At 56.9% G+C, this 57671-nt stretch carries 44 protein-coding genes (2 of these 44 running past the window's edge); 19 read left to right on the top strand and 25 right to left on the bottom strand.

The annotated features are described in order from the left end of the window. The 9 genes from ACYSTU_RS17785 to ACYSTU_RS17745 all read left to right on the top strand — a co-directional run. A protein-coding gene (locus ACYSTU_RS17785; RefSeq protein ID WP_425643446.1) for a fimbrial protein crosses the window boundary here: on the top strand, positions 1 to 137 show its 3' portion. The gene continues 835 nt to the left of window position 1, outside the view; 137 of the gene's 972 nt are visible here — the last part of the coding sequence; its start codon lies beyond the left edge, outside the window; the stop codon is at positions 135 to 137. A 543-nt stretch (positions 138 to 680) separates the two neighbouring features. After that, positions 681 to 1649, top strand: a complete 969-nt coding sequence (locus ACYSTU_RS17780; RefSeq protein ID WP_425643445.1) for a fimbrial protein — start codon at positions 681 to 683, stop codon at positions 1647 to 1649. Positions 1650 to 1704: 55 nt separating this feature from the next. Beyond that, on the top strand, positions 1705 to 4518 hold the full coding sequence (locus ACYSTU_RS17775) for an ATP-binding protein (protein WP_499000486.1): 2814 nt from the start codon (positions 1705 to 1707) through the stop codon (positions 4516 to 4518). Then, positions 4505 to 5692 (top strand): response regulator cyclic di-GMP phosphodiesterase PvrR, encoded by a 1188-nt coding sequence (gene pvrR, locus ACYSTU_RS17770; RefSeq protein ID WP_425643443.1) that lies wholly within the window; start codon positions 4505 to 4507, stop codon positions 5690 to 5692. The genes ACYSTU_RS17775 and pvrR overlap by 14 nt, the downstream gene beginning before the upstream one ends. 86 nt (positions 5693 to 5778) lie before the next feature. Continuing rightward, a complete protein-coding gene (locus ACYSTU_RS17765) occupies positions 5779 to 8940 on the top strand; it encodes a hybrid sensor histidine kinase/response regulator (RefSeq protein ID WP_425643442.1) in 3162 nt (1053 codons plus the stop codon). 22 nt (positions 8941 to 8962) lie between these two features. Continuing rightward, a complete protein-coding gene (locus ACYSTU_RS17760; RefSeq protein ID WP_425643441.1) occupies positions 8963 to 9610 on the top strand; it encodes a response regulator in 648 nt (215 codons plus the stop codon). Between the two features lie 105 nt (positions 9611 to 9715). Beyond that, positions 9716 to 10312 (top strand): fimbrial protein, encoded by a 597-nt coding sequence (locus ACYSTU_RS17755; RefSeq protein WP_425643440.1) that lies wholly within the window; start codon positions 9716 to 9718, stop codon positions 10310 to 10312. A 75-nt stretch (positions 10313 to 10387) separates the two neighbouring features. After that, positions 10388 to 11137: a fimbrial biogenesis chaperone gene (locus ACYSTU_RS17750; protein ID WP_425643439.1), complete on the top strand. Its 750-nt coding sequence runs from the start codon at positions 10388 to 10390 to the stop codon at positions 11135 to 11137. A gap of 85 nt (positions 11138 to 11222) precedes the next feature. Next, the gene (locus tag ACYSTU_RS17745) at positions 11223 to 13763 is read left to right on the top strand and encodes a fimbria/pilus outer membrane usher protein (RefSeq protein WP_425643437.1); all 2541 of its coding nucleotides are present in this window, start codon (positions 11223 to 11225) and stop codon (positions 13761 to 13763) included. Positions 13764 to 14804: 1041 nt separating this feature from the next. On the opposite strand, the gene ACYSTU_RS17740 is transcribed toward ACYSTU_RS17745, so the two are convergent. The 8 genes from ACYSTU_RS17740 to pstS form a co-directional block, all read right to left on the bottom strand. Next, complete coding sequence (locus tag ACYSTU_RS17740; RefSeq protein WP_008080174.1) at positions 14805 to 15137, bottom strand: phage holin family protein; 333 nt, start codon at positions 15135 to 15137, stop codon at positions 14805 to 14807. A 1364-nt stretch (positions 15138 to 16501) separates the two neighbouring features. Further along, positions 16502 to 20716 carry a hypothetical protein gene (locus ACYSTU_RS17735; RefSeq protein ID WP_425643435.1) on the bottom strand — a complete coding sequence of 1405 codons (4215 nt, stop codon included), beginning with the start codon at positions 20714 to 20716 and terminating at the stop codon, positions 16502 to 16504. Between the two features lie 776 nt (positions 20717 to 21492). Further along, on the bottom strand, positions 21493 to 22134 hold the full coding sequence (locus tag ACYSTU_RS17730) for a hypothetical protein (RefSeq protein WP_225926646.1): 642 nt from the start codon (positions 22132 to 22134) through the stop codon (positions 21493 to 21495). Beyond that, positions 22134 to 22832 (bottom strand): hypothetical protein, encoded by a 699-nt coding sequence (locus ACYSTU_RS17725; RefSeq protein WP_217878076.1) that lies wholly within the window; start codon positions 22830 to 22832, stop codon positions 22134 to 22136. Before ACYSTU_RS17725 ends, ACYSTU_RS17730 begins: the two co-directional genes overlap by 1 nt. Positions 22833 to 22925: 93 nt before the next feature. After that, positions 22926 to 23687 (bottom strand): phosphate ABC transporter ATP-binding protein PstB, encoded by a 762-nt coding sequence (pstB, locus tag ACYSTU_RS17720; RefSeq protein WP_016774591.1) that lies wholly within the window; start codon positions 23685 to 23687, stop codon positions 22926 to 22928. 75 nt (positions 23688 to 23762) lie between these two features. Continuing rightward, complete coding sequence (gene pstA / locus ACYSTU_RS17715; protein WP_016774590.1) at positions 23763 to 24674, bottom strand: phosphate ABC transporter permease PstA; 912 nt, start codon at positions 24672 to 24674, stop codon at positions 23763 to 23765. After that, entirely contained in the window at positions 24674 to 25639 is a 966-nt protein-coding gene (pstC, locus tag ACYSTU_RS17710; protein ID WP_499000476.1) for a phosphate ABC transporter permease subunit PstC, read from the bottom strand. The genes pstA and pstC overlap by 1 nt, the downstream gene beginning before the upstream one ends. A gap of 74 nt (positions 25640 to 25713) precedes the next feature. Next, positions 25714 to 26745, bottom strand: a complete 1032-nt coding sequence (gene pstS / locus ACYSTU_RS17705) for a phosphate ABC transporter substrate-binding protein PstS (protein WP_051600442.1) — start codon at positions 26743 to 26745, stop codon at positions 25714 to 25716. 313 nt (positions 26746 to 27058) lie between these two features. Here pstS and ACYSTU_RS17700 point away from each other — a divergent pair, with 313 nt between their 5' ends. Together ACYSTU_RS17700 and ACYSTU_RS17695 are read left to right on the top strand one after the other, a co-directional pair. Continuing rightward, positions 27059 to 28498 (top strand): ATPase domain-containing protein, encoded by a 1440-nt coding sequence (locus tag ACYSTU_RS17700; RefSeq protein WP_136493645.1) that lies wholly within the window; start codon positions 27059 to 27061, stop codon positions 28496 to 28498. Between the two features lie 23 nt (positions 28499 to 28521). Further along, entirely contained in the window at positions 28522 to 28881 is a 360-nt protein-coding gene (locus ACYSTU_RS17695; protein WP_064361715.1) for a response regulator, read from the top strand. Here ACYSTU_RS17695 and ACYSTU_RS17690 read toward each other — a convergent pair. Then, complete coding sequence (locus ACYSTU_RS17690; protein ID WP_217878075.1) at positions 28876 to 29832, bottom strand: fimbrial protein; 957 nt, start codon at positions 29830 to 29832, stop codon at positions 28876 to 28878. The two genes, ACYSTU_RS17695 and ACYSTU_RS17690, sit on opposite strands and share 6 nt — an antisense overlap. A gap of 306 nt (positions 29833 to 30138) precedes the next feature. On the opposite strand from ACYSTU_RS17690, the gene ACYSTU_RS17685 reads away from it, so the two are divergent. Further along, positions 30139 to 30720: a hypothetical protein gene (locus tag ACYSTU_RS17685; RefSeq protein WP_125916165.1), complete on the top strand. Its 582-nt coding sequence runs from the start codon at positions 30139 to 30141 to the stop codon at positions 30718 to 30720. Between the two features lie 37 nt (positions 30721 to 30757). Here the strand turns inward: ACYSTU_RS17685 and ACYSTU_RS17680 are convergent, their stop codons facing one another. The 6 genes from ACYSTU_RS17680 to ACYSTU_RS17655 form a co-directional block, all read right to left on the bottom strand. Beyond that, positions 30758 to 32386, bottom strand: a complete 1629-nt coding sequence (locus ACYSTU_RS17680) for a methyl-accepting chemotaxis protein (protein ID WP_499000471.1) — start codon at positions 32384 to 32386, stop codon at positions 30758 to 30760. A 115-nt stretch (positions 32387 to 32501) separates the two neighbouring features. Further along, entirely contained in the window at positions 32502 to 32963 is a 462-nt protein-coding gene (locus ACYSTU_RS17675; RefSeq protein ID WP_016774581.1) for a hypothetical protein, read from the bottom strand. Positions 32964 to 33271: 308 nt separating this feature from the next. Further along, positions 33272 to 33649, bottom strand: coding sequence for a type 1 fimbrial protein (locus ACYSTU_RS17670; RefSeq protein WP_016774580.1), 378 nt, complete (start codon positions 33647 to 33649; stop codon positions 33272 to 33274). A 102-nt stretch (positions 33650 to 33751) separates the two neighbouring features. Continuing rightward, positions 33752 to 37384, bottom strand: a complete 3633-nt coding sequence (locus ACYSTU_RS17665; RefSeq protein WP_499000466.1) for a transporter substrate-binding domain-containing protein — start codon at positions 37382 to 37384, stop codon at positions 33752 to 33754. A gap of 7 nt (positions 37385 to 37391) precedes the next feature. After that, positions 37392 to 38099 (bottom strand): response regulator transcription factor, encoded by a 708-nt coding sequence (locus tag ACYSTU_RS17660; protein WP_122603605.1) that lies wholly within the window; start codon positions 38097 to 38099, stop codon positions 37392 to 37394. A gap of 173 nt (positions 38100 to 38272) precedes the next feature. Continuing rightward, the gene (locus ACYSTU_RS17655; RefSeq protein WP_499000463.1) at positions 38273 to 39493 is read right to left on the bottom strand and encodes an EAL domain-containing response regulator; all 1221 of its coding nucleotides are present in this window, start codon (positions 39491 to 39493) and stop codon (positions 38273 to 38275) included. Positions 39494 to 39819: 326 nt separating this feature from the next. Between ACYSTU_RS17655 and ACYSTU_RS17650 the strand changes: the two genes are divergently transcribed. The 3 genes from ACYSTU_RS17650 (at position 39820) to ACYSTU_RS17640 (ending at position 43900) form a co-directional block, all read left to right on the top strand. Continuing rightward, positions 39820 to 40425, top strand: coding sequence for a fimbrial protein (locus tag ACYSTU_RS17650; RefSeq protein ID WP_125916162.1), 606 nt, complete (start codon positions 39820 to 39822; stop codon positions 40423 to 40425). Positions 40426 to 40493: 68 nt separating this feature from the next. Beyond that, a complete protein-coding gene (locus ACYSTU_RS17645; protein ID WP_280074229.1) occupies positions 40494 to 41243 on the top strand; it encodes a fimbrial biogenesis chaperone in 750 nt (249 codons plus the stop codon). A gap of 197 nt (positions 41244 to 41440) precedes the next feature. Continuing rightward, positions 41441 to 43900, top strand: a complete 2460-nt coding sequence (locus tag ACYSTU_RS17640) for a fimbria/pilus outer membrane usher protein (RefSeq protein WP_499000906.1) — start codon at positions 41441 to 41443, stop codon at positions 43898 to 43900. Between the two features lie 121 nt (positions 43901 to 44021). Here ACYSTU_RS17640 and ACYSTU_RS17635 read toward each other — a convergent pair whose 3' ends face one another. The 9 genes from ACYSTU_RS17635 to ACYSTU_RS17595 form a co-directional block, all read right to left on the bottom strand. Continuing rightward, positions 44022 to 44927, bottom strand: a complete 906-nt coding sequence (locus tag ACYSTU_RS17635) for a LysR family transcriptional regulator (RefSeq protein WP_016774575.1) — start codon at positions 44925 to 44927, stop codon at positions 44022 to 44024. 87 nt (positions 44928 to 45014) lie between these two features. Continuing rightward, entirely contained in the window at positions 45015 to 45551 is a 537-nt protein-coding gene (locus tag ACYSTU_RS17630; RefSeq protein ID WP_024012829.1) for a 2,4'-dihydroxyacetophenone dioxygenase family protein, read from the bottom strand. Positions 45552 to 45681: 130 nt separating this feature from the next. Then, positions 45682 to 46806, bottom strand: coding sequence for a glycerol dehydrogenase (locus tag ACYSTU_RS17625; protein WP_130902497.1), 1125 nt, complete (start codon positions 46804 to 46806; stop codon positions 45682 to 45684). A 24-nt stretch (positions 46807 to 46830) separates the two neighbouring features. Further along, positions 46831 to 47601: an SDR family oxidoreductase gene (locus tag ACYSTU_RS17620; RefSeq protein ID WP_499000458.1), complete on the bottom strand. Its 771-nt coding sequence runs from the start codon at positions 47599 to 47601 to the stop codon at positions 46831 to 46833. 33 nt (positions 47602 to 47634) lie between these two features. Then, complete coding sequence (locus ACYSTU_RS17615; protein ID WP_016774571.1) at positions 47635 to 48339, bottom strand: ABC transporter ATP-binding protein; 705 nt, start codon at positions 48337 to 48339, stop codon at positions 47635 to 47637. Then, positions 48332 to 50113, bottom strand: coding sequence for a branched-chain amino acid ABC transporter ATP-binding protein/permease (locus tag ACYSTU_RS17610; RefSeq protein WP_218938920.1), 1782 nt, complete (start codon positions 50111 to 50113; stop codon positions 48332 to 48334). Before ACYSTU_RS17610 ends, ACYSTU_RS17615 begins: the two co-directional genes overlap by 8 nt. A gap of 11 nt (positions 50114 to 50124) precedes the next feature. Further along, complete coding sequence (locus ACYSTU_RS17605; protein WP_016774569.1) at positions 50125 to 51000, bottom strand: branched-chain amino acid ABC transporter permease; 876 nt, start codon at positions 50998 to 51000, stop codon at positions 50125 to 50127. Positions 51001 to 51077: 77 nt separating this feature from the next. Continuing rightward, a complete protein-coding gene (locus ACYSTU_RS17600) occupies positions 51078 to 52325 on the bottom strand; it encodes an ABC transporter substrate-binding protein (RefSeq protein ID WP_016774568.1) in 1248 nt (415 codons plus the stop codon). A gap of 201 nt (positions 52326 to 52526) precedes the next feature. After that, positions 52527 to 53432 carry a LysR family transcriptional regulator gene (locus ACYSTU_RS17595; protein ID WP_136493437.1) on the bottom strand — a complete coding sequence of 302 codons (906 nt, stop codon included), beginning with the start codon at positions 53430 to 53432 and terminating at the stop codon, positions 52527 to 52529. Positions 53433 to 53550: 118 nt separating this feature from the next. Between ACYSTU_RS17595 and ACYSTU_RS17590 the strand changes: the two genes are divergently transcribed. Continuing rightward, positions 53551 to 54477, top strand: coding sequence for an alpha/beta hydrolase (locus ACYSTU_RS17590; protein WP_499000451.1), 927 nt, complete (start codon positions 53551 to 53553; stop codon positions 54475 to 54477). Positions 54478 to 54571: 94 nt separating this feature from the next. Next, entirely contained in the window at positions 54572 to 54781 is a 210-nt protein-coding gene (locus ACYSTU_RS17585) for a hypothetical protein (RefSeq protein WP_016770585.1), read from the top strand. A gap of 1 nt (position 54782) precedes the next feature. Here the strand turns inward: ACYSTU_RS17585 and ACYSTU_RS17580 are convergent, their stop codons facing one another. Continuing rightward, positions 54783 to 55757, bottom strand: coding sequence for an NAD-dependent epimerase (locus tag ACYSTU_RS17580; protein WP_499000447.1), 975 nt, complete (start codon positions 55755 to 55757; stop codon positions 54783 to 54785). 683 nt (positions 55758 to 56440) lie between these two features. Here ACYSTU_RS17580 and rfaH point away from each other — a divergent pair. Together rfaH and ACYSTU_RS17570 are read left to right on the top strand one after the other, a co-directional pair. Next, the gene (gene rfaH, locus ACYSTU_RS17575; RefSeq protein WP_024012821.1) at positions 56441 to 56959 is read left to right on the top strand and encodes a transcription/translation regulatory transformer protein RfaH; all 519 of its coding nucleotides are present in this window, start codon (positions 56441 to 56443) and stop codon (positions 56957 to 56959) included. Between the two features lie 51 nt (positions 56960 to 57010). Continuing rightward, positions 57011 to 57671, top strand: partial view of an outer membrane beta-barrel protein gene (locus ACYSTU_RS17570; protein ID WP_499000445.1) — the 5' portion only. 500 nt of this gene lie beyond the right edge of the window; 661 of the gene's 1161 nt are visible here — the first part of the coding sequence; its start codon is at positions 57011 to 57013; the stop codon falls past the right edge of the window.

Genomic DNA, 57671 nt, shown 5'->3' with positions numbered 1-57671 from the left:
CAGGCGGCACTTTCAAAATACCAATGAGCGCACGATATTTTCGCGTTATGACGACTGGAGGCAATGGAGGATTCGATAAGGGTATGCGCGCCGGAACTGCAAACGCAAGCATTACATTCATAATGAGCTATCTATAATCAAGAATATTTTAGCCACTAACAAAATAACGCAAACCAAGCCTATAAAAGCTATATAAAAATAGAGAACACACACCTCACTTAAAACATTCAATTACAGAAACTCTGGCATCAACATGATACCCGTAACCCGGCCAAAACTTTGTATGATCGCCAAACTTTTAACCTATAATTCACGGAAGCCTACTTTAAGTTGATTAATACATGATCGACGCCGATAAGCCAACGAGAATGCACATGATAACCTTCACTATTATGGACGCATGACGCTATCGCTGATGGCGATGCGTCCGCATGTTGGCGATTTAAAATCAAATAAAAGACGTGATTTAATGTGCCATCCCACGACAACTTCCTTATAAGCATAGCGCGCTTTACGTGAGTATCCGAAAGTGATTCCGACGGCAGACAACTTCAGTGTCAGCCGCAATACTGAAAATAAGCACAATCTCTAGGTCGCACATATAAGAATTGACTGATACCAACAAGCCCCACACGCACTTAATGTGAGTGCCCCTTCGGTAGACAAATGGAATCTTTCTAATGAAGCGCTCTACCCGCCTTATTTTGTCGGCTTCAGTAGCAATTGCATTGTCAAACGTGTCAACAGCAATAGCTGGCGAATGCGTTTTTACGGGCGAGTCCGAACACGAAACATTTAACTTCGGCGCAAGATTGAGCAACCGCCCCTTGACTATTCCAGCTGATACTCCCAATGGCACCATAGTCTACCAAGAAACAATGCCATCGGCCCATCAGTCTTGGGAATGCTACCAGACTTCTCGTTACGGAATTTTGTTGAATCCAAAATTTGGTAGCGCGTCCGGACTTGTATCAACATTTCCGTTGGGCAACTCCGGGCTGTCGTATCGCATCTGGCTCAGCGCGGTTAATCGTTACGAAAGAGGGCCGAGGCTTGCCCTAGGAGCAAACGGCTACACTCTCGTCGCAGGCAACCTAAACCTGGAGATTATCAAAACAGGCAAACTGGCATCGAAAGTCAACATCGATGCGGGCGCCTTAGGAACCCTGCAGGGAGATGATTATTTGATATTGAAAACGTTTAACCTGATCAACCCAATTATACTCAATGCCGCCTCATGCGAAACGCCTTCTGTTCCCGTTGCGATGGGGAATGATTATCAGCTTCAAGAGTTCGAGGCCATCGGTGCCCGCACGCGCACGGTCCGCTTTGATATCGCTTTGAATCAATGTAATGCCAGCATCAACAAAGTGACCTATTCGCTGAAAGCCAACACGCCGATTATCGACGCAGCAAAGGGCATCGTCGCACTGAATGCTGGCTCGACAGCCAAAGGCATTGGTTTGCAAGTAATGAATGAAGCGGGCCAGCCGATCGCTTTCAATACCTCCTACCCCTTCGATGCCTTCACCTCCACCGGACTCAATTTCAAGATCCCGTTGTCCGCGGCGTATCACCGTTTGGGCGCGGGAAACGTCGAAGCCGGCAGCGCCAACACCGAAGTGACCTTTATCGTCAAATATCTGTGAGCTCTTTCAGAATCGTCTGATTTTCGTCATTTCCGGTCCGCACTACTGTGTCCGGATGCGATTGAAGAACTACCTCCATCAAATCAGCCCAGTCCTGTCCACGCCCCACGCTGCGCGACGTTTATTGCGCATCTTTGCGTGGGTGTTGCTGGCAGGCATCCTCGGCGGCGTGTACAGCTTTCTGCTGTTCACCTTCAACAACGAGATTTCTCAACGGCGCAGCTACATGAGCAGCGCCATTGCCGAGGCGCACACTTTTTTCACCACCCGCGAGGCGCTGCTGGAAAGCCTAAGTTTGTCGGCAACTCGGCAGATCGCGTTAAGGGCGCCGCTGTCTAAAGAGGAGATTCGTCTGTTGCTTGGCGCGCCCTCGAGCAAGCAATGGAGCATCTGGCTGACCCAGCGCATGCGCGACTATCTGCAAGCGCGCAAACTGAATCTGCTCTATATCAGCAGCGGCGGCGAGGTACAGGTCTGGCACCTATACAACACGACACCAATGTCTGGCGACTTTCCGCGCAAGATGCTTGATCGCTTGGAAACACTCAAACGCGATAATACTGGTTCCCTGAAAGAAATCTGGCTGACCCACAATTCGCAAGGGCATTCACAGCTATACATCTTCATTCGTTTGGATGATCACGATCTCGATTCCGGCTGGCTCGGCCTGGAAATGGACAACCGTGAAGTCTCCAAAGCGTTAAGCGATCACAGCGCCGGTGAGTTCACTATGTTCAACTCCCAAGGCATGCCGCTTTTCAGTAATAGCCACAAGCTGCCGCCCGGTCAAGATTTGCCGCTCTTGCGCCAACAGGATTTCTTCGGTTTCGTCGGTGACGGGTGGCTGCCGGAACAACTCGTGTTACGCAAACAACTTAAATCGTCGGACTGGCAGTTGACCTACTCCTTCGACTTGCTCGCCGTTCTATGCGCCTTATGGCCCCAGATGTTCGGCGCGTTAGCGTTCTGCGTCGCCAGTATCAGCCTGGTGTGGCTGCTGATCCGTCGCCTGGAACATCGCTTCATCAAGCCGACGCTGCAGCGGATTCAGGCGTTGGTCGAAAGTGAGCTTTTCAGCCGCGACGTAATCCAGACCGCGCCGGTGGCGCTCTGCGTGTTGCGGCGCAGCGATGCTCAAGTGGTTCTGGAAAACACCCTCGCCCAGCAATGGTTGGGCGCTTGTAGCGAGCAATTGGGGCCCGGCTGGATCCGCGCTGCTTTTGTGGAAAACACGCCGTGCCTGACCGACTATTTCGAGACTACTGATGGCCGCCATCTGTACCTGAGCTGCGCGCCGACCCGCTATAAAGGCGAAGACGTTTTACTTTGCGCCTTCAGCGACATCACCGCGCGTCGGCAGATCGAAGGAGCGCTGGAGCAGGCGCGCCAGTCGGCCGATGCTGCCAACGAAGCGAAAACTTTGTTCCTGGCGACCATGAGCCACGAAATCCGCACTCCGCTTTACGGTGTGCTTGGCACCCTCGAATTGCTCGCCCGCACCCAACTCGACGCTCAGCAGAAAAGTTACTTGCATGCGATCGAGGGATCTTCCGCAACGCTGCTGCAATTGATCTGCGATGTGCTTGACGTATCAAAAATCGAAGCAGGGCAATTGGCACTGGAATTAAGTGACTTTTCCGTCGTAAGGCTGGCTCAGGAAGTGGTGCAGGGATACGCCGCGACGGCGCAGAGCAAGGGCTTGCAGTTGTATGCCTGTTTCGATCCACAACTGCCGGACAGTCTGGTCGGCGATGTTAGCCGCGTTCGGCAAGTTCTCAATAATCTTTTAAGTAACGCGGTTAAATTCACCGATTCGGGGCGCGTGGTATTGCGGGTTAAAGTGCTGACCCGCGAAGGCGAGCGAGTCTGCGTGCAATGGCAGGTCTCGGACACCGGTCGCGGCATTCCCCACGCGGATCAGGAGCTTATTTTCGAGCCGTTTTATCAAACCGAGGGCAACAGTCATGTGGTGGCGGGCACTGGGTTGGGTCTACCGATTTGCCTGCGCCTGGCTCATTTGATGAACGGCACTGTTCGCATGGTCAGCGAGCCAGGGCTAGGCAGCAGTTTTTCCCTGGCTTTGCCGTTGGAGCAGCGCTCGGGCAGTGCCCTTTCTGAAGTGAAGCCGCAACTTGCGGCCGAGATAGTTTACGTAGTTTCGCCGGTGCGCGAATTGGCCGAAAGTCTGGCTGGCTGGCTGCGTAGTTGGGGGGCTCTGCCTTACCTCGGTGCGCCGGGCAGCCACGAGCCTGCCGACGGCGGCGTATTGCTTGAGTTGTACCCGGAGTCGGTGGCGCAGTGCAGCGACCTGTATTGGTCTGGTCCGCGAGTGGTAGCCAGCGGCGATCCAGCCTGTGAGCCGCGGTGCATCGGCGACTGCTGGTATGCGAATCTGAACAATCTGACAGGGATACGCCAAGCCGTGCGTCAGGCACAGGGCGGTCCCGTCATCGAGCATCAACAGCAAACGTCAACCTCGACGCTGACTCCGTTGCGCCTGAGAATCCTCGTTGCTGAAGACAATGCGATCAATCAGTTGATCCTGCGCGACCAGTTGCAAGAACTGGGCTGCACGGTGACGCTGGCCAGTGATGGTGAAGAGGCCTTGTCACACTGGCAGGACGACAGCTTCGATGTCGTCCTGACGGACGTCAACATGCCGCGCCTGAACGGCTATGAGCTGGCCAGGGCTCTAAGGCGCCTAGGCTGCACCACGCCGATCATCGGCGCCACCGCCAATGCTCTGCGTGGCGAAGAGGCGTTGTGCCTGGCTGCCGGGATGAATCACTGCCTGATCAAACCTTTCACGCTGCGAGCCTTGTCGGCCATCCTGACTCTTTATCAACGAGCTCACAATGAAGTCATCTAGCCTGCTGATTGTCGAAGATCATCCGTTTCAGCATCTGTACTTGCAGAACCTGTTTAACGCGCTGGGCGTGTTCGATCTGGAGTTTGCCCGGGATGGCGAAGAAGCCTTGCGGCGTTTGAAGATCAGAGAGTTCGACTTGGTGCTCACCGACCTGCTGATGCCAGGTATGGACGGCGTGCAGTTTATTCAGGGCCTCGCTGCGCAAAACACCCGTCCAGCACTGGCGATCATGAGCGCCGCCTCGCGGCGCATGCTAATGGGCGCGAGCCTGGTGGCGAGCAACCTGCAGGTGAAAGTCATCGGGCTAATTTCCAAACCGGTGAATAGCGCCACATTACGCTGCCTGCTCGAGCAGCTGCACGCACTACGCAATGACGTACCAGCCGCCGCGCACGCCGATATCGATCGGCAAAGTCTATTGCATGCGCTGGATAAAGCTGAGCTCCAAGCCTGGTTTCAACCCAAAAAGGCGCTGGACAATGGCCGCATCGTTGCCGCCGAAGCGCTGGTGCGCTGGGTGCATCCCGAACATGGTATGTTGTTGCCCGGATTGTTTCTGCCAGCACTGATCGCCCACGACCTTGAAGAACATTTGCTCTGGCGCATGCTTGAACAGACGATTGCCGCCCAAACGATCTGGCAGCAACAAGGCTATAACATTCCGGTGTCGGTCAACCTGCCGACCCACCTGCTCAACAGCCACGACCTGCCCGATCGCATCTTCGAATTCGTCCTGATGCATAGTGGCTTGCCGGCGCAAATCTGCTTCGAACTGATGGAATGCTCGGTACCCGATGACATCAGCAACTTCTACGCCGGTGCCTGCCGCTTGCGAATCAAGGGTTTCGGCTTGTCCCAAGATGATTTCGGAAAGGGCTACAGCTCCTACATGAACCTAGTGTCGGTGCCTTTCACCGAGCTGAAAATCGACCGCGCGCTGGTGAAAGGCTGCGACAGCAACGCTGAACTGGCGCAGGCGCTGACCAGCATTGTCACCCTTGGTCGGCAGCTGGGACTATCGGTGGTGGCCGAAGGCGTGGAAACCGCGCAAGAACTTGCTCTGTTGCGTAAGATCGACTGCACTCAGGTCCAAGGCTTCCTGATTTCCCACGCGGTTTCTTCGGAGCGGTTCCAGCAGTTGCTAAGCCATGACGGCCCGGCGAATGTCTGGTGATCCGCAGCAGGTGCTGGACGACCGTCACTGCCCTCGAAGTCATCGGTGCTCATTCGCGTAACCACTTTCAATGACCGGGCGTTTTTATGCCACATCCCAATGCATTTTTGGAGAAACTTGCCAGCAGTTCGCTGCGCTTGAACAAAGGTTTGCTGATTCTCGGCGCGCTGGTATTGCTGTTGCTGGGCATCAGCTATCTTGGTGTGCAGCGCATGGTCGAAGAGCAGAGCGACACCATGCAGTTTCACTTCGCCCGGCTGATGGAAAATATTCGAGAGCAGGAAGCCTTTCTCGGCGATATGTCAACGGCCAGCGACAATGGTGAGTACCTTTCCGGGAACGTAGCGACGCCGGTGGGGCAAAAGCATTTGCCAGAAGAAGGGCCAAACATTTATGAAGGCCGTGGCCAGCCTTTCTCGCTGCCATTCAGCGTGAAAATCGACCCCGATCGAATCGCCCCTAGCCAGTACCCCAAAGTATTTGCTCTCGGCAGTTATCTGGCTGCTTATTACAGCGCCTTTTGGGCAGCATCTCACTACCAGTCGCCGCAGGTGATCCTGCTCAACGGACCGGACAATTTCGACATCGCCGTGCCCGCTGCTGGCCGCTTACGCGGCGCCGGACCGACGCAAATTAGCACATTAGTGAAGGTCATGACCCAGAAAAACCTGCAACGGCACGCGCAGACTTCAGAGCGAGTGCACTGGGCGCCCTACCCGTTCGCTGAGGAAGACAACGTTACCCCGAGCCTGCTCGCCTACGTGCGGATTAACTTGCACAAACCGACGCTGGCCATCGAAGGCTCAAATTCCTGGGTTGTGCTCGGTTCGCTGATGAAACTGTCGCAGGTCAATAACATCGAGCGCTTGATGGAATGGTCTATTTACGACGATTTCACTCTGATTACGCCCAGCGGCACAGTTTTAATAGGCGAGCTCAAGCCTGGTCGAATGCTCGATGAAGGTGCGAACCTGACCCGCGACGGTCTAGTGTTCAAGCTGATCAGCCCAGGAGAACAGCAATGGACCGCGATCTATGTGATCGGTGTACAAAGTTTCCTCGACTACGCATTATGGCCATTGCTATGTCTGCCGGGACTGGTGCTGGCCCTGCTCGGTTGTGGCCGCACGCTCAATCGCTGGTACACCAGCCGCGTGATTGTTCCAGCGCAGAGCGCCCACGCGAGCATCGCCGAGAGCGAGGCTTTCAGCCGCGCGGTCATCGACACCGCGCCGACCGGTCTGTGCGTAATCAGCCGCCCTGATCGTCAGGTGTTGCTGGAAAATCAGCGCGCGCAGCAATGGCACGACACCCATGAATTGATAAGTCTGCTCGACCAGCACGGCGCAAGCGGCCATGGCCACGCTGAACTTGAGATCGACGGTACGCATCTGCATGTGGCCTTCGTCTCCACACGTTATCAGGGGCAAGATGCGTGGCTCTGTGCTCTGCACGATGTCACCCGACGTGTCGAAGATGCAGCAGCACTGGAAGTCGCCCGTCAGGCGGCCGATTCAGCCAATCAGGCCAAGAGCCGCTTTCTTGCAACCATGAGCCACGAGATCCGCACGCCGCTGTATGGCGTGCTTGGGACGCTGGAACTACTCGGCCTGACCAAACTCGCGCCGCGTCAGCAGGTCTATCTGGAAACCATTCAGCGCTCGTCCGCCAGCCTATTCAAACTGATCAGCGACGTGCTAGATGTTTCGAAAATCGAGGCCGGGCAGATGAACCTCGAGCTTCAGCCGTTCTGCCCGCTGGAGCTGACTGAAGACATGGTACGCAGCTACGGGGCGATTGCCCGAGGCAAAGGCCTGCAACTGTTTGCCTGCATCGATGCGGCTCTGCCGGATCAACTACTCGGCGATGCGCAACGCATCCGGCAGATCCTCAACAATCTGCTGAGCAACGCAATCAAATTCACCGATAATGGCCGCGTAGTCGTGCGCGTTAAGGTGCTGCAAAACGCCGGGGGCCGCGCCGAGGTGCAGTGGCAGGTTAGCGATTCCGGCGTTGGCATTTCCCAGGCGCAGCAACAACAATTATTCGATCCGTTCTACCAAGTCAACGAAGCCGACAGTCATGCTGGCGCGGGTCTCGGTCTGGCCATTTGTAAGTGGCTGTGCGAGTTAATGCATGGAGAGTTGAACGTGGTCAGCGAACCGGGCCTGGGCAGCCGCTTCAACTTGCAACTGAGACTGGATTGCACGCCGGGCAAGCTTGACGATTGCCCAGAGTTCGAAGCCGGCAGCGCCGCCGTTTACGTGCGCGCACCAGTCGCCGATCTGGCGGAGCATCTGATCGGCTGGCTGAACCGCTTTGGTCTCGATTGCCGTCTGGTGACGAACGATTTGCCGCCACCTTCAGAGATGCTGGTGGACCTCGCGCCGCTAACCAACGCCATGGTTTTCGATGGCCCGCGAATCGCTGCAATACCGGGCGGCCCCAACCCGGCCCAGATGAATGACAGTGGCTGGCAGGTCGACGCCGATGACGTGCGTGCGATTGGCTGGGCCATTGCGCTGGCCCGACACGATGCCCATAAGCGAAGTGTGCCATCGTTGCGGGAAAAGACCCGAGCGTTGAATTTGCGCGTGCTGGTGGCCGAAGACAATGCGATCAACGCAGCGATCATCAAGGAACAACTAGAGGCGCTGGGCTGTTCGGTGATCGTTGCCACCAATGGCGAGCAAGCCTTGGCGCAATGGGCACCGAAACGCTTCGATCTGCTGCTGACCGATGTCAACATGCCGATCATGAACGGCTACCAACTGACTTCTGCACTGCGCGAACGGGATGCGGCGCTACCGATCATCGGCGTCACCGCCAATGCCCTGCGCGAGGAAGGCGAACGCTGCGCCGCCGTGGGCATGAACGCGTGGATGGTCAAACCGCTAAACCTCGCGACACTGCGCGCGCAATTGCAGAGGTACTGCGAGACAGCCATCGTGCCGCGCGCCGACGCCGCGCCGAGGCTGTCGCCGAAAATGCGCGAGTTGTTTGTTTCGACGCTGCGCAAGGACATTGAAACCACCCTCAACCTGCTGGATGCAGATGACGCCAACGGTGTTGCGCAGCAGCTGCACAGCATGGCCGGGGCGCTGGGCGCGGTGCAGGTCGAGGCGCTAGCCCATGAGTTCGTTAAACTAGAATGCCGCCTGATTGGCATGGCCATCACCTCGGCGCTCGCCTTCGAAGTGCGCCAACAACTGGCGCGCCTGACTGCCCTGCTCGACGCCCTTGAATAATTTCACTCTGGATAAAGCACCCATGGAAACCTTCAACGTTGTTATCGCCGATGATCATCCCATCGTTCTGCTGGGAGTGCGCGAACTGGTTGAGCGCAACCGGTGTTTCCGCGTGGTCGGCGAAGCGGGTCGATCCGATGGTTTGATCGAACTGCTGGAGTCACAACCGGTGGACCTTTTGATCACCGATTTCAACATGCCCGGTGACTCGCCCTACGGTGACGGTCTGAAATTGGTCGAATACGTGACCCGACACTATCCCGAAGTACGGGTACTGGTTCTGACCATGATTTCCAATCCATTGATTCTGACCCGCCTGCAAGAGCTCGGCGTACTCGCAGTTATTCAGAAAAGCCAGTTGCACGTTGAGATAGAGGTGGCGCTCAAAGCCATCGCCAAGGGGAAGCGGGTACGCGGCCATCAATCGGCGCCGACCTCAGTGCTGACCGATGTCCCTGATCTGGATGAACGGTTTTCCCGACTCTCGCCCAAAGAATATGAAATTCTGCGCTTATTTGTTCAGGGGCAGGCCGTAAACGATATTGCCCGTGGTTTGAATCGAAGCGCCAAAACAATCAGCACGCAGAAAATTTCGGCCATGCGCAAACTGGATGTCAGTAGCGACCAGGAATTGTTGGCTTATTGCCTAGAACGCAACTTGTTCAATTAACTGATTGTTATCCCTTCAACTTTCCGCCTTCTAGGGATTGTCTGATGTTGTAACGCCCGAGCAGGTTTTATTGTGTTGTCTCTACCCCACTAATGGAAAAGCAACATGAAAAAGCTGTCTCGCACACTTCTTGCCCTTTCGATCTTCGCTGCTGGTAGCGTACTCGCAGCCGATGCAGTTGTGCCGGCTGCTCCTACCAAAGCGGGCAGCGGCACGATCAACTTCACCGGCACCATCAACAACGATGCCTGCTCTGTTGAAGGTGCCGGCAAGAACAAGACGATTTCGGTAAACATGGGTGAAGTGTCGATCAAAGACATGGGCACGGCCACCGCGCCGAAAGGCAACGGCACACTGAGTGTCGAGAACTTCGACATGAAGATCAACTGCAACGCCGGCACCAAAGTCGCGATGATCTTTGAGCCGACGAAGGGCGCAGGTTCGGGCATCGAAACCGGCACCAAGGTTCTGAAACTGATCGAAGGCCTCGGCGCGGCGAAAGGTATCGGTATCGCCCTGCTTGATGCAAACGGTGCAGTGATCGACTTGACCTCGCCGACTACCGCGCGCGTCGAACACACCCTGCAGGATAGCAACACCACGCTGAAATTCTCGGCAGCCTATGTGACTACCGTCGATCCAAAACTAGCGGTTGCCGGTCGTGGTGACGCGACCCTACCTTTCACCCTTCAATACGAATAATCCGAGCGATTCATCGAGCAATGTGCGGGACCGAATGGTCCCGCATTTTCCTTTACTCTGCACGGTAATCTTCTGATGTTTTTACGTCCTTCCCTGTCTTTTTGCGTTGGTCTGCTGGGTCTGTTCGCCGTCAATCAGGCCATGGCCGGTATTTCCCTAAGCAGTACTCGGCTGATTTTCGACGGCAAGCATAAAGAAGCCGGCATCACCGTGCGTAACAGCGGCGCTGACGTGTTGATTCAATCGTGGGTCGACACTGACAGCGATACGGCAGCCACTGCGCCGTTTGCCGTGACCCCGCCACTCGTGCGAGTGAGCGGTGAAGAACAGCAGATTCTGCGGGTTATCTACGAAGGCGCTGGCATGCCCACCGACCGCGAGTCGGTGGTGTGGCTGAATGTGCAGGAGATTCCGCAGTCGGCAAAAACCGCAAACACCCTGCAACTGGCGGTTCGCCAACGGATCAAGGTTTTTTTCCGCCCTGCGGGTCTGAAAAATAACTCTTATCTAGCCCCGACCGAACTGACTTGGCGACTGACCAAGCGCGAGGGCAAAAGCCTGCTGCTGGTGAATAATCCAAGCCTCTATCACGTCTCGATCGCCGACATCACGGTGCATTCCGACATCACCCGCGAGCACCCTTTTGATTCGATGATGATCGCGCCTGGTGAGCAAAAAGAGTTCATCCTAAAACAACCGCTTGCGACAAGTTCTCTGCGCCTGTCTTTTAGCAGTATTAATGATTATGGCGCCCAAGACCGCTATGTCGCGCAACTTTCAAGCAGCGCCGAAGTGCACGGCAGTTTGGATAAAGAATTGCCATAACTCGCCTGCTGCTTTAACAGCCGCACTTTTACTGTATTTGTCTTCGCTCCGTTAGTTCGTATCGGAGGTGATATAGGGTTTCCGCATGCTTTTACTTAAACGCGATGGCCTGACGCCGTTCTCGGTCGCTCTGATCTTCAGCACAACCTGTCTAGCCGACGCTGAAGTAGAATTCAATACCTCATTTCTGCAAGGCGCCACATCCGCCGTAGACTTGCAATCGCTGCTCGCTGGAAGTCGCGTACTCCCCGGCACTTACCGGGTCGATATGTACGGCAACGACATTCTCGTGGGTCGTCGCGATATCGACTTTCGCCGCCAACCAGATCGTAACAAGGTTGAAGCCTGCTTGACCGTCGATATGCTCAAACAGTTAGGCGTGGACCTCGGCAAGTTGCAGGCCAGCGGCAAAGTGGACGCCGCCGATGCGGACGCTTGCTTAGACCTTCCGGCGATAATCGACCACGCCACCGTTCGCTATGACATGCCACGCCTGCGTTTACTGGTCAGCGTGCCGCAAAGTGCCATGGAACGTGGTCGCCGTGGTTATGTCGACCCGGCGCTGTGGGACGAAGGCGTACCGGCGGCGTTCATCAATTATCAGGTGAGCAGCAACCGCAACAGCACCGACCCCGAGACTACGTTTGCCAATAACATTGGCCTGCGGAACGGTATTAACCTCGGAGGCTGGCGCTTGCGCAATGAGTCCAACTTCAGCAGCACCACAGGCCAGCCGCGCACATTCAAGAGCAACCGCAGCTATCTGCAACATGATGTTACAGCGCTGAAGAGCCAGTTCAGTGCCGGCGATATTTTCTCCGACGCCGACCTCTTCGATAGCGTTCGCTATCGAGGCATGAAACTGGCCTCCGACGACGGCATGCGAGCCGACAGCGAGCGCGGTTATGCGCCGGTGATTCGCGGCATTGCGCAATCGAGCGCCACCATAGAGATTCGCCAAAACAACTACATTCTTTACACCGCTAACGTGCCACCTGGGCCGTTCGAGATCAGCGACATCTACCCCAGCGGCTCCAACGGCGATTTGGAAATCACCGTGATCGAGTCCGATGGCCGGCGCCGGGTGACGGTACAGGCGTTTTCCAGCCTGCCGATCATGGTTCGGGAAGGGCAACTGAAATACAGCATCTCGGCGGGCCGCTACAACAGCAACAGCAATAACCAGCAGACGCCGGAATTCATCAGCAGCACGGTAGCTTATGGCGTCAGCAGTAACTTGTCAGCGATCGTCGGTACCCAGGCCACCGACAATTTCCAGGCACTTTCGATGGGTGCCGGGCGAAATACGGCGATCGGTGCAATCTCGCTCGACCTGACCCACTCCAGCAGCAGCACCTTCGGCCACACCGTCAAGGGCAACAGTTTGCGCGCGCTTTACGCCAAGACCTTCACCGGCACCGACACCAACTTCACCCTCGCCGCTTATCGCTATTCCACTGAGGGCTATCGCACCTTGAGCGAACACGTCGAAGAGCTGAGCCGTGAGGGACAGCAGCGCACCGGCAATTCGAAAAACCGCACCGACCTGACCGTCAACCAGAGCCTCGGGCGCAATCAGCAGTTCGGCAGCATCTACCTAAACGCGAGCGACCAGCGTTATTGGGGACGCGGCGGCTCGCAAAGCCTGTCGGCTGGCTACAGCAATTATTGGGGCGAGGTCAGCTACAACCTCAGTGCGACCTATACAAAGGACGTAGGCAACTACGGCCCGGCGAACAACGACACCTTGTTAAACCTTTCGCTGTCGTTTCCGCTGGGCTCGAAACCCCGTGCACCAAGGGCCTTCGTTTCAGCTAATACGCAGAAGAACAATAGCAGTACTCAGGTCGGCGTCAACGGCTACTTGTCCGACGACAGCGACACTTACTATTCCTTGCAGGGCGGCAACAGTCGCACCGGCGGCAGTACGGGCTCGGCCAACCTCAGCACGCGAACCTCGGTGATGGACATAAGTGCTAGTTACAGCCAGGGCCGTGGCTACAACTCACAGAGCCTAAATGTGGCCGGTTCGATTGTCGGCCATGCTGGCGGGGTCAACCTGGGGCAGACCGTCGGCGAGACGTTCGCGCTGGCGCAGGTCGAGGGCGTTGAAGGCGTGAAGGTCGCCAGTTTCTCCGGGGCGGAAACCGCAGGCAATGGGTATGCAGTGGTGTCCAACGCGCAACCGTATCGGGTCAACTGGATCAGCCTCGACACCCGCGATCTGGGCGGCGACTTTGAAATTGACAACGCCACTCAGCAAGTGGTGCCGCGCCGTGGTGCAGTCGTGCTGGCGCGCTATGCGAGCAAAACAGGGCGCCGGGTGCAGTTCACCCTGTTCGATGCGCAGCACCAGCCGATTCCGTTCGGCGCTGCACTGGAAGACGCCACCGGCAAGCAACTGGCAATCTCCGACCCGAGCGGTAAAGCACTAGCCCTGGTCGAAGACGACGCCGGCACTCTGACCATCAACTGGCAAGGCCAGCGTTGCGAAGCACCGTATGCGCTGCCCGAGCGTGACAAGGCGTTGAACTACGAACGCGCCTCACTGGTGTGTCGTTCGGACGAAACTGGGCAGACCAGCAACTACCCAGTTGACTCGAAGCCCGAGCCAATCAAAAAGTGACTATGGATGCGAATCTGATTTTGGCTGCTAGTCAATTGATACTCAATTTAAAAATTCTACCTGGAGTCAAGAAGCCTTATCGACTGGCCGAACCGACATTCGAGTTCGTCAGAGCTAGTAAATTGAAATCTAAGGTCGTCAAAATCATATTTGAGCCGCTTCGTTGAGCCGTTAACGTTGTCTCACGGTCAGTTGCGCCTCCACTTCCATAAGTCCGACAAGGTAGCGAACTGGGCAGAATAATGCGGCGAGACGCTCATCAGTGGATGATTGAGCGCACGTGCAGTTTCGCAAACGGCCTTATGCAAAACTGATTTCCACCAGTCAGCCCTGTGCCTTGCAAAATTCCATTTCAGCCGTCCTCGATAGGTAGTGCTCGCGATGTGCGCGCGCTTTCTGAAGGTCGGGAGTCAGCTCTTGTGCGGGAGCAGTGGGGGGGGTGGCGCAACTATGTTAGTCGGCTCGGGTTGGGCTGCGACGTGACTGTACACGTCACGCTCAAGCCGATCGCTGTTGGTGGCGAACACCGACGGCAGCCTTGCTCGGGTCGGCGATATCGCAGAGCAACGCTTCAGGGGTCAGCACATCGACTTACTTGTCATTGGGAGACAGGACCCAGCCGGCCCACCTTCATAAGCCAATTGGTGTAACTCGGTCACCGTTCATTGTGCGCGGCGAAGGTGCTTTTGGACAGGTACGCGTCTTCGCTCATAAGCCGTGCTTTCCAACGGCTTTTCAATGGATCCTATCAAAATTTCAGTAATTGAAATTTCAGTAAGCTGGCGAGCCTTCTACTAATACGATCCCGCGGGTTTCCGACCCCGTACCCTTTGAAAGTCCCCAGGGTCCCCGGCGGTATTCTGCCCGGCCCGGCTGATCGACTCGGCATTCGAGTGCCAGGTCCTGCCTCGATCCATTTGGAAAGACGGACATCCCTGCGAAGGTTTCAGCTAGAGAGATTCCGCGAGTTCGATAACCCGTGTAGGGGGCGGCCCTCAGGGAGGACCCGTAAAAATCGGTCCCCTACCCGACCTGCCCGGCTCATGCCTTCGGCTCGGCCTCGCTCAGGTCCAGCCGCTTGGCCACCCAGCGCTCGTACAAGCCGATGGCGACATCGGCGCCGGCCATCGCGGTTAGGCAACCGAGGGCGCCTGCTGTCCAGATCGACAAGCCCGCGCCGAACAGCAACATCATCGCTGACACGCCGCAGACGATGCAGGCACCGGATCGAAGTGCAAGGCGGCGCAGTAACGCCCAACCTCGTGCCCCATCCTTGTCAGCGCGCCACATCTCGCCAGACACGCCGCCAACCAATGACAGGGCAATCACCAACCAGATCGGCATCTCTGCCAGTGCCTGCTGCTCGTTCGTCATACCCCTGCCCCTTAAACAAAAAGACCCGGCGCAATGGCCGGGTCAGGTGGTGGGTGGCCTGCCGCGCTTTGCGGTCGCACCCATCGACGATGGCCCCTTTTTACAGGTCGATTCTGGTGGCAGCAAGACTGTTTTAATGCCATCCGGTGAATGTGTGGCTTACGTCCGGTGAACGGCTGGCGAATGTCGGTGAATATCTATCCCGGCTTTCTTTTGCTGTTATGGCGTCCCATGCGTCCCACCTCTCTAAAACTAGGTGGGACGTCTGAAAGTCCCGTAGATAGGGGCTTTTCCCCACCGTCCTACTTTTAACTCTCCTTTCTCGTGATAGAGAGAATATTTAAAAACACGCGTGCGCGTGAACACGCGCATTGATGCCCGCTACGCATACACGGGCGGGAGACATGAAAAAGGTGGGACGGTGGGACAGCCCAACAACGACGGGGCCTGCGCCCGTCCCACCACCGCAAAAAGCAGTGGGACGGAGGCAGGCCAGTGGGACGGCGTGAGCCAGAGCCATGCTCCGTCGAGGAACAGATTGACCGCACTGAGTAACTGAGCCGCGCCAAAGCTACGATGACGCTTAGCCTGCATGCAATGGTAGCGCCCATCCGCCTTCCGCGCGTAAATATCTATGCCCTCCTGCGCCTCCCCTTGCCGTCCCTATCGTGCGCAATGCTCGACATCGCCTTCGAGTGCAGTCAGTCGATGGCAAAGACGTTCAAAGTTCTCCCAACTCAGCGCATCGAACGGCAGCTCCTGATCGCGCGTGGCGACGGGAGCTCGGGAAGGTATCGTGTCTGGCGGACTGAGTACGGCAAATGGACTTGGCATCGCCGTAGATTGGCATAGCGACAGGGGCTTCGCCAATGCCAATTGGACTATTCGGATTGTTGTTAAGACGTCCGATCAGATTCGAGTTCTGGCCGATTGCTGTCGGTCCCGAATGGCTGCGAACGGCCAAAGCGGACGTAGGCAAGCGAAAGCTACCGACCAGAAGCTACTAACCATGATGGAGGCTTTGTGCCTAGAAAACCGAGTGTGCATACTCGCTTTCCGTTATATCGATGTTCATAGTTGAACCCGGACCCAGAACTGAAGTCCCGCTGTTTCTAGGGCAACTCGACCTCGTCCTCCAGGTATCCGACGGTGCTTTCAAACTCTGTACGACCAGGCAAGAGCTAGACAGCTCTCAGATTCTTCGTCCGCTAGATTAACGATGTCTTAGTTCTTCATAGCGTGTGTGTACCGCGCAAGGTTGGTTGGGCAAGCCCAACGCCTGTTATTCGCTCGTGAAGCGTATTGCTTGGTAGAGCGCAGGCCCAGGGCATGCTGCCCCCCCCCTGCGGCCGGCACTGCCACCTTCAGGCGTCTCGAAAGCTTTTCGGGGGCGTTGCGTCGATCCCGATCACTCGAATAATGTGTCTGCGATCCAGTGCTTCCAATTCGAGGGCCCGTGCTTGTAAGAGCTTAATCAGTGCCTGGAAGTTAAGTTCCTTCTTGGTTGTCGGGTGTCGCCATTTCCTGTCCTTCTGCAGCACTATTACCAGAAAGCCCGTAGTTGAGTTGTAGTTGCGCATGTACTGACCTACCAACTGGTCTTCAAGCGCTTCCAAGTACTGTGATACGGTCCATCGCATGGACATCTTGAGTTCAATGGAAGCGTAATCAGCACCTTTTCGACATAACACGTCACGGCGCGTGGCCTCGGCAGTCTCCGGCTCCCTCGTGACCGAATACCGAGTTCCCGCAAGGTGGTTCATTTCACTTCCAAGTAGGGCCTGGAAGTCGGCTTCCAGCGCTAGCCCTTCCTTGTCTGTATCGATACGCGAGAACTTCAGTGCACTGAAGAAGCGGCGTAGGCTGAATTCGCCTTTCTCAATGCTGTATTTCACCGCAAGCAGATCTTCCTCAACCGCCAGCGCCAGCGCGAGGGTGCCGTTTACCACGGGCTTAAAGTCACGATCAAACTGGTCAAAATCTCGCTGTGCCAATTGCGGGCGAGTGAATCGAGCCTCTTGCAAGTCGAACAGTATGCTACTCAGGTATTTTGCCTTCTGGTCTGTTGCCCCATTTTTCAAGACAGCAAGGGCTTCATATGCTCGGGTCGATTTGGCTGCAGCAATAGCGGGGATGAGCGCATCGCGTAACTGCTGAGCAGCATCCCGACGTCCCGGCGAGTACACAACACCACTAGGACGGGGTGCATCGCCATTAGGTGAGACGACCTCAAGCGTGCATTTGTAAAGTGCTACGAGAGCCGTAACCCCATGGTCAGATGTTTGCGCAAGCCCAACCATTCTTGAGCCAAAATCGTGGCCGAGGTACGCTGCCAACTCGAACACAAATGCTTGGGCTTGAGATTTGCTCTCAGTGAGCCATTGCTCAAGATGGGATGTGAATGAATTCGGATAGCCGATCAACCAGTAGGCGCCCCAAGCAGCACTTCGTTCTTTTGTATCTAGGAGGTCGCGTGTGTGTTCAGCATCTACTGAACCTTCGAGTGTGCCCGAACCAAACGCTGCTTGTATGCGGCTCCATGCCTGCGTTTCGAACTCACTTTGAATTGTAGCGCCGGACACATTAGTTACTAGTCTGAGAATCGACTCAGTAGTTTGGCTGCGGTTTACCGGTTGTGTAGTAAGAAAGCTCCAAGCATCAGGTGCTATTTCCCTTCGAATGCGTTCCGTTGTCTCATTCAGGGAAGTAAGCAACTCCTCCGCATGCTCGTAAGAAACGGCCCCCATTCCCGCCTGAGCGACCAGCTTTTTGAAACTAATGATCGCCACCTCCTGATTTGCTTCAATCAATGGCCAGAACCAATGTGGGTAGCCATTAATCTCAAAGACGGCGTATTGAATTGCCTGCTTTACTTCGGCAGTCGACATTACTGGTAAAATGGAGCCATCGTGAAGGTCGTAGTGCAACCCCTGCAAACCGGCAATGGTGATGTGGTAAACCGAACGAGGCTCGTCCTCCTTGAACGTCGGCGGTAGCTCTCGCCAAAGTCTTGTCACACCCGCTTTGAACGCATCGGCTAGTTCGGCTCCGCCGGCCTCCCTCACCGGATCGAAGCTGACCTCGCCATATCGGGACGTTGAGTGGTCCTGAAGCAGCCACCCAGCAAGCAAAGCGATTGAATGCCGAGCGGAGCCGTCGCGTATTTGCTCAATTTCTTTATGGAGGGTCGCCAGGATGCGTTTATCTATACGCCACCGGCCCTGCCGTTTCATTTTGGCATGAGGTCCCGACGGCATGGCCGGCGATTTGGTAGCCGCCTCTACCTTATGAATCGTTGCGCGCAATCGCTCTGAGTCGAGTTCTGCAGCATCCTTGAGGGTGGGAATACATATCCTGCCGAGCCCAAAGAGCGCACCGCTGAGCAGATCGTCATCAGGCTCCAACGTTAGAATTTTCCGTAGCACTGCAAGGCGCATAGGACTATTTTTCTCTAACGCCAAGCGCAACTTAGACAGTTCGATTGACCCGTAAAAAACATCGCGGAAGAAGCGTCGCACGATGACACACAATAGCGCTATACGTGATTCATAGATTGTCACGGGCCTCGTTATTAGCGAGGACAGGAGATCAATAACCAAATCTAGCTTCCGGCTTGGTATGTCGGTATAGACAGGAGTTTTGCGCCCGGGGGTACGACCAATTCGGGCGAGTCGGATTACAAGGGACCGCGTTAGCTGGTATGCCTGCAAGTCGTTTGCGGCGTCGAAAACAGGTCCGCTGATGGTGGAGGAAATGCGGTAGCCCCCTGTATGTCCGCTTAGCTGCCGTTCAATCAAGGTAACGATCTGCGAAACTTTGAGATGCGTCCAGGCAAGGTGGGCAATCGAAATCGAGACCCGCTCCTCAGTGAGGTCTCGCTGAGTTGTCAACGCGCCCGCCAAGCCCCTTAGATCCTTGTCGACGCCAAGATCCAGTAGATAATAGAGATCCATCCTCTGTTGCAGGAGTTGGGCGTAGTCGCCCTGGCAAGTCTTCAAAACCTGTTGGCGGAGAATGTCGGACTGGCTGTGGGTCGCAATATTCAGCAGGGCACTCCGTACACGAATATCTGAACCATATTGCTCGAACAACTCACAGATCAACGGCAAATTGCTTTCGCCCCCTACTTGCCAGTAATTCTCGGGAGTGAGTCGGAAGAAATCGCGACCGATTCGATCACCTTGTGTGTACACCGAATGAATGCTTCGCCTGATCGCCTCGTGCGCATCGCTTCTCGGGATGCCACTGTTTCGCAGGTCTCCGAAAAAGGCGACCACTTGCGGATCCTGCTGCAATAACTCCGTGCGGCAGTAATTGCTCAAGGTTGCGATCCATCCCAACATTGCCAGCAAGCGACGGTGTACGCCCTTTTCGCCGGTAGGGGCATGCCATGAGAACATATTGATAAGGCGTTTGGCATCTTCTGGCGAATGGACGAGAGAAGCAAAGTGCTGCGCCGCTAGAAACGGAATCAATTCCTCAGGATAGGGTTTGACTTGGTGATGACCGGCATCAATGAAAAGTTGTGAGTTAAGAAGTTGGATCAAAGCCGAATCTGGAAGACGCGAACCTGCTATCAATCTCGCAGACAGGACACTCTCATCCGCGGCCAGTTGGCCAGAAGGCATCTCGACGTTTTGTAGCTGGCAAACGAGAGAAGCGGCAGCAATTCTGCGTACGACTTCCACATGCGCGGAGGGTGTTCCGGCTTCAGCCAGTCGATGATCGCCACTTTGCTGCGTCTCGACTGCCTGCACCACACGCAAGAACACTTCAGTGAGACACTCCGGCGGTCGATTCACCAGATCCAGGTGGGCAATCACGTCAAGCCCACCTGGACTTTCTGTGAACCCTGGCAGGCCTCGCTTCTGCGCTACTTCAAGGAGTGTGACTGCATCGCCTACCCCATGTTTACTCTGCAGGTAGAGTACGGCTTGTCTTGAGGTGAGCGGAGCCATAGAAAAAATAGCCAAGGCATCCTGTGTGGTTGAGCTTTTTGTTGTCGCTCGCTCATCTGCATGTTTGTCAACGAGCCTAGCCGGTTCGTCATCTTCGGTACTGGTGACCTCGATTGGGACTTCAAGAATGGTTGACAACTGTCCCATGACATCGAGTGAAAGTACGGCGGGACGAGTCGAAATCAACCAGCGAGCATTGCTGTTTGGCCAGTGGAAAGCCAGGCGCACCTTCCTCAGCGCGTAATTTAAATCCTGGCGTTGGCTAGGTGTGGCCTCATCCAAAGAGTCGATGAGCAAGGTAATAGGTGCGCTCGAGACCTGCTGCCAAGCCTTAAACGCTACAACCTCCGATGGATGTAATGCATCTTCAAGGTCGTTGCGGTCTAGCACCTTGCGAAGTTCCACGAAAACAGCATGTTTCCCAGCCAGTCGCTCACGATTCGCCAGTTCTTTGAGTTCAGTAGTTTTTCCGAAGTTGGCCGGCGCAACGACGATTGCAAAGCGTTTCGCCAAAACGTCATCCCACGACAGCTTCCGATCGTAGATTTCCGCCCTCAGCAGTTCCTCCTGGTCATACATCGTTCGTTGAACGAAGCGTCGGTCTAGGTTGAGGTACGGCATAAGGTGACGCTCCTTGAAAACGGTGCGATACGTTAGCGTCCCAGACCCAGAGTTGAAAGCTTGATATCTGCGTCTTGCCTGACAAAAAATGTGCCGGCAATCCCGAGGCCGCTCGTCATGCAGTGGCTGTGATGCCTGTGTTGGGGCATTCACTGTTACTCATTCCTGCATCCGTTGCAGTTTACGTGTCTGCTTTCGCATTACTCGGCTTGGGCGCAGCTACCACGGTGTCAGCGAAACTGACCACCCAAAGCTGATGTTGGTTAAAGGCAGAAATTGGCCGAAAACGGGCAATCGTGAGGGTTCGCTTTTGGCCGTATCCTGCCTGTCTCGACTGACCAGGTTGGCTGCAAAAATCCCACTTCAGATGAAAGTCGCTTTCCATCAAGCGCAGTCTCTCGATTGCAGCTATGAAGTTTAGGGCGATCATGTGCCTACCTAGAACGCCAAATAACCGGCCAAATTCGTTTCCGCAAATAAGTGTCCACCCCTTGATTTCAGAGACCTTCAGAGCATTAATGAATACTGCCTAGCGGAAACGAATAAAACTTAAGGCATTGAAATATAAGGATTAATCTTCGGACTTGAAAACCGTCGACTGTAACAGGTCCATGAGTTCGAATCCCATCGCCTCCGCCATCTTTATACGACAAAGCCCTGATTATTCAGGGCTTTTTCGTTTCTGCGAGACATGTTTTGCGCATCTATTGAGTCATTTCAAAGCAGTGCCTCGTATACCTGAGGCGCTGCTGTCCAGATAGCCAGTGCGTACTCCCTCAGCCAAGCGACTCAAAGACAGCCTCCGCACGCTGTTGCACCGGCGCCTGAGGTCTGAGCATTTGCTGCCAGGCGAGCTGCGCCTGGACCTTGGCCACCGAATCGAGCACTTTCTGCGCCCAGCGATCATCCTCGGGATGCACCACGACCACCCGGAAGCCATGATCCTTGCCTTCAATCTGCACGCCCTCCGAATCATCGACATGCAAGTCGATATCGAACGCTGGCGGATACTTGGAAGGCGCATTCGACATCCCGTGCGCCGTCAGCGCACGGTTGTGCAGCACGCTGTTGACCACGCCGTCGACGCGGATACCGTACAGCGCCAACCAGCGCCTGATATAGGACGGCGTGCGCCCGGATGAGGTGTAGACCCAGACACTGCAATCCTGGCGGCGCAGCTCTCGGATCAGCGATCGTGTGCCCATCCGCAACGGTTCACCCAGCCAACGATGAATACAGGCCGGTAGTCGACTGTTCTCGACTGCGCAGTGATGAAGCTGGCAAGCGAGCGTGTCATCGATATCGAACGAAATCCGTATGCGCTGACGTTCGAACAACTGCGGCAAAGCGCAGCGGATAGCCTGCCCTGCCCGGCTGCCGAAGGTTCTCAATCTGGCAAATGCTGGTGCCCAGTTCATCAATGGCCACCTTGAGAGACAGGCAAAGGCTTGCCTTTGAGAAAGAACTTCATTGGATCGGGCGCCTGTTCTTCCAGGAATGCTGCATATTTTTTCTTGATCTTGGGCAATTCGTACAACGCCTTGACGCCATGCTTGGCGGAGTTGCGGATGACCGAGGACGGGTTGAAATAGCCCTCGGCGTTTTCCAGGGTCAACACGAATGGAGGCAGCCCTGCCCGCATGAGCAGGTAGCTGACAATCAGCGAGCCACTGCGGTTATTGCCTTCGATAAACAGCTGCGGCTTGCTCAGAATGCGCACATAGACACCCGCTGCACGCTTCCAGACCGATTCACTGCGGTACGCGCAATACCAGTTGTACAAGTCCTTGATGCCGCCCTCGACGTTGTTGAAGAAATGCGCCTCGGTGGCTGCCAGATGCTGAGCGTATTCCAGCCGGCGCGCCGGATCCCGGCCACACAGCACCGTGGCATTGATCTCCAGCATCAGGTTCAGTTGCTGCAGATCGAACAGGTCGACGCCGCGGGCAACATATTCGTCAACCAACGCATAGCCTTCAAGCACATTGTGCAGAACTTCGTCGGTGAACGGGTCCCGGGGCTCGGTGAAGTGCCGGCTGAGTTCGGCGAAACGGCTCTGCACTTTCCGCAGTGCGCGTTCAATCGCAGGCAAATCAAGACGATGCTGGGCAGGCATTGGAGCTCCTTGGAAACGCTTGGTAAACGTCCACCGATGCCCGCCAAATCCATTTGGCTTGTGCAGGTAGGCGGCCGCGACCGGTGTTGAGGCTTAGCTGAACTTGCCGCTGATGTAATCGCCGGTCATCTGTTCACGCGGATTGTCGAAGATCTGCGCCGTCGGGCCCATCTCGACCAGATAACCGGTGCGTGTGCCCTGGGAAATATCCACCGAGAAAAACGCCGTGGTGTCAGCAACACGGATGGCTTGCTGCATGTTGTGGGTCACCAGTGCGATGGTGTAGTCCTTCTTCAACTCGACCATCAATTCTTCGACGCGTCGGGTGGCGATCGGGTCGAGTGCCGAACAAGGCTCATCCAGCAGCAGGACTTCCGGCTCAGTGGCGATTGCCCGGGCGATACACAGGCGTTGTTGCTGGCCACCGGAGAGCGACAGGCCGCTGACCTTGAGCTTGTCCTTGACTTCGTCCCACAGCGCGGCGCCTTGCAGCGCATGCTTGACCCGGTCGCCGATATCGCCCTTGTAGCGATTGAGGCGAAGACCAAACGCCACGTTGTCGAAGATGCTCATCGAGAACGGGTTGGGCTGTTGAAACACCATGCCGATGTAGCGGCGCACGACCACCGGGTCGACGCCCTTGCCATAGACATCCTGCCCGAGGAAATGCACATGGCCCTCGAAACGAAAGCCCTTCACCAGATCGTTCATCCGGTTGAGGCTGCGCAGCACGGTACTTTTGCCGCAGCCTGAGGGACCGATGAATCCGGTGATCTTGTTTTTCTCGATGGGCACGTGGCTGTCACGTACTGCCATGAAGTTGCCGTAGAAAATCTTGTCCAGTTTGCAGTCCATGACTACAGGCGCCTGGGTGACAAACGGAGCGGCAATTTGCGCAGTGGATACGTTCAAAATCAGATGCTCCCGTTCTTAATACTTGGGCTTGCCGAAAATCCGGCTGATGATGTTCACGAACAGCACGATCATCACCAGCACCAACGAGGCCGCCCATGCGAGCTCGAGCTGGTTATCGAAAGGCATGCCGGAGAAGTTGTAGATCAGCACCGCCAGTGAGGCAGTCGGATTCATGACATCGAGATTGCCCTGGTGGTAGATCCAGTAGTTGCTGAACAGCGCGGTAAACAACAACGGTGCCGTCTCGCCTGCGGCACGCGCCACGGCGAGCATCACGCCGGTCAGGATCGCCGGCATGCCGGTCGGCAAGATGATTTTCCAGATGACCTGCGAGCGGGTGCAGCCCATGCCATAAGCAGCATCTTTCATGATCTTGGGCACCATCCGCATCGACTCTTCGGCGGTCAGCACCACGATAGGCAGCATCAGGACGGCGAGCGCCACGCCACCTGCCGGTGCCGAATACGTGCCGGTGGTCATCACTACCAAGGCGTAGGCAAATACACCTGCCAGGATTGATGGCAGGCCCGTGAGCATCTTGGCGGCAAAACGCGCGGCGTTCCCCAGCTTGCTGTCCGGCCCCAGCTCAGCCAGGAAGATCGCCGCCATGATTCCGACCGGCACCGCGATCGCTGCCGCGATACCGACCATCACAAAGGTACCCGCCATCGCATTGCCGAAACCGCCGCCCATCTCGAAGCCGGTCGGCGGCAGTTCGGTGAAGACTTCCAGGTTCAGACGCGCGCCACCGCGGGTGATCAGCATGTAGAGCACGGAAATCAGCGGCACGCTGGCCAGCAAAGCACCTGCCCAGACCAGGGTGGTCAGGATCAGGCTGCGCAGCGCGCGGCCTTCGAACCTGCGTTGCAAGCTGGGCATCGCACCGGTTGGCGCCGTCAGGTCTGTTGCTGCGGTCAGATCAGTCATCACTTGTTACCCCGTTGGGCGTACATCATGATCATCGAGCCGAAAATGTTCACGATCAGCGTAATCAACATCAGCACGAGGGCGGCGTACATCAACACCTCGATCTCGTTCGGCCCGGCTTCGGGGAAGTTCAGCGCCAGCAGAGCGGCAAGCGTGTTGGCCGGTGCAAACAGCGAGAGGGAAATGTTGTTGGCATTGCCGACCAGCATGGCCAGCGCCATCGTTTCACCCAGCGCGCGCCCCAGGCCCAGCACCAGCGAGCCGAAAATGCCGGTGGCGGCCGAAGGCACCATCACCTTGAGAATCGCTTCCCAATAGGTAGTGCCCATGCCGTACGCGGCCTGCTTGGTTTTCATCGGCACAGCCGTCAGCGCGTCCTGCGACACGGCGGCAATGGTCGGCAGAATCATGATCGCGAGTACCAGCGCTGCGGGCAGCAGGCCCGGACCGCTCAGGGACGTACCGAAAAAGGGTATCCAGCCCAGCTCGCTGTTCAACCAGGTCGTCAGCGGCCGAATCGCCGGAATCACCACATAGATCCCCCACAGGCCATAGACCACGCTGGGAATGGCCGCGAGCAGTTCGACGATGGTGCGAAACAGCGCAGCGAGCTTGGTTGGCAGGAAATCCTGGGTCAGGAAAATCGCCATGCTCACGCCAAAAACACCGGCGATCAGCAACGCGATGAAGGCGCTGTAAAGCGTGCCCCAGATGGCTGGCAGGATGCCGTATTTGCCTTGGTTGACGTCCCACACGCTGCCCAGAAGCACATCGAAGCCGTGCTTTTCCATACCGGGAAGTGCCTTGCGTCCGACTTCGAACACCAGTGCAAATACCAGCGCCAGAATCAGTACCACACCGATGCGTGCGAGCGCGCGGAAGGTGCGATCAACCAGAAAATCCTTCGTCGAGGGTGGCTGGCAGGCAGAGTCGGGATTAACCGGTACGACAAAAGGTTTGTTCATGGGCTAAGTCCGGAACAGGGGGAAAACTCTCCCGGCGTGGCGCAGACGCACACGCCGAAAGAGACCTCACGGCGTTACTGAATATTGGCGGACGCTTTGCGAACCTGTTCGACGACCGATTGCGGCAACGGGATGTAACCCATCGAATCGGCAATCTTCTGCCCCTCGGTCAGGCTGTATTCGACCATTTCACGCATGGCCTTGGCCTTGGCCGGGTTGCCATTGTCTTTGCGGAAAATCATCCAGGTATAAGAGGTGATCGGATAGGACTTGGCACCGTCCGGATCAGGCAGCCAGGCCACCAGGTTTTCCGGCATCTTCACCGCCGCCAGGGCCTCGGCACCGCTTTCGGCGTTTGGCACGACGTAATTGCCAGCCTTGTTCTGCAACTGGGCAAAGTCGACCTTGGCCAGTTTGGCGAAGCCATATTCGATGTAACCAATCGCACCAGGGGTCTGGCGCACGGTAGCGGTTACGCCATCGTTTTTCGGCGATTTGATGAACTTGTCACTGGCCGGCCAGTTGACGGTGTTGCCCTCACCCAACGCCTGCTTGAACTCGGCGTTGACGGTTGCCAGGTGCTTGGTGAATACCGCAGTCGTACCACTGGAATCTGCACGCACGACAACCGTGATCGGCGTATCGGAGAGTTTCAGGTCCGGGTTGGCTGCGACGATCTGCGGATCGTTCCAGCGCGTGATCTTGCCCAGGAAAATGTTGGAATAGACGTCGCGTGGCAGCTTCAGGCCCTTGGGATTGCCCGGCAGGTTATAGGCAAGCACGATTTCCCCGGCGGTCATTGGCAGCAACTGCACGCCTTCGGCGACCTTGGCGATATCTTCGTCTTTCATTGCCGAGTCACTGGCAGCGAAATCCACGGTTTTGTTCAAGAAGTCCTGTACGCCCGCGCCACTGCCCTTGGATTGGTAATCGACAGTGACACCATCGGATTTCTTGCTGAAATCCTTGAACCAGGTCAGATAGATCGGCGCCGGGAAACTTGCTCCGGACCCCGTCAGGCGAACATTTTCTGCTGCAAAGGAGGCCGAGGTAGCACAAAGAGATACCGCAATGGCGAGCGCAGCAGACTTCATCAAACTTTTCATTAAATGACACCTAGTGATTACGGGCTCCCGAACTCTGCAGCAGTTTTGTGACGATTTCATGAAAGCAAAGTGGCAAGCGTTACCCTCATGGTCCGCAGCAGCGCCTACGGATGTAATCGGCTTCCGGGTTTCGAAAAATCGAATCTTCCTGTGCCGGGCTTGTCACTACCCCCTGATCCCGAGCAGTCACGTGCCAGGTTCACATTGCAAAAACGCTACTTTTCCCCAGCCTTTATGGCCGTCAACCGGAAATGGCGTTAGCATTTCACTCATTCGGCTGAACAAGCCTGTTTATTCAGATCAGGGTCGCATTGTGGAAAAGCTAAAACGCCTTCAAAGCGGGATCGAAGGGCTCGACGCGCTGCTTCAGGGGGGCTTTGTCGCCGGCGCTTCATACATCATTCAAGGGCGCCCGGGCTCCGGCAAGACCATCCTTGCCAACCAGCTAGGGTTTCACCATGCCCGCAACGGCGGCCGTGTGCTGGTCGCCACGTTGCTGGCCGAGTCCCACGACCGCCTGTTCCAGTTCCTGTCGACCATGAGTTTTTTCGACGCTTCGCGAGTCGGCGCGGAAATTCAGTTTGTCAGCGCATTCGATACGCTGGAAAACGAAGGCCTCGATGAAGTCGTGAAGCTGCTGCGACGTGAAATCACTCGGCAGAAGGCGACCGTCATGGTCGTCGATGGCCTGCTCAATGCACGCTCCAAAGCCGACTCGCCGATCGACACGAAAAAATTCATCTCTGAACTGCAAGGCCATGCCGCATTTGCCGGTTGCACCGTGCTGTTTCTCACCAGCTCGCGCCTGGACGACGGCAGCCCCGAGCACACGATGGTCGACGGCGTCATCGAAATGGGCGAAGAGCTGTTCGGTACCCGTTCGGTGCGCCGCATTCATTTGCGCAAGACTCGCGGCAGCGGCGCGTTGACCGGTCTGCACGAATGCGAAATCACCGATAACGGCCTTGTCGTCTATCCGCGCCTCGAAAGTCTCTACAAGCGCCCTTCCGCCCCCGACAGCGCGGACATGACGCGCATTCCAAGCGGCATTGCGTCGCTCGACGAGATCTTCGGTGGCGGCTTGCACAGCTCCAGCGTCACGCTGGTCATGGGGCCTTCCGGCATCGGCAAAACCACGCTGGGCCTGAAATTTCTCGCGCAATCTACGGCCGAAGCGCCTGGCCTGCACTTCGGCTTCTATGAAAGCCCGCAGCGGCTGCGGCTGAAAGGCCGTTCGCTGGGCATCGATATCGAACAAATGGAACACAGCGGTGCGCTGAGCATTGCCTGGCAGCCAACTACCGAAGGCTTGCTGGACGGACTCGGCGCACGCCTGCTGAGCCTGGTCGATGAAAAAGGCATCAAGCGCCTGTTCATCGATAGCCTCAGCGGCATGACTCGGGTTTCAACCACTCCGGAACGCATCACCGACTTTTTCAGCGCGCTGATGAATGAGCTGCGCTCCAGAGGCGTTACGGTGTTCGCCTCATGGGAAATGCGCGATTTGTTCGGCTCCGAGGTCAGCGCACCGAACTCTGACCTGTCCAGTATTGTCGACAACCTGATCCTCATGCGTTTCTTTGAAAATCACGCTGAACTTCGCAGGACGCTTTCCATTCTTAAGGTACGCGATAGCTCCTACAACCCGTCGCGGTTCGAGGTGGTTGTACGCGATCAAGATGTGTTCCTGGAAAAGGCTTTGAAAAATGAACCTTCAGTCGCAGCTGAGTCATTGCCTGGTTCAATTTCGTAAGTCTTCAAGCGGGTTGAAATAACATGACCACCATTCTGGTAGTCGACGACGAGTATCTGATTGCTGACATTCTTGGCTTTGCGCTTGAGGATGAGGGCTTCATGACTGTGACCGCGAGCAATGGCAAGAAGGCTCTCGAAGTGCTGGAAAGAGAACGTCCAGCCCTGGTCATCACTGACTTCATGATGCCGGTCATGGACGGCCTCGAGTTCGCCGAAGCCGTGCGTGCCCAGCCGTCCGTCAAACACTTGCCGATCATTCTCATGAGTGGCGCGCAAGCGCACATCGGCATGCAGCGCTCGGATCTGTTTGATGTCGTGGTGCCCAAGCCTTTTGATATTGCGGTGATTGTGGCTGAGGTGAAGAAGCTGTTGGGCTCATAGATACTCAACAACGAAGGCAATGTCGGCATTTGCATCGCCCGGCTTCATTTGCGCGTTGGAAGGTTCAATGCGCACGAAGCGTGCTTGTAAGGTTATAGATTCATTCCCGCCTTGCTCTGTGGGCGCTTTCCTTATGTACTTCTGATTCAGCTTGAGCTGCGTTCTGTCACCGAAGCGCATCTGCAATGCCAACCCTTTTGCAGTGGAATTACTGTTCAGGTTTACCACGCCCGTATTGGCGTCCCACACAGGGCTGCCCGCAGTGGGCGAAAAGGAGAACCTGAAGTTATTGATTCCAGGAGGACAGTTTTTCAAACCAAGGTAGAAGAGATGATCCTTGCCATAGGCACCGTTCTGGAAAAAATCGCTCAGGGTATAGCTACCCATATCCACTTTTACATCGGGGGTTTCGCAAGACCGTGAGACGACCCGCGTGCCGGTTACATTAAGTGCCAAAGGCTCGATCTCAGCAGCCACAAATTTGCCCAGTTGGCCTGAGTTTATCGTCGTACCACCGGTTAGATTACCCGTCTTAATCAGGCGCAACATGTGCTGGCTGCTGTTCCATCCCCAATTGCCAGCAACGTCACTATCCCCAGGGAAGCCTTTCCATATTTTTCCCGATGGCGGTCGAACCCATTGCCAGCCGATCCCGGTATTTCCAAGAGGCAAAGTTTGCGCGCCTGCTTGGGTGACACCCCTGGAATTGCGCACACCTTCATTGTGTACCGCAGAGCACTTGAACGAACTGGGGATAGTACCCAGGGTCACGATCGGGCTTTCATAGATAACCGAGCCGATGGGTGTATCCTGCGGCACCGAGATCGTGGCCGGAAGGGTTATATAGAGATTGCCCATGGAATGGTTGGGATAAAACTCGCAAACCGCCGCCGTTGCGTTTAACGATAGCGAATACAAGAGCCCGACAATTAAAATATGGAGAAACTTCATAACACTCTCTCTGTAGCTGCCTTGTTAGCAAACAACTGAATGATGGGGCGTCTGCGCGAATATCTTCGACAGGGGAACTACCGCGAACGGGACAGGACGATAATGAAAAATACACGCTTGCGCAAAACTTTTAATTATTCAACAACAAGACAATTCTCATGGCTTTATATGAGCAATTAAATAACAAACTTAACTTACACGCTTCAGCATCGCGCGCCGTGAGGCATATCGAATTTAAGACTCGTCTTAAAGGCCCAGCGGACTCAGATCATTACACTGACTGCTCTTGATAGGAGAACCGATTCCGTGAGAGCACTCGATACCCTCAACAGCCCGCCCCCCCAGAGCAACGCCGCCATCTACTGCCTGACGATTCTGGCGCTGGCACTGATCACCATGACTGTGGTCGCCGGCTACCAACTCAATGAACTGTTTCCACTGAAGGCTGTGGTGCAACAACAGGAGGCCCAACTCACCCAACGCGCCGATGCAATCCAGTCGATGAGCGCAGAACTGAAGCGCCTGGCAAAACAAAAACAGGCATTGGAAACCGACCTGCTTAGCGCCAAGGAACAGGCGAAGGCTGCCGAGACCGCTAAAGCCGAGCTTGAAAACCGTCAACACGCAGCCCAAACCAGCGCCGCGTTAGAGGATGAAGATTCACTGTGCGCAATCATCGAGCAAAATATTCGACTCGTCGCGGACCAGCTCAGTCGCGACGATTTCTTCCGCTTGCGCGATGAGCGTGAGGCTGAAGCCGAAGCGGTGCTCGAAAGCTATGAAAGACAACTCGCCACCTGTATTGAACAGCTGACAGCACAAACCGCATCGCCAGCTCAGAGTTCTGCACCCGATGCGCAAGACCTCACTTCACCGATCAAGCACTGATTAAAAAGCCCTGGCAACCAGGGCTTTACGTTCACAGTCAGAGTTTGAATTCCTTGGTCAATCTGTTCAGCGACGCCGCTAGCTGCGAGAGCTCCGCCGATGCAACAGCCGTCTGCTTCGATCCTTCTGCGGTTTCACTGGACAGGTCGCGAATGCTGATCAGGCTGCGATCCACTTCACGCGCAACCTGAGCCTGCTCTTCTGCAGCGGTTGCCATCAGCAGGTTTCGCTCGTTGATGAGATTCAGCGAGCCAGTGATGTCGGTCAGCACTTCGCCGGCGATATTGGCCATTTCGAGCGTTCTCTCGGCCTGAGCGCGGGTGTGGCTCATGGAGGAAACTGCGCGGCTGGTGCCCGACTGAATGGAGCTGACCATGGACTCGATGTCCTCGGTCGACTTCTGAGTACGCTGCGCCAGCCCTCTCACCTCATCGGCAACCACGGCAAAACCGCGACCCGCCTCCCCCGCCCGCGCCGCTTCGATCGCTGCGTTCAAGGCGAGCAGATTGGTTTGTTCGGCGACCTCGCGAATGACGTCAAGCACGCTGCTGATATCGCTCGCCATGGTTGATAGCGCCTGCACCTCAGCCGAGGTGCTGTGCACACTGGAGACCATCAGATTGATTGCTGCGACCGTTTCACTGACCCGGGTACGACCGGCAACGGCAGCGGCACTGGATTCCGAGGTCAGTTGCGAGGTCGATGCGGCATTGTCTGCAACCTGCTCCACCGCTGCGCTCATTTCAGTCACGGCAGTGGCGGCCATTTCGATTTCATGGCTCTGACGCTGAGTGATACGCGAGATATCTTCCGTGACGCCGTGCATGACCTCTGAAGTTTCCGCCAACTGCGTGGACGAATCGCGGATCATGATCAAGGCATCTCGCAGACTGGTTTGCATCGCCGCCAACGACGACAGCATCTGCGCCGCCTCATCGGAGCCATCCAGCGCAATGGTTTCGCTCAGATCGTTGGCGGCGATGCATTCCGCCACCCTCAGCGAGCCTGCAATCGGCACCGTCAGGCTGCGGGTATACAACACGGCCAGAGCCAAAGAAGCACCGATGGCAATGATAATGAACACACTGACGATCAACAGCGTGTGTTCGTAGACATTGTCGGCCTGCTTGCCAGCTTCGTAAGCTTCGATCTCGTTGAGTGCAATCAGCTTCTTGAGTGCGACTTGTACGCCATCCGAGGCAACACGCATCTGATTCTTGGACAGCGCGATGGCCGCCTCTAGCTGCCCGCTCGCCACTGTTTCAAGGTACTGGTCCTGCGCCAGATCATTGACCTTTTGCGCTTTGGCAAACTCCTCGAACGCCTCGCGTCCAGCGTCAGTGGCCAGCAGTTCAATGAGCGCTCGCTGATGTTTCTTGATGAGCTGACGGGACTGCTGAATGTCCATCAGGGCCTGCGCCTTGCGCTCGGGGGTTTCGATGGGATTGCGCAAGCGGGCGTTGTTGCCCTTGATCTCGACGAATTCACGGTCCAGTTGGCCGAGCAGTTTGATACTCGGCACGATCGTCGTCTCGACGTACGTTTCTGCCTTGTTGAGCAAGTCGACTTGCTGCAGGGCGATCAATCCGATCGCGATAATCATGAGACAGAACAAGCCAAAACACAGCGCCGAACGCGGCGCGAGATTGAGTTTACGAAGCAGCATGATGCCTTACCTTAGAGTGTATTCAAGACAATTGGGCAAACGAGTGGGCAGCAAAGCAGGCGCCGGGCAGCAGCACCTCAGCGCCTGCGTGGATCATCGCGGGAAGGTGACGCAGCTAGCGGTTGGCGCACGAGGAAAGCGAAGCGTCGGTTGAGGCCGGCTCCGCGAGTTCCTTGAGCGCCGGGTCGGCCAGCATCAGAAAGTCTGCCAATCGCGGCAGATCGATTTTCGACACCAGGCGCATCCAGCGCTGCGGATGCGGGTTGAAGAAGGTCTTCGACCATTGGTGATCATCGTTGGGATTGAAGATCAGCAAATGACGAATCAGCGGGTTTTCCCCGAAAAAGTCGAGCGGATCCATCGCCATTTCGCTGAGCAACTGAGCATTGACGACGACCAGGCTCAACCGTTGAGGGCAGTAATACGTCAGGACTCTCAGGTCACGATAGGTACACACGTTCAATACGCTGAGACAGCCCAGCTTGTTGAACTGCTGTTCGATCGACTGGCCTCTGCGCACATCGCTGTCAGCGATCAGGATCCGCAAGGATCGACTGCGGTTATTTTCAAGAAACATCGGACACCTTTGGCAGCTCCATTCTTCCTTTCAAGAAAATAACCAAGGGCGCGTCTGGCTGAAATGAGACTTGTCTCAAAATGACGGCAAGGATCGCCGAACGAAAAGCCACACCTGGACGACAGCCCATGGCAGCGACGCATGGTCTGGTTCAGAGAGTGTTGAAGGGGGGATTTTGCAACGCAGGGGAGCGGCGGCAAGCCTGAAGCGCGGGACGGTTCTGCACGAACCAGACAATTCTCATTAGTGACGCCCCTTTTTGTCAGTAACCTTGAAACAAGGGGCGCAGACTCATTCTTTCCAAGCCATCAAGGCAGCGTCATCGTCACTACGTAATTACCGCTCGTTATCTGGTGACCCTTGTTGTCCGTGAGCAGCAAGCGCTGGTCGTAATAATCGTCCTGCTCATGAGTATCGGCAATCACCTTCACAAACACCTGCTGGCGCGACTCACCTCGCCCTGCCGCACTGACGTTGTTCACGGTAAAAATCTGCCCGGTGCTTGCCTGGGGGCAATCAAGCAACTCGACAGAAGAATGGCTGGCGCCACTGGCAATGCAACTTGCCTCGACAATTCGACCGCTGAAGCGAATCACTCCGCTGACCGGCGCAGACTGGGCTGCGCTGACGGTGTCAAAACCGAGCAGGCAAAGGCAGGCAATCAATAAAGGACGTCGAATGATCATCGCGAAACTCCATGGTTATTAACCAAGGTATCGCCCGCTGCAAAATGATCTTTAACGTCAGCTTCAATGCAAGGCCAGTCGGATGGTCATGAGCCGATACGTTTACAGCTCGATCCGTTTGATTTTCTTGATCAGATCAGCCTGTGCATGCTCCAGCTTCAATGCACTGCGATTGAGGTCCAGCGGATCGATAACAGGCGCCTCGCACTCGGCCTCAAGCTCGTTACACGCCTCAATGACCTGATGCTCGGCAACAATGCGCGCCGCCCCCTTGATGCGGTGCGCCAGGTCAGCCAACAGCCCGGGATCGCTTTCGGGTATTAGCGAATGCAACTCCTCCAGATCCTTTTCGCAACTCGACAGCGCCTCGCGCAGAAGTTCTTTCATCATGTCGAGATCGCCTCCGGTGAGCTCGTCAAGACGCTCGCGAATCGAACCCAGCTCCTTGATAGTCGCCGCAGGCGGGCTTTCAAATGGCTGGGTTTCAACACTTTTTTCCCAGCCTGCAAGCATGATCGACAAGGTGCCGAGACTGATCGGTTTGAACAGGCAATCATCCATCCCGGCCTCCCGGCATTTCACTTTTTCTTCCGGCTGCGCGTTGGCCGTGAAGCCCAGTACGATGCACGGCGATCCACCACTTTCGCGTTCGTCCTGGCGAATGGTGCGGGCCAGCTCATAGCCGTTCATGACCGGCATGTTGCAGTCCGTGATCACAATGTCGAACGGCTCCGAGCGCCACAGCGCCAATGCCTGGGCACCGTCGGCGGCATCACGCACCGCCTGGCCAAGGAAACTCAGCTGCTGCGTCAACAGCAGGCGGTTGGCGCTCTGGTCATCGACTACGAGAATCCTGAGTGTCGGTACCGGTTTGTCCTGAACAACCGAAACAGGCAGCACTTTGCCGCCAAGCGGGCTGAGAATATTGAAGAACAGCGACACTTCCAGGCAGGTGCCTTTGCCAAGCGTACTGGTAATGTTCAGCCGCCCGCCCATCAATTCGCACAATGAACGGGAGATCGCCAGTCCCAGACCGGTGCCGCCTCTGCTGGAGGGACCATGATTGGCTTGGGAGAACGGCTGGAACAGATTCTGCAGATCGGCGCTGGAAATGCCGATGCCGGTGTCCTCGACCTTGAGGTCGACCTGTAAGCGTTCGTCAGCGAGACGTTGGCCGCGAATCGAGACGCTGACATGACCGGTGTCGGTAAACTTGATCGCGTTGCCCACCAGGTTCGAGAGCACCTGCTGGAAGCGCATCGGATCAACCAATACGTCACAGCCGACAGTGGCGTCGATGTCGAGCTTCAACACCAGACTCTTCTGCCTGGCCAAGCCGTCGAACACCCGCGCTACCGATTCGACCAGTTCGCGCAGGTTGGCACGCTTGGGCGAAAGGCTGACATGGCCGGACTCGATGCGAACCACATCGAGAATATCGCCGATCAGTTCCAGCAGGCCTTTTGCAGAGTCATACGCCACCTCAATCGCCGGCCGATCGAAGTGTCCCTGCTCGGCACGCTTGAGGGTAAGTTCGAGCATGCCGATCACGGCACTCATCGGCGTACGGATCTCGTGGCTCATGGTCGCCAGGAACGTGGTTTTGGCGCGGCTCGACTCGTCAGCGAGCTCTTTCGCCGCACGCAACTCCTCGATCAGTTCACGGCGTTCGCTGATATCGATCCAGCCGCAGATCACGCCTCTGACTTCACCGGCGGTGTCGTGATAAGGCTGGATCCAGTGGTAAATGATCAGCCGCGTATCACCGACATGCAGCGTGCGATCCACCTCGTAAGGTTCGTCCTGCTCGATGACGCGCAGGTAGTCGTCGTGAAATTGCAACGCCTCCTGGCGATTGCGCTTGCCGCTTTCGAGCACGGTCTTGCCGATCACATCCTTTTCTATCAGGCCAAATGTTTGCAGATAGTTGTTATTGCAGGTGACGAGTCGACCTTCCCGATCACGAACGTAAATGGGGTGCGGCGTGCCGTTGATCAACGCGCCCATGAACTTCAACTGATCGCCGAGCAAGCGCTCTGCCCGACTGCGTTCACGGATCTGCCGGCGGATGTAGAAATTCCATGCGACCGACCCGAGGATGATCAGGAACGCGGCAGCGCTGATCTGGTAGATCAGCGCCTTGTAATCGCGCCACGACAATCCGGAAAATGCTGCAATGGGACGCCACCGGTTGAGAATCACGTCCAGCTCATCCGGCGGAATGCTCAGCAGTGCCTTGTTCAGAATGCTGACCAGTTCGGTATCGGCACGCCGCGCGGCGAAAGCGAGGAAGCCTTTGTTCATGCCGACGATGTTGGAGATACGCAAGCTGTCGCTGTAGATGTGGGCGATGTAGTAACGCGCACTGTGCAGCGTGGTAATCATCGCGTCCGCACGTCCGTCCTTCACGTCAGCCAAGGCGCCCAGAACTGTTTCGTTATCAACGATCTCGATGTCGGGGTAGTCCTTGAGCAGCTCACGCTCAGCCGAACTTTCGGGCACTGCGACGCGCTTGCCGCGCAGCTCCTGCAGGCTTGAAGGCGCGCCTGCGTCCTTGGTGGTGACGATCACAAAGGGGCTGGCAAGGAACGGATGAGTGAAACGCATGCCGACTTCCCGCGAGACCGTTGGTGTCAGCAGAGAAATATCCGCGCTGCCATCCAGCAGACGCGTGCTCAGACTGGAAAAGCTGTCGGTGCGCTCGACATTGATCTGCAAGCCGGTACGCCGCTGGATGAGCTCGAGCAGATCAGCGCCGATCCCGCCAAAGTTGCCGTCACCATCAAAGAATGCAAACGGTGCCTGATCGTCATTGATCACGAACCGCGCGACCGGATGCAGCTCAAGCCAACGTGCTTCGCCGGGTGTCAGGTCAATGCGTTTGGGCGTCAGCGCCCCGCCGCCGCCCGACCAGCGCTTGGTAATTTCGGCAATCTTCGCATCACCCAGCGACTCGAGGGTCGAATCGATCAGACGCAGCAATTGGTCGTTGCCCCGGCGCAAGGCAAAGCTGAAACCGCTGGTTTGGGTTTTGACGAAAGAGTGCAGCCGCACGTAGTTGAAGTAGTTGAGGTTGATCAGGTAATTGCTCGACACCGTATCGCCGAGAAACAGGTCGACCTTGCCAAAAGCCAGCGCAGCCAGTGCCAACTCGTTCGATGGAAAAAGCACGAATTCGGCGTTGGGGTATAACGCGTGTAATTGACTGGAAGGCAGGTAATCGTCGGCAACCGCAATACGCAAACCGGCCAGATTGGCCGGCATCGGTCGTCGATCATCGCCGCGCATGAACATCGCCGGCACGTCTTCGACATAAGGTTTGCTGAGCGTGACGAGGCCATCGATCAATTCGAAACTGTTGGAACTGCCCAACATGTCAATGTCACCGCGCTCAAGTGCGGCCATGGCGTCACGCCTGTCGGGGTAGGCCTTGACGGTGATTTCAACGTGCAGGGCCTGACCGATAATGCAGGCGATATCGGCGGCAATCCCCTCATAGCGCGTACCGCTGGCGGTCATGACATAAGGCGGGAAATCCGGGAGCGCCGAGCCCAACACCAGGCTGCGCTTCTGCCGCAACCAACTCCAGTCTTCATTGGCCAGATCGACTTGCAGCTCCTTGCAGTCCGAGCGACCGAACACCTGCAAGGTGCGCGGCTCTGCTGCCAATAACACACCACTACTGAATACGAAAAGCACACTGATTAGCAAAACACCGCGCAACAGATGAAACATAAGCGTGTTATCCCTGGTTGTCGGCTGTCAGGCTGTGCTGCAACTTGAACAGCTCTGCGTCACCACGAATTCCAAGCTTTTTGAAAGCGGCCTGTTTTTGCCCACTGATGGTTTTGCGACTGCGCGAGAACTTCAAGGCAATCTGCGTCACCCCCATCCCCTCGAGACAACAGCGCAAGACTTCTTTCTCTTTAGGTGACAGCAGAGGATTACTGAGGAAATCGTCGCTGTGCGCCGAGCTCTCATCTTTGGCACCGGCGGGCTCTTCGATCGATGCTGGCAACACGTCAAGCTCAAAGGCCATGGTTGGAGACAGGTACAACTGGCCGGACGCTGCACAGCGAATGGCAGTAATCAGGTCATCGACCGACTGTGACTTGCCGAAGAATCCACTGACGCCCGCCCCGACCGCCATGTTCACCACTGCCGGGCGCTCTTCTGAGGAAGAGACGAGGATGCGCATGCCCGGATATTGCTTGCGCAGCAGGCGGATCAGATTGAGCCCGTCCAGCTCCCCATCGTGCAGTTTGTAATCGAGTATCAGCAGGTCGATGTCGATTTCGCGCAATCCGGCGAGCAACTGCGCGCTGCTGCCATACACACCTACGACACTGAACTCGGCTTCGCGCGTCAGCCGCGACTTCATCGCCAGACGTATGAGCGAGTGATCATCAAGGATGGCAACGCGTAACGGATTCACGACTGACCAATGCATGAACAGCTCCATGATGAAGAGTGTTGGAGGACCATCAGCACTTGGCAACCGCAGCAAATCCCGGGCATCACCGAAGCATTCAGGTGCATCTGATTGATTTCTCGGCACATGATGAGTGTTTTAAAGGCGTGACGAAATAGGGCTTTGTCCCAAAAGTCAGAATGCCGCTTGCATCAACGATCGGACGTGCCTATTGCGCGGCGCCAGGACGACTTCTGGCCTTCGAAACGCCAGTCGACCAAATGCGCCCAATTCATCGGGCGAGCATAGAAGAAGCCCTGCCCCCACTGACAACCAAGCCGCGCCAGATGCTGAACCTGATCTGCGGTTTCAATACCCTCTGCCACCACGCGCATGTCCAATTCCCGCGCCAGGGCCAACGCCCCGTGGATGACCGCGCTGTAGCGCGCCTGATGGAAATTCTGCACGAAGCCGGCGTCGAGTTTGATTTCGTTGAACGGCATCTGGCACAGCCGCTCAAGTGAAGAATAGCCGACACCGAAATCATCGATTGCCAGACTGAAGCCGAGCATGCGCAGACGCACCATGTTTTCCATGCTGATCTCGGGCATCTGCAGCAGGCCGGTTTCCGTGAGCTCGAAAATGAGCCCAGCTGGCGAGGCGCCATGGATGCGCAACAGCGCCTTGATCCGGTCGACAAGATTCGGATTGGCCACCTGCGTCACGTCGAGATTGAACGCCAGCTTGAACGGCTTGCCGTGAGACTGGACGAAGCGCTGCAGACTCAAGCCTTGCGTGAGCAGGCTGAAAAACATTTCATCGAGCAGCCCGCAGCGCTCGATCGTCGGCAAGAACATGCCTGGCGAGAGCAAGCCGCGACTGGGGCTCTGCCATCGCACCAGCACCTCGGCGCCATCCACCTCACCACTGCGCAGATGAAACTTGGGCTGGAAATAGGCGCGAAATTCCTGACGGCGTATCGCTTCGAGCACTTCGTTCTCTGAAGGCTGATCGAGATGACTTTCCGCGACCTTGATATCGACCTGGCTTTGAGGCCGATAGCGCGCCAGCAATGGCCCCAGCACATCGACCATCAGCGGCTTGCCGACACTGCCAAGCAATTCCAGCCCCTGCAACGTGACAATCCGGTCAACCGTGCGCAACAAGTCTTCAGGCAATGAACTGCAGATGATCACCGCGCGAATCAACCCCGCCTCTCTCGCCAGTCGCAAAAACGTCAGACCATCCATCCCGGCCATGCTCAAATCACACAACGCAACGTCCACGCCCCCTGCCTGGGAGATCACAGCCAGCGCATCCTTGCCGTCAGCCGCCTGAAAGATATTTTTGTACCCCAGACTATTAAGCGCACTGACCGCTGCCGTGCGCTGGAAGGCGTGATCTTCCAATACCAATATACGAAGCGTGTTCACTAACCGAGAACCTCTTTCTATCAGCCATTAATAGTGGAAAGTCTGGATCAACTATCAAGCAGGACGCCCGTTCACAAACTTTGCATTGACTGAGAATTTCTGCATCAGCGAATAGTAACCAGCGCGCGGCTGCGCAACCTTGAGAATTGTCTCAATTGGTTCTCCACAATAATTAACAAGAAAATAGAGTTACGCGTTTAGCGATATTGCTGTCGTGATCGAACTTGCGTCGCTTTAAGACAAATCTCAAAGACCTGCAACGGGCATCGACCTAACATGGCCTGGCATTTCAATGCAGCACTTTCACAATAACTTCGGATATAAACATGAAAAAGTTCGCTTTCGCACTACTCACTCTTTCCGTACTGGCTGCCTCTACCGGCGCACACGCTGCGGATGAAGCCGCCAAAGCTGTAAAGGGCGGCAGCGGCCAAATCAGCTTCACCGGCGTTATCAATAACGACGCTTGCTCGGTAGATGGCGCTTCGGGCAGCGACAAGATGATTGCCGTGGACATGGGCAACGTTTCGATCAAGGACATGGGCACCGACTCTGCTCCGGGCGCCGGTCGTGTGGCCGCCAACGATTTCAACCTGAAAGTGAACTGCAATGCTGGCACCAAGGTTTCGATGCTGTTCAAACCAACCGTAAACGGCGGTTCGGGCCTGGTTGATGGCAAGAAAGTTCTCAAGCTGCAGGGTGCAGACGCGGCCAAAGGCGTTGGTATCGCACTGCTGGACAGCAATGGCCAGTTGATCGACCTGAGCTCCGAAGCCACTGCCAAAGTGCAGACCAACCTGACTGGCGACGCAACCACAGGCGGTGACGGCACCCTGTCGTTCGCAGCCGCTTACGTCACCACCGGCGACAAGACCACCGCTACTGCCGGTACCGGTAACGCCACTCTGCCGTTCGTTCTCGAATACGAATAAGCAGCCCGTAATACCTGGACGGGGCCGCTGTGCCTCGTCCTTCCCGAACAGATTAATCGGTGAAATCTATGTTAAGTCGCTACTTTCCGCTTTGCCTGGGGCTTGCCGGGGTGTTGATGACGCACTCGGCATTCGCCAGCATCTCCTTGAGCTCCACCCGGATTATCTTCGATGGCGCGCACAAAGAGGCGAATGTCACCGTGCGCAACGGCGGACAAACCATTCTAGCGCAATCGTGGCTGGATGCCGGCGACACGGCTGGCAGCGCACCGCCTTTCGCAGTTACTCCACCACTGGCCAAACTTGAGCCCAATCAACAGCAACTACTGAGGATTCTTTACGAAGGCCGCGGCATGCCTGCGGACAAAGAGTCGGTGGTGTGGCTGAACGTGCAGGAAATCCCCCAAGCCAGTGCTGCCGATGTAAACACCCTGCAACTGGCGGTACGTCAGCGCATCAAGGTTTTCTTCCGCCCGAACGGACTCACCGGCGAAGCCGCAAAGGCGCCGGAGCAACTTGCGTGGCAGTTGGTTACACAGGCTGGCAAGTCCGTGCTCAAAGTAAAAAACCAGAGCAATTACCACGTATCGCTGGCCGATCTGAAAATCGCTGCTGGAAAAAAGGCGGAACTGGTAATTGATTCGACCATGATCGTTCCCGGCGAAGTCCGTTCGTTCAATCTGAAAGAGCTGCCAGCCGGTTCTTCGCGTTTGAGTTTTTCAGCCATTAACGATTACGGCGCACAACAACGGTTCGATGCACCACTGAGCGTTACCGAAAGTCATGCCGAGCGCGTGAAAGATGCCTCCGCCCAGTAATTTCCCCGCCCTGCCCTGCCAACTTACAAGCTCTTCACAAGTTCCGGACTCCGGTTGAAGCAACACGGACTGATAAGGCAAATTGCATGTTTTCCTCCCAACACCACACATCTCCAAGTTGTGTTAAGCATCATGTTGCGCGCCAGAAAAACAAAGCGGCGTTGGGCTGCCTGCATCCATTGTGCTTTGCCGTCAACATGGCCATTTGTGGATTCGCCGTGGGCGCCGAAGCCCCGGCCGCAGTGGCGAGTGAATCTTTCAACACGCTGTTCCTTGAAGGCTCATCGGCGGTCGATCTGCAACCGTTGCTGAATGCCAACAGCGTCTTGCCAGGCCAATACCGCGTCGACGTGTTCAGCAACGGCACGCTGGTCGGTCGTCGCGATATCGATTTCGCGGCCAACCCGGTCAACGGCAAAGTCGAGCCACGCATCACCCTGGAACTGTTGCAGCAGCTGGGTGTGGACATGCGCAAACTGCGTGAGCAGGGTCTGGTTGACGAGCAACACGCTGCCGATCACTACGACCTGCCTGCAATGATCGAGCAAGCGAGTCTCAATTTCGATGCCAACCGCCTGCGCCTCAATATCAGTGTGCCGCAGGTCGCCATGGCGCGTGGCATGCGCGGCTATGTAGATCCAGAGCTTTGGGACCAAGGTGTGGCCGCCGGTTTCATCAACTACCAGCTGAGCAGCACCCGCAGCAAAACCGATTACACCACGCAAATCTCCAATAACCTGGGGCTGCGCAACGGCATCAACTTTGGCGCCTGGCGTCTGCGCAACGAGTCCAATCTGAGCAGCTCCACCGGCCGACCCAATCGTTTTGTCAGCAACCGCACATTCATCCAGCGCGACCTCACGGCGATCAAGGGGCAACTGAGCGCGGGTGAAATCTTTTCCGACTCGGATCTGTTCGACAGCGTGCGCTACCAAGGCGTCAAGGTCGCCTCTGATGAAGGCATGCGTGCAGACAGTGAGCGCGGCTACGCGCCGATCATTCGTGGCGTGGCGGAAACCAATGCGAAGATCGAAGTCCGCCAGGACAACTACATTCTCTACACCACCAATGTACCGCCGGGTCCGTTCGAGATCAGTGATATCTACCCATCGGGCTCCAACGGTGACCTGGAGATCACCATTGTCGAAGCGGATGGTCGGCGCAAGGTAACCCGGCAGGCGTTCTCCGCCCTGCCGACGATGGTGCGTGAGGGGCAACTGAAGTACAGCCTGTCGAGCGGTAAATTCAACAACAACAGCGAGGGTTATGACAAACCAGCCTTTCTCGGCGGCACTTTCGCCTACGGCTTGACCAGCAATCTGACGGGCATTGCCGGCATTCAGGCGAGCAACGGCTTCAAGGCGCTGTCCATCGGTGCGGCGAAGAACACCTCGATTGGCGCGATGTCCCTGGACGTTACGCAATCGTCCAGCAAGGCATTCGGCAAAACCACCCAGGGCAGCAGTGTCCGCGCGCTTTATGCAAAGACCTTCACCGGTACCGATACCAGCTTCACCCTCGCCGCCTATCGTTATTCGACCGAGGGTTACCGCACGCTGACCGACCATGTGCAGGACACCAGCGCCGGCGCTACGCGGCGCGCGGGCAATGCCAAAACCCGTACCGACCTCACGGTCAACCAGACCCTTGGCGAAGCGCGCCAGTTCGGCTCGCTGTATTTGAATGCCAGTGACCAGCGCTATTGGGATCGCGGTGGCTCGCGCAGCTTTTCCGCCGGCTACAACAACAATTGGCGCGACCTGAACTACAACATCAGCCTGAGCAAAACCCAGGAATTCGGCGCACGCGGTGACACCAGCAACGACACGCAATTAAGCGTTTCAATTTCGTTCCCGCTCGGATCGACACCACGCGCACCGCGTGCCTACGTTTCCAGTAACCATCAGAACGCCGGTACCAGCACGCAAGCCGGGATCAATGGTTATCTGACCGAGGACAGCGACACCTACTATTCCGTGCAGACCGGGCGCAGCGTCCAGGGCGAGCGCTCTGGCTCGCTCAGTCTGAGTACCCGTACGTCGATGGGCGATCTGGGCTTTGGCTACAATCGAGGCAGCGGCTATGAGTCGCAGAACCTGAGTGCGGCCGGATCGATCGTGGCTCATGCCGGCGGCATCAATATGGGCCAGACCGTCGGTGAAACGTTCGCCCTGGTGGAAGTCCCCGGCATGTCGGGCGTCGAAGTCAGCAGCTATTCGGGTGTGAAAACCGGCCTGAACGGCTATGCGGTTCTGCCTAACGCGCAACCGTACCGCGTGAACTGGGTAACGCTGGACACGCGTAACCTGGGCGGTGAGATCGAGCTGGACAATGCCACCCAACAACTGGTGCCAAGACGAGGTTCGGTGGTTCTTGCACGCTTCGAAGGCAGCAAAGGCAGACGCGTCCAGTTTGAACTGTACGATGCCAACGGCCAGCCGATTCCATTCGGCGCGGTGCTGTTGGATAGCGACGGCAAACAACTGGCATTGTCAGATCCGACGGGCAAGGCCCTGGCGCTGGTGACCAAAGATCACGGTGTCATCACCATCAAGTGGCAGGGCAAAAGCTGCCCCGTGCCATACAAGCTGCCGGAAAAGGTCGAGGGTTTGAACTACGAGCAATATCGGTTGGCTTGCTCTTCGAGCGCGAAGTAGACCGACCGCGAGTTTGTCACCCTACGCCCCCTCAACCAAAACTCAGCCCTGATGATTCAGGGCTTTTTAACGCGCAGTTTGAGCATCGCGTTGATCAATACGCTGGCCCCAGAGCTGAACGTCAAGAAACCTTCCACGGATGCTCACGCCACTTGTTCTGAAAAAACTCGATGAACACTCGTATCCGTGGACTCAAATGCTTGCGATCCGAATAAAGCAGGTAGATCGGCTCGACCACACCCGTTTTGAAATCCTCAAGCAACGGCACCAGCGTTCCCGCTTTTACATCAAGCCCGATATGAAAGTCCGCAAGCTTCACCACGCCAGCGCCTGACAGCGCCATGTCGCGCAACAGATCGCCTTGAGTAAAAGACGCGCTGGCGGTCACCGGTACCGAGACGCCGTCTCCATCCTGCAAAAATGACCATTTGTTCCACGGGCTGACGAAGCTGAAATTGAAGCAACGATGATTCAGCAAATCTGCGGGTGTGGTTGGTGTGCCGTGTTCAGCCAGGTACTGCGGCGAGGCACAGATCAGCCATTCACATTCGCCGATGCGTCTGGCAATGCGTGATGAGCTGGGCAATACGCCGCTGTGGATGGCGATATCCAGCCCTTGCTCGAAGTGATCGACGAATTGCGCACCGAGTTGAATCTCAACGTCCAGTGAGGGATACAAATCCAGAAATTCGGGCAGCCACGGCACGATCTGGTGTTTGGCGAAAGAGGTCATGGTGTGAATGCGCAGGGTGCCACTGACCCTGGAGGGCAACGCCTCGGCCAGCGAGTCCGCCTCGTTCATGGCTTCGACGACGGCTTTGGCGCTGCGCAGGTAAGCGGCGCCCTCCTCGGTCAGCGTCAGCACGCGCGAGCCGCGCTGGAACAGCCGGACCTGCAAGCGATCTTCCAGGCGGGTGATCAGTTTGCTGACCGCTGATGGCGTCAGGTGATGGGCGCGCGCGGCAGCAGAAAAACTTCCACATTCGGTAGACCAGATAAAAGCGAGTAGCTGCGAATAATTGTCCATGGCCGGTCCTGGCGAAAAGCTTGAAGGCATGTTGTCTCAACGCTCATGAAAAAGCGCGCCGAAGCGCGCTTTTTCATGGGGGCCGGGTCAGCGAATGAACTGTTCGATGTAGTCGTCCGGCAAACCCAGCGTCTTGTAATGCGCTCGGGCGGCTTCAAGCTTGGTAAACACATCTTCGTAACCCACGGCAACGCCCTGCGGATCGACGTAAGTGTAGCCACCCTGCACGTGGAACCAGGTGATCATTTCACTCACATCCTCGGGGACGAACAGGGTATGCGTTTCACCGGGCGGCTCATAGGCAAAAGACCCCTCCTCCGCGACCCAGTCATGCTCCAGGTAGTACCAGCGACCCTTGAGCACGATCGCATGCACGCCGCCGGTATGGCGGTGACGCGACAGCACGCCGGCCTGACGCACCCGCAACAGGTTGATGTAGTAGCCGCCGCTGGTGTTGAGCAGCAACGGCTTGAAGGAGACAGATTTCGTTACAGGCACCCACAGCGCATCGTCTTCGAGCCACTGCGTCATGACGCCCGGATGCACCATGTCGGGCGTCATGAATGGAACTTGCGGCAACTGGTACGCAATGGCGAGCTCATCAGGTTTAACAGGAGTATTCATTGTCAGGCCTCTAGGTTTTCTTGACGAACTCACAGCACTTGATTGCGCCAGGATTTCGCTTGAGGGAAAGGTTATGGCGTCGCTGTACGGGAGAAAACAGCTACTTGGTCATACCTGTTGTGACGCAGGATCACAGCATCGCGGGCGGCTTCGCGCAGCCTCTGATCAACCGCGCACCCAGGCTGTCAGCCGCCGCCAATCCTTCCACCAGGCGCTGGTAGGTCAAGGGCGGTTGCATGTTTCTGGCGTATGCCGCCGATAAGGTCGCGTCCACGAGGATAGTGATCTGCGCCGTCGTCAATGGCGTGCGCTGACCCAGCTCAGCGAACGTCACAGGCAGCTTCACCGCGTGCAGCAGACGCGCGACCTGTTCAATCTCTTCGACCGGTCGCGCCTCCACCGCCATCTGCACCAGCGTGCCGAACGCTACCAGTTCGCCGTGCAGCATCGACGCCATCGCCGGTATCGCGGTCAGCCCCCGAACCAGGGCATGGGACAGTGACAAACCACCGCTCTCGAAACCGACACCGCTAATCAGCACGGTGCCTTCGATGACCCGCTCGACATCATCGGTGAGTTCATGACGACACACCGCCTGATAAGCCGGGACGCCGCACTGCATCAGCGTGTCGAAAACCAGGTTGGTGAGCATCAACGCCGTGTGCAGAGGCGGTGTGCCGAAAGAGTTGTGGCCGCCGGCGGCGTAGCACTGTCGGGCTTCGAATTTCTTGCTGATGGCATCGCCGATCCCGGCCGCGAAGAACCGTGCCGGCGCCTGAACGATGACCTCTGTATCGACAATCACCGCAGCGGGATTCATCTTCAGGAACTCCACGCCCACCACTTTGTGCTCTTCGTCATAAAGCACGATCAGCCGACTCGTTGGCGCGTCACTTGAAGCGATCGTGGGGCAGACAATGATCGGTACGTCGAGATTGGCCGCCAGCCCCTTCGCCGTATCGATGGTCTTGCCACCGCCCAGCGCAATGATCGTGTCGGGGGCGTGCAGCAATGCCTGCTCGGATAACTGCGCAATCGCAGCGCGCGTGCACTCGCCGGGAAACTCGATGTGCAATGGCTCCCATCCCTGGTCCTGCAACGCGGCGCCAACCTGCGGCCATAGATGCCGGGCGACAAACTCATCGCAAAGCACCAGCGGCCGCGATCGGCCCATGTCGTTCAGCACTCTGCCCAATTGGTGCAATGCATTCGGACCCTGCTCGTAGCGTCCGGGAAATCCCATTGTTTTAACCATGACAAACGTCCTCGCAAGAAGTCATCAGCGCATCAACCAGCCGCCCGCGACATCAACAACCTGGCCGGTAATGAAATCGCTTTCACTCGACGTGAGAAAACACGCCGCCCTTGCCACCTCAAGCGGTGTGCCCAGCCTGCGCAGCGGTGTCTCGTCGACCACGGCTTGATTGGCCTGGGCTGATACGGTCTTGAGCAATGGCGTTTCGATTCGTCCCGGTGCCAGCGCATTGGCGGTGATACCGAACGGCCCGAGTTCGCCGGCCAGGTGGCGGGTAAAGCCGATGATTGCGGCTTTGGTCGCACTGTAGTGCGCTGCGACAATCGGCAAGAACGCGCTGCCCGCCATCGAAGACATATTGACGATGCGCCCGAACCGGCGCTCGACCATGCCGGGCGCGAGCACTCGCACCAGGTTGAAGGAGCCATTGAGGTTGATATCGACCACCCGCAGCCACTCATCCGGCGCCATGGTCCAGATCGGCGCGGGTGCGCCGTGGTGTTTGGGCGAAATGCCGGCGTTGTTGATCAGGGTATCGATGGGGCCAAGCTCACCTTGCACGCGCTCGCAGGCAGCAGCGCAGTCTTGAAAACTCGCGACATCAGCCTGCGCCCACGCGACCGCAAAACCGGCATCACGCAACGCCACGCCCTGCTGTTGCACCTTGTCGGCATCAGCATCGAGCAGCGCCACGGCTGCACCTTCTTCGCAATACAACCGCGCGATCGCCGCACCGATGCCGCCCCCGGCGCCGGTGACCAATACGGTGCGCCCGGCGTGTCTGGAATGAGTCATGACCTTCTCTCGCTTGCAGATGAATGGACTGGGTCAGAGCCCCAGATAAGCACGCTTGACGTGCGGGTTCTCCAGCAGTTCCTGGCCGGTGCCGCTGAGCACCACTTCGCCGTTCTCCAGCACGTAACCGCGATGAGCAATGCGCAGCGTATGAACGATGTTCTGCTCGACGATCAACACGGTGGTGCCCAACTGGAGAATCCTGTCGATGATCTCGAAGACCTGCGACACCAGCAGCGGTGACAGGCCCAGCGACGGCTCATCAAACATCAACAATTTCGGCTCGGCCATCAGGCCCCGGGCGATGGCAACCATTTGTTGTTCGCCGCCCGACAGTGTCCCGGCGTTCTGATCAAGGCGTTCGCGCACCCTCGGAAACAGATCGAGAATATTGTCCAGACGCTGCCTGTAGCCCGCTCGTGCACTGCGTTTGTAAGCGCCCATCAAGAGGTTGTCGCGCACGCTGATGAAGGGAAACAACTGGCGCCCCTCCGGTATCAGTGTCAGGCCCGCGTCGACAATCTGATCGGGGCGATTGCCATCGATGCGCTGGCCTTCGAATTCGATCGTGCCTTGGGACGGTGTGACGATGCCGCACAAGCTGCGCAGGGTCGTGGTTTTGCCGGCGCCGTTGGCGCCGACGATGGTCACCACCTCACCGGCATTGACCTCGAACGACACGCCACGAAGGATCTCCGTACCGCCATAGCCGCTGTGGACGTTGTCGAGTTTAAGCATGGCTGTACTCCTTGCCGAGGTAGGCTTCGATCACCTGAGGATCGTTGATCACATCATGAGGCGCGCCCTGCATCAGCAGCGTGCCGGAACTGATCACGACGATGCGGTCAGAAAGGCTCATGGTGGCTTGCATCAAGTGCTCGATCATCAACACGCTGACACCCGAATCACGCACCCGGCGAATGACTGCGATGGCCTTGGCAACATCCGTCGGGTTGAGGCCGGCCATGACCTCGTCGAGCAGCAGGATGCGCGGGCGCGTCGCCAGGGCGCGGGCCATTTCCAGGCGCTTCATGCCGCCGACCGTCAAGTTGCGCGCCCGGGTGTCGAGCAGCGCGGTGAGTTCGGTCAGCTCGGCGACTTGCTCGGCGATCGCCCTCGCCTCCTTCGCGTCGGCGGTGTGCATGAATGCACCGAGCATGATGTTTTCGCAGACACTCAAATCAGCGAATGGCTGGACGATCTGAAAGGTCCGGCCAATGCCTGCCCTGGCGAACTCGGCCGGGCTGCTCGGGGTGACCCAGTCGCCATTGAGCAGGCGCACTTTCACTTGGCCTTTGGACGGCAGGAGAAATCCGGAGAGCTGGTTGAACACCGTAGTTTTGCCGGCGCCGTTCGGGCCGATCACACCCACGATTTCGCCTTCGACCAAGCTCAGCGAAACATCGTTGGTGGCGTGCAGTCCGCCAAAGAACTTGTGCAGGTTTTCTGCGACCAGAACCGGCTCACCGTGCGTGGCCGAGTGGGCTTGCGCCAAGGTCGGCCCGATCGGTGCTTCTGTATTTGCCATCGAACGACGGCCGCCGGGCAATGAGTCGATCCAGGCAAATATCCGGGCCCCAAAACGCCCCACCACGCCTTGCGGAATAGTCAGCACCACCGCGACCAGCACGATGCCATAGACCAGACCGTGCACACCGCTGCCCAGATCGCCCAGCCAGCCGCGTGCCAGTTCAGCCAGCGGCAGCACCAGCAAAGTGCCGATCAGCGGTCCCGATACCGTGCCCAGTCCACCAATCAACGCGAACATGGCGATCTGAATCGACATCTCCAGAGAAAACATCGAGCCGGGTTCGATGAAGGTCAGGTACATCGCGTGAAAGCTGCCGACCAGGCTGGTGATAAATGCGGACAACACCACGGCGATCAGCTTGACCTTGACCGAGTTCACGCCCACCGCATGGGCGGCGTCTTCACGCTCACGCACGGCGATCAGGTAATAACCCAGTCGGGAATTCTTGATCTTCCACGACACCGCCAATGTGATGAGCAGAAACGCGAAGGCAATCAGCAGGTATGGCCAGCGCGGGCGGAACAACATCCACTCGAAACCGAGCTTCAGCGGTACGCCCAGCCCTGCCGCACCACCGGTCACGTCATGCTGATTGATCGCCACCAGACGCACGACCTCCAGCACCGCAATGGTCGCCAAGGCAAAAAACGGCCCGCGCAACCTGAAGCACGGCCAACTGATCAGCACCGCGACAATTGACGACAGGATTGCGCCAGCGAACATGCCGATCCATGGACTGATGCCCAGTTTCATCATCAACAGCGTCGTCGTGTAAGCGCCCACTCCATAGAACACGGCATGACCCAACGACAGCTGGCCGGCAAACCCGCCGACGATGTTCCAGGCACTGGCCAGTGCCGCATAACTGCATATGAGGATGAACAGGTGATAAACGAACGGCGAGCCAACGCTCAATGGAATGATCAGTAACAGCGCCAGGGCCAGTGCACTGACATAGACACGCGGGTGCAAAATATTCATGACCATTTTCCTCACTCAGACCCGCGACCGGCGCCGAAAAGACCTGTCGGACGAAACACCAGGATGCCCAGGAAAATCGTGAAATAGACGACCTCCTTGAGGTCCGGCGCGATGTAGTAACCGGCGAGACTGTCGACGATGCCGATCAGCATTGAACCGATCAGTGCGCCGGACAGGCTGCCCAGACCGCCCAGCACCACAATCACAAACGCCGTCAGCACGAAGAAAGTGCCAACGGTTGGAAAGACCGGATATTGCGGAGCGATCAGTCCCGAGGCGACGCCCAGGCAGGCGCAACCCAGGCCGAAGGCAAACACATAGATGTTCTTGACGTTGACACCCATCAGTTGCGCCGCGTTGCGATGCTGTGCAGTAGCGCGGACGGCCCGGCCGAGAAAGGTGTTCTGCAAAAACCAGTGCAGCCCCGCGACCAGTGCGAGCGACGCGACAAAAGTGATCAACTGACCGCTGCTGACGCGAAAGGCGCCAAAGCTGACGGTTGTGGTACCGACGTTGATGTTCTTCACCGTCATGACGTCGGCACCGAAGATCAGCAACGCGCCGTTCATCAGGGCAATCGAGACGCCCACGGTGGCGAAAATCTGGATATGTCCCTCAGCGCCAAGCAACGGCTGAATGATGAAACGCTGCATTGCCGCACCAGCGGCAAACAACAGGATCGTCGCAGGAATGATCGCCATATACGGGTGGATGCCGAAGTGCGAATTCAGCAAGTACACGGCATACAGGCCGATCATCAGAAACTCGCCATGGGCGAAGTTGACCACTCGCACGATGCCGAAAATCAGAGTCAGGCCGATGCTGATGATGGCCAACGTGCCACCGAGCAATAAGCCGTTCAACAGGAGCTGGATGAAAATTTCCACGGTTGGCGCCCTCTTTGCGAGCGAACGAACCCGTGAAGCTCAATGATCAAGCTTCAGCAGATTGCGGGGTTCAGGTATCAGGGTTGGTCGGAAAAACGCGCTTGGGCAACGGCGGCTGCCTGGGGGTAAACGGTTTTCAGCAGTCCGTTCTGCCACTGCATGATTGCCGTATTGGCGCGCTGGTTCTGGCCGTTCTTGCCAAACCTGGCACCGATGCCGGCAGCCGTACCGCCGAGAGGAATATCGATGGTTGCCACCGAGGCACGGATCGCATCGGCGTCGAGCGAAGTACTGTTTTCCATGGCATCGAGGAATATCTTCGCCCCGACATAGTTGATCAGGCTGTGGCCCGAGCGCGGTTCGCTGCCGTAGCGATCCTTGTATGCCTTGGCGAACGCCCCGATACCGGGAGCGCCGTTTTCATTGGTCTGGAACTGTGGGAAATCGACATCAAGCACGCCTTCCATATTGGCTGCGCCGACGACCTTGACCGTGTCCTGCATGGAATAGCCGCCGCCGGCGCCGATAACGGCTTTGGGCCTGAAACCGGCTTCGCGGATCTGGCGGAAAAACAGCGTCGTGTCGTTCTGATAACTGGTCTGCAATACCACATCCGCCTGGGCGCCTTTCAAACGCAGGATCAGCGATGAGAGATCGACCGCTTTGGCCGAATACGGTAGTACCTCGACCACATTCAGACCTTGCTCCTGAGCGATTTTTTTCTGAAACCCGGCGATGGTTGTACCGTACAGCGCATCCTCGTGGATGATCGCGACCTTCAATTGTTTCGGATCGACCTTGAGCGACGGGCTGACAATGTCCGTGATGGCGGTGATGGTGCCTTCGGCGAAATTCCTGGCGGTCGGGTTGCTGCGCATCACGTAGCTCAGATCACGCTCAGTGATGTGGTCGGACACCGCACCCAATTCGAAAAACGGCACCCCCGCCATCTCCGTCACCTGCGTGGCCGCAAATGACAGCGCCGAGGAATAGCTGCCAAATACAGCAGTGACGTTCTCAACAGAGGTGAGCCGGCGCGCGGCACCGACCGCTTGTCCCGCATCGACTGCGTCGGCCTTGAGCAACTTGATCGGCTCGCCCTTCAAACCGCCCGAGGCATTTCGTTCGGCGACGGCCAGTTCGAGGCCACGGAAGCTCTCGTCGCCCAGTAACGCCAGGGATCCACTCAGGGGATAAAGCGCACCGATCCTGATGTCCGCGAGCGCGGCGACCGGGGTGGACAGGCAAAGCAGGATGCCGGCAGCTTTCAGCCAGCTTTTCGCGGTAGCCGCCACGGCCACGGCTTCCTCTTGAGCGAGTCTCATTGGATTCATCTCCCGCAGATATTGTTTTTATTGTTCCTTCAAATGATCCGTGCCGAGCACAGACATCGTCGGATTACAGTGGCGATGACACGCAAGTTTCTGCGCCACTGTTTGCAAGAGTACGGCTCGCCAAGATTGGCTGGATATAGCTGAAAAAGCACACCTGCTGTGAATTTGCGGCACAGCTCCTATGGGGGCTGATCAGTCCCAAGGCGCCGGTGACCACGCTTCCACCAGCCTGTCGATGAACAGGCGAATCTTCGGCGACAGGTGTCGCTTGCTCGGGTAAATCACCCGGATCGGCTCGGCAGCCTCGGCGTGCTCTGCGAGCAACTGCACGAGCTTGCCACTGCGCAAGTCATCGTTGACCACATAGGATGGCAACGTCGCGATACCGAGGCCTGCGGCAGTCGCCTGATGCAAGGCTTCAGCGCTGTCCATCTGCAGCCGTCCAGCATGAATGACCGGCACAGGCTGACCATTGACGCGAAAATTCCACGCCAGCAATCGGCCGCCGCTGACGAAGTGCAGGCACGCATGCCCGGCCAGATCTTCGGGTGTCTGCGGTGCCGGATGTTCTTTCAGATAATCGGGCGCGGCACAGGTGATCATTTGCTGGTAAGCCACCGTGCGCGTGAGTAGTCCGGAGTCTTCCTTGGGCGGACCGATGCGAATCGCCAGATCGAAACCCTCGTCGATCAGGTCGACCAGCCGATCGGAAAACGTCGCGTCGATGGCGAGCGACGGCCAGTCTCTCAGGCAGCGCTCGATGTGCTGCACAACGTGCAGCCGGCCCAGTGCGACCGGCAGGCTCATGCGCAAGCGGCCGCTGGGCGTCGAACGGCGGAACGCCAAAGCCTCTTCGACCTCGTCCAGATCCTGCAAGATGCCCACACATCGCTCATACAGCACCCGACCATCGTCGGTCAGGCTCAGGCTGCGGGTGGTGCGGTTGAGCAGGCGGACCTGCAGACGCGATTCGAGCCGCACGATCGATTTACCGACGGCCGAGCGGGTCAGCCCGAGTTGCCTGGCCGCCGCCGTAAAACTTCCGGTATCCACCGAGGCGACGAAGGCGGCGATGTCGTTCAGGTTATGCAGTTCCATGAGGCCTCCGGGTTTGGCATTCAAGCGGCTTGGCACCGGTTATGGGGAACCCTATTCCCCAATCATGAGCATACCATCTCGATTAGTTAAGCCATCACTAACGTCTGATCGAGGTCATATGAACATTGAAGTAAAAGCAGCTATACAAACCTGGGCCAACAGCCTCAGCGATCTGGTGCCCGTGCTGAAGGGTATCGATACCACCACTAAGATGAGCGACATCCGCGATGCCTACGCAAAAATGCTCGGGCAGAATCAACCACCGGCTGGCGTGAGGTTTGAAGCAGTCGACATGGGCGGCGTGCCCGCTACGCTGGTGACTCCGGATGAACTCAAGACCGACGCAGTGCTGATGTACATCCACGGCGGCGCCTACATCGTCGGTCGACCTGCCGGCTACCACGGCATCGGCGGCAACTACGCAAAAATGCTCGGCGCGCGGGTGTACATGCCGGATTACCGCCTCGCACCCGAGCATCAGTTCCCCGCCCCCATCGATGACACTTTGCGCGCCTATGAGTGGTTGCTTGAGCAGAACATCGCCGCCAGCAAGATTGCCTTCGCAGGCGAGTCGGCGGGTGGCGCGATGGTGGTCAGCGTGATGGTCGCGGCAAAATCCAAAGGCTTGCCCTTGCCCGCAGTGGGTTCGTCCATCTCGCCATGGGCCAACCTCGAACACACCGGCGTCTCCATGAGCAATCGTGAAGGCCTTGATCCGCTGAACTCCAAGCCCGTGCTGGATATCCTCGCGCGAGCCTTTCTCGGCGACACCTTGGCCAACCATCCGCTGGCGTCGCCGGTGTTCGCCGACGTCACCGGACTGCCACCGATTCTGGTGCAGATCGGCGAAAACGAACTGATGCTCAGTGACGCCATGCGTCTGGCCAATCACCTGGCGGACAACCGCGTCCGGGTCAATCTTGAAGTGTGGCCCGGCATGTTTCACGCTTGGCATTTCTACGCGGGCATGCTGGCCGAGGGGCAGCAGGCGCTGGAGAGTTCGGTGCGGTTTATCGAGGCGGGGTTGATTGGGGCGGCTCGCTGATCAGACAGCATTCGCTGCTGATCGGCGACACTTCTGGCTGTATAGCTCGGCGCCTTGGCGGTATGGTGCTTTGCCGACCGCCGAGGAACCGTGAATGCCGAAAAAACCACCACCCCCTGAGAACACCGCCAGTGCAGCCGACATCGAACGCGCCATTCTGGCCTTGAACAAAATGGCCGAACGCCTGTGGGGCGTCGGGCGTGAAGCCGAGGCCAAGGCGCTGCTCGATGCACTGGATGCGTTGAACCGCGCCCTCGACCGGATCCGCATCGGGGAAAGTCGCAGGGCCGTCACCCTGCACTGAATCAGACCTGATAAAACTCGCGATACCACTGCACGAACGCTTGCACGCCCTGCTCGATCGGCACCTGCGGGCTGAAGTCGATGCAGCGTGCCAGCGCCGATACGTCGGCCCAGGTCTTCAGCACGTCGCCCTCCTGCATCGGCAGATAATGGCGCTGGGCTTTGATGCCCAGTGCCTGCTCCAGACATTCGACGAAGCTCAATAGCGCTACCGGACTGCCCCGGCCAATATTGAATAACCGGTTGATGCCGCGCTCGGCGCTGATTGCGGGCGGTTTGTCGAGCAGTCGGAAAACCGCTTCGACGATGTCATCGATAAAGGTGAAGTCGCGCGCCATTTCGCCTTGGTTGTAGAGGTCGATGGCGCGCCCGTTGAGCATCGCTTCGGTGAATTTGAACAGCGCCATATCCGGTCGACCCCACGGGCCGTACACGGTAAAGAAGCGCAGGCCGGTGGCTTGCAAGCCGTAGAGATGGCAGTAACTGTGCGCGATCAGTTCGTTGGCGCGTTTGCTCGCGGCGTACAACGAAACCGGTTGATCGACCGGATCGTCTTCTGCAAACGGCATCTTGGTATTGGCGCCATACACCGAACTGCTCGATGCATAGATCAAGTGCTCTGGAGGGTGACGACGGCACGCTTCCAGTACGTTGAGAAACCCGACCAGATTCGACTGCGCATAGGCATCAGGATTGTCCAGCGAGTAGCGCACTCCGGCCTGCGCAGCGAGGTGAATGACCTGTTTGTAGTGGCCGTGTTCGAACAACGCGGTCAAAGCGCTCTGATCGACAATGTCCAGCCGCTGGAACGTGAAATTGGCCAGCGTCTGCAATCTCTGCAAACGCGCCTGTTTGAGTTTGACGTCGTAATAAGGATTGAGATTGTCGATCCCCACAACCTCTAGCCCTTCGCGACATAAACGCATGACCGTGTGATAACCGATAAAACCTGCGGCACCCGTTACCAGAACATTCATGATTGCCTCGGCTCACCGGTTTGACTTCAAGGGAATATGCAGCACGAACATTGACCTGCGAACGGCCGTAACTATTCATAGACGACCTTAGTTACCCGGACCAGCAGCATCCGACGCGAGGCATCTAAAATCAAAACTTCTTACGAACCGAAACATGTAAGATTGGAACTAATTTGCTATCACGCGCGCTATTTAACCTGCGAGACTTCAACAACTTCGAAAAGTTTAATAAGCCCGACGAATAAAATTCGCCGTTACCAATCAATGATTTACGTTAGATGGCCATCATCAGCGGATGAAAGGTAATGTTTTTGACTGTTAGCAATTGACAGCTTGCAAAGACTGGTCGATAACTTAGCACTGCCCGATGAGCTCGCGCCGACGCGCACTTTTCTGCTCTCCGGCTATTTATGTAATTGGATCCTGAAGGTCGCAACTGCGAACCGTGCGGTAGCTTTGCTCAAACAAAAGCGCGGACTCGTTATAGCTAAGACGGCCATGGATATAACAACAACCCAATCAAGTTGATTCATTTTTGAAACACTTCTTCTGCCAATAAACATTGATGCATCTGGCTCGGCACTTTGCCTTGATCAGCCTACTACCTACTAGCAAGCTTGGCGGCTAGTCCCACGTTATCGGCCGCCCTGCTTACACGATCGCTATGTATGGAGTACTCCAGCATGCTAACGGTTTGCCGCAACGGCTCTAACTGGTATTTATTGCAGTGCAAGCCCCGCCAGGATGAACGGGCACAACTCAATCTGCAGCAACAGAACTATTCGACCTTTCGGCCGCAGCTGATGAGCGAGCGAAGTATTCGTGGCAAACGCCAACGAACACTGGAATCGCTGTTCCCCGGCTACGTGTTCATTGAACTGAGCCGCGACGATAACTGGGCACCGATTCGCTCGACCCGCGGTGTCAGCCGCATCGTCGAATTCAACCATGTGCCCGCCCGGGTCGACGAAGACGTGATTGCGCAACTGCGCGAACGCAGCCAGGAGTCGCTCGGTTTTCCTGCAGAACCGACACTCAAGCCCGGCGAACCTCTGCAAATCGTCCAGGGCCCACTGTCCCCGCTCGAAGGCGTGTTCCTGTCCATGCACGGCGATGAGCGGGTGATGATGCTGCTCAATTTTCTCAACCGCCAACAGCACGTCAGCGTCCCGCTGAGTTACCTCGAACGCCAGCGACAATAGTCCGGATCCGCTTCGCCCTGACCCCGACCCCCTTAATCAGGAGCGTGATCCATGGCTCTGAAGCCTCGCTGTTCCCTGGTTTTAGTCGTCGCCTGCTGTGCCCCCGAAGCTGCCTGGTGCGTTGAGCCGCAAGCGATCAATGTCTACGGCTTCGATTTCACCCCGACCTTTGCCTTGTCGGAAAGCTACGACGACAACTTTCGCGAAGTCGAACACGATGTCGAATCGACCATGGTCACCCGTTTGGCGCCGGCCTTCGAGCTCAAGGCCGAGGATCGCAACAGCGCCACGCGGGTGATCTGGGAGCCGACCCGCTACATCTATCACAGCGCTTCGGACGCTTCGAACACCGCCCAGCGGCTGCGCGCCGACAGCATCATGGAATTCACCGATCGGCATCGATTGAAACTGGAAGCCGAGGCGCGTAAATACGAGCGCACCACCTCGACCGCCGTCGACGGCATCAACGACAAGATCGAGAGCCAGCGCGTCGGCGGCGTCTACACCTTTGGCGCGCGCAGTGCGCTGAACCAGATCGACCTCGGCGCCAGCTACGCACAGCTGCGCTACGACAACTCCGATGGCATCAACGATGACAAGGAGCGCAACACCAGCAATCTGACCAGCACCTGGTATCACCGCCTCGGCAGCAAGACCCGTGGCTTGCTCGAATACGACCACACCCGCTTCGACTACCTGCAATCGAACAGCC

The sequence above is a fragment of the Pseudomonas glycinis genome (genome assembly GCF_054871425.1).
This window is presented reverse-complemented; position numbering and strand designations above follow the sequence as displayed.

Bases quoted from the DNA above. Each gene is read 5' to 3' on its own strand.
- ACYSTU_RS17780 (WP_425643445.1), top strand. From the start codon at position 681: ATGAAGCGCTCTACCCGCCTTATTTTGTCGGCTTCAGTAGCAATTGCA.
- ACYSTU_RS17775 (WP_499000486.1), top strand. From the start codon at position 1,705: ATGCGATTGAAGAACTACCTCCATCAAATCAGCCCAGTCCTGTCCACG.
- pvrR (WP_425643443.1), top strand. From the start codon at position 4,505: ATGAAGTCATCTAGCCTGCTGATTGTCGAAGATCATCCGTTTCAGCAT.
- ACYSTU_RS17765 (WP_425643442.1), top strand. From the start codon at position 5,779: ATGCCACATCCCAATGCATTTTTGGAGAAACTTGCCAGCAGTTCGCTG.
- ACYSTU_RS17760 (WP_425643441.1), top strand. From the start codon at position 8,963: ATGGAAACCTTCAACGTTGTTATCGCCGATGATCATCCCATCGTTCTG.
- ACYSTU_RS17755 (WP_425643440.1), top strand. From the start codon at position 9,716: ATGAAAAAGCTGTCTCGCACACTTCTTGCCCTTTCGATCTTCGCTGCT.
- ACYSTU_RS17750 (WP_425643439.1), top strand. From the start codon at position 10,388: ATGTTTTTACGTCCTTCCCTGTCTTTTTGCGTTGGTCTGCTGGGTCTG.
- ACYSTU_RS17745 (WP_425643437.1), top strand. From the start codon at position 11,223: ATGCTTTTACTTAAACGCGATGGCCTGACGCCGTTCTCGGTCGCTCTG.
- ACYSTU_RS17740 (WP_008080174.1), bottom strand. From the start codon at position 15,137: ATGACGAACGAGCAGCAGGCACTGGCAGAGATGCCGATCTGGTTGGTG.
- ACYSTU_RS17735 (WP_425643435.1), bottom strand. From the start codon at position 20,716: ATGCCGTACCTCAACCTAGACCGACGCTTCGTTCAACGAACGATGTAT.
- ACYSTU_RS17730 (WP_225926646.1), bottom strand. From the start codon at position 22,134: ATGAACTGGGCACCAGCATTTGCCAGATTGAGAACCTTCGGCAGCCGG.
- ACYSTU_RS17725 (WP_217878076.1), bottom strand. From the start codon at position 22,832: ATGCCTGCCCAGCATCGTCTTGATTTGCCTGCGATTGAACGCGCACTG.
- pstB (WP_016774591.1), bottom strand. From the start codon at position 23,687: ATGGACTGCAAACTGGACAAGATTTTCTACGGCAACTTCATGGCAGTA.
- pstA (WP_016774590.1), bottom strand. From the start codon at position 24,674: ATGACTGATCTGACCGCAGCAACAGACCTGACGGCGCCAACCGGTGCG.
- pstC (WP_499000476.1), bottom strand. From the start codon at position 25,639: ATGAACAAACCTTTTGTCGTACCGGTTAATCCCGACTCTGCCTGCCAG.
- pstS (WP_051600442.1), bottom strand. From the start codon at position 26,745: ATGAAAAGTTTGATGAAGTCTGCTGCGCTCGCCATTGCGGTATCTCTT.
- ACYSTU_RS17695 (WP_064361715.1), top strand. From the start codon at position 28,522: ATGACCACCATTCTGGTAGTCGACGACGAGTATCTGATTGCTGACATT.
- ACYSTU_RS17690 (WP_217878075.1), bottom strand. From the start codon at position 29,832: ATGAAGTTTCTCCATATTTTAATTGTCGGGCTCTTGTATTCGCTATCG.
- ACYSTU_RS17680 (WP_499000471.1), bottom strand. From the start codon at position 32,386: ATGCTGCTTCGTAAACTCAATCTCGCGCCGCGTTCGGCGCTGTGTTTT.
- ACYSTU_RS17675 (WP_016774581.1), bottom strand. From the start codon at position 32,963: ATGTTTCTTGAAAATAACCGCAGTCGATCCTTGCGGATCCTGATCGCT.
- ACYSTU_RS17670 (WP_016774580.1), bottom strand. From the start codon at position 33,649: ATGATCATTCGACGTCCTTTATTGATTGCCTGCCTTTGCCTGCTCGGT.
- ACYSTU_RS17665 (WP_499000466.1), bottom strand. From the start codon at position 37,384: ATGTTTCATCTGTTGCGCGGTGTTTTGCTAATCAGTGTGCTTTTCGTA.
- ACYSTU_RS17660 (WP_122603605.1), bottom strand. From the start codon at position 38,099: ATGCATTGGTCAGTCGTGAATCCGTTACGCGTTGCCATCCTTGATGAT.
- ACYSTU_RS17650 (WP_125916162.1), top strand. From the start codon at position 39,820: ATGAAAAAGTTCGCTTTCGCACTACTCACTCTTTCCGTACTGGCTGCC.
- ACYSTU_RS17645 (WP_280074229.1), top strand. From the start codon at position 40,494: ATGTTAAGTCGCTACTTTCCGCTTTGCCTGGGGCTTGCCGGGGTGTTG.
- ACYSTU_RS17640 (WP_499000906.1), top strand. From the start codon at position 41,441: ATGGCCATTTGTGGATTCGCCGTGGGCGCCGAAGCCCCGGCCGCAGTG.
- ACYSTU_RS17635 (WP_016774575.1), bottom strand. From the start codon at position 44,927: ATGGACAATTATTCGCAGCTACTCGCTTTTATCTGGTCTACCGAATGT.
- ACYSTU_RS17630 (WP_024012829.1), bottom strand. From the start codon at position 45,551: ATGAATACTCCTGTTAAACCTGATGAGCTCGCCATTGCGTACCAGTTG.
- ACYSTU_RS17625 (WP_130902497.1), bottom strand. From the start codon at position 46,806: ATGGTTAAAACAATGGGATTTCCCGGACGCTACGAGCAGGGTCCGAAT.
- ACYSTU_RS17620 (WP_499000458.1), bottom strand. From the start codon at position 47,601: ATGACTCATTCCAGACACGCCGGGCGCACCGTATTGGTCACCGGCGCC.
- ACYSTU_RS17615 (WP_016774571.1), bottom strand. From the start codon at position 48,339: ATGCTTAAACTCGACAACGTCCACAGCGGCTATGGCGGTACGGAGATC.
- ACYSTU_RS17610 (WP_218938920.1), bottom strand. From the start codon at position 50,113: ATGAATATTTTGCACCCGCGTGTCTATGTCAGTGCACTGGCCCTGGCG.
- ACYSTU_RS17600 (WP_016774568.1), bottom strand. From the start codon at position 52,325: ATGAGACTCGCTCAAGAGGAAGCCGTGGCCGTGGCGGCTACCGCGAAA.
- ACYSTU_RS17595 (WP_136493437.1), bottom strand. From the start codon at position 53,432: ATGGAACTGCATAACCTGAACGACATCGCCGCCTTCGTCGCCTCGGTG.
- ACYSTU_RS17590 (WP_499000451.1), top strand. From the start codon at position 53,551: ATGAACATTGAAGTAAAAGCAGCTATACAAACCTGGGCCAACAGCCTC.
- ACYSTU_RS17585 (WP_016770585.1), top strand. From the start codon at position 54,572: ATGCCGAAAAAACCACCACCCCCTGAGAACACCGCCAGTGCAGCCGAC.
- ACYSTU_RS17580 (WP_499000447.1), bottom strand. From the start codon at position 55,757: ATGAATGTTCTGGTAACGGGTGCCGCAGGTTTTATCGGTTATCACACG.
- rfaH (WP_024012821.1), top strand. From the start codon at position 56,441: ATGCTAACGGTTTGCCGCAACGGCTCTAACTGGTATTTATTGCAGTGC.